Here is a 57,671-nt window from a genome sequence, read left to right as displayed (position 1 = left end):
GAGATTAACCGGAAAAGTGGTTCTGTATCCGTGGATAACATCCTGCCCGAAAAGTAAAGGAATTTTCAGTCCTGACTGAAGAGCAAGCTTCTGAAAAGCCCTGGTTTCTTCTGCTCCCGCTACATTAAGCATCGATCCTACTCTTCCTTTTTTTATTTCTTCCAAAACTGTTGCAGAATTGGAATTCTGCGGACCTGTTGCATATTCAAATCCGCTGTACTGCACCAACTGCCCGACTTTTTCTTCCAGGCTCATTTTAGACAGCAGTTCAGAAACCTTCTGATCAACGGTCTTCTGTCCGTAAGCATTCATACCCAATGCCGAAAATGCAAGTAAGAAATAAGCCTTCTTCATAATTATTTTATTAAAAAATATAGGTTGCCGCTGAATTTCCGGAGATTTTTACAGCGGCAGTCTTTCCTTTATACTGTATATTAAAATTTTCATCGGTATTACTTCCGTTCTGTACAATCAGTACCGTTTTTCCTTCAGGCGTTTTAAACGCTGCCGTGGAAAGGTGCTCTGTCTGTGTGGAAGCAATACGCTGAGAGCCTGTGGGAACAAATTTAGAGGCATGAGCGATAATGTAGTAAGACACATTTCTGGTAAAGTTCTCACTGTCGGAAACGGTTATTGCTCCTTTACATTCCGTACATCCTCCATCTGTATGCGGGCCATACTGCGTATCATTGGCTACATTCCATTCCAGGGCTGTTTTGCTCCAGTTTCTCATGGAACCGATGATTACGTTTTTAGTATGCCAGTTCAGGTCTTCGTTAAAAGTTCCTTTTGCCCCCGTCCACTGCTCGGTAAAATACAGATTTTTATCCGGAAAAGCATTATGAACCGTACTTAAAGCTGATATATCTCCTTCATACAAATGAAATGCAGAACCGTCGATATACTGATATGCTTCCGGATCTTTCAGGATATCAAGAGCATATTCCGGTTTGTTGCAGTTATGATCGTACACCACAATTTTGGTTTTGATCTGACCGGATTTAAAAGCCGGACCTAAAAAGCCTTTGATAAAGTCTCTCTGCTGTTCGGAAGGCATATACAGGCTGGGATTATTTCCCGGATGTAAAGGTTCATTCTGAGGTGTGATGGCATCAATATGAATTCCTTCTTTTTTCATCCCCTGAATATATTTCACGAAATAATTGGCATAAGCTCCATAAAACTCAGGTTTCAGACTTCCTCCTTTTGATTTTCCGTTGTCCTTCATCCAAACCGGTGCAGACCACGGTGCAGCAATAATCTTTATTTCAGGACTGATCGCCAGAATTTCTTTGAGCATAGCGATCAGGTTTTTATCTTTTGCCAGACTGAACTTTGATAAAGAAGGATCTGTCTGCCCTTCAGGCAGATCATCGTATGAAAAAACTTCTCCGTCCAGGTCTGAAGCTCCGATGCTTAACCGCAGATAACTGACGGAAATAGAGTTTCTATCCTTTCCAAAAAGCTCATTCAGTAATGCTTTTCTTTTGGCAGGTGAAAGACGGTTGATCACCTCCACACTTCCACCGGTAAGGGTATATCCGAAACCGTCTACATACTGGAATTTTTGGGAATCATCAATTTCAATATTCTGAAAATCATTCCTGTTTTGGGTAAATTTTACCGGAGTCTGCTGCTGCAATTTTATGCTCTGATCTCCTTTCGTGAGCCAGAATTGAACTTCCTTTCCATTGTTTCCTGCCACAGGTGTGCATGATGATAAAGGAAAAAGTACCACACCACATAGCAGTGCGGTACCGTTAAAAAAGAAACTATATAAGTTGTGAAACTTCATATTTAGTAGCCTGAATTTTGGGTTAGATTTTGATTGTTATCTCTCTGTCCCTGCGGAATAGGCCATAATAACCTGTTCTGATTGATGTTGCCTGCATAAGGCAGTATCACTCCGTTTCCGTCTTTCTGCTGGGAGAGGATGGCAACCGCTGTCCCTGTTCTTTTAAGGTCAAACCATCGCTGCCCTTCAAATGCCAGCTCCAGCTTTCTTTCCTGAAGCACTTTCTGGATTCCATCGGTTTCAGAGGAGATGGCAACCGGGGAAAGCCCCACTCTTGCCCTTACCTGATTGATGTAACCTGCTGCTCCTGTATAATCACCGGTTCTTACGGCTGCTTCTGCCTGTAATAAAAGGACATCCGCATATCTCAGGATATAAAAATTCTGGGTCCCATCGGTTTTTCTCATTTTATACATGAACGGATAATTATTGCTTGTCCAGTATTTATCAGACCAGCTTACGGGTGAAAATTTAACGGTACTGTTCAGCCGCTGGCTATCTCCGGCATCATTGAATGCTTTTACAAGATCATTGGACGGAACATTAAATTTTTTCCAGTCTGTTCCATAAAACATGGATGATCCCCAGGCCCAGACGGTTCCGGCATTCCCATCCGCTTCAAAAATAGATTCGGTATTGGCTTCGTGGGTTCCGTCAAAAAGCTGATCATAAACCGGAAGAAGACTTACTCCTGAAATATTGGCAGCATACTGTTTTACTTTCATCCAATCCGGATTGGGTTTCGATGCATATACTTTTGCCAGAAGGCCATACGCGAAGTTTTTGTTGGCTCTGTATTTCTCAGTTCCTGAAGGGGCATTGGCAATTGCTCCTTCCAGATCAGCAATAATCAGATCGTATGCTTCCTGAACTGTTTTCCGGGCCGGATACACCTGGCTGTACACTTCATCGAAATTACCAGCATTGACTCCTATTACAGCCTTCGTTACCAAAGGAATATCTCCCCACAGCTGGACAGCATGAAAATAATAAAGAGCCCTGAAAACAGCTGCTTCCGACTTCATTTCGGCCTTTCTTGCAGCTGTAAGCGCCGGATCATTGATATCGTCCACATAATTGAGGATCATATTACAGTCATTGATAAAACCGTACAGATATTTCCAGTCTCTCTCCACATTAGGATTGGTCGCTACAATGCGGTACTCGTCCTGCTGAAAATTCTGAACATTATCTGCTCCTGCGTATGAAATTTCCGTCTGGGCATCTCCGTTAAAAAAATAATCCAGCTGCCAGTATTCATTTCCAAATGCAGTATAGATGGTATTCATCCTGTTTTCTGCATCTGCTGCAGTTTTTAACGGATTATCAACAGAAACGGACTGTTCTGTAATGGGTTCCGTATCCAGAAAGTCATTGCAGGAAACACTTACGGCAAGTACTGATGCACCGAATAAATAATATATGGCTTTATTGATTTTCATTGTAAATAATTTAGAAATTAGCTTTTAAACCGATAATGAAGGTTCTCACCTGAGGATAGGTTCCATAGTCTATTCCGAATACGGATTTCTCGGCTCCGGAAGTATTTCTGTTGGGGCTGAAGGCATTTACTTCAGGATCCATTCCTGAATAATCGGTAATGGTAAAGATGTTCTGTCCGGTTACATATACATTCAGTTTATTCACTCCCCTGAAAGGGTTGTTGAAATTGTATCCCAATGTCACGGCTTTCAGTTTCAGATAAGATCCATCTTCCACAAATCTGTCTGAGATTTCCAGTGCAGAAGCAGAATTTGCTCTCGGAACGTCGGTTATCTGTCCGGGCGTGGTCCATCGGTTAAGAACGGCTGTTGACTGATTTTTATAGTCATTCATCATTTCCAGATCAAAACGGGTTGCGTTGAATACATCATTTCCTACGGAGGCGGTAATCAGAACATCCATATACCAGTTTTTCAGGGTAAAGTTATTGCTGAAGCCCAAAGTATATTTTGGATTGGGATTTCCGATAAAAGTTCTGTCATCCACATCCTGATATCCGTTACCGTTCAGGTCTTTATAGATCATGTTTCCGGTATTCGGGTCTACATGGTCTACCTGATATCCGTAAAATGTACTTAATGCATGTCCCGGCTGAAAACGGATCACTTTTCCTCCTACGCTTTCCATACTTATTACATCAACTGTATTGAGGTATTTCTCGAAATCCAGAATTTTATTTTTGGCAAATGAAATATTGAATGAGGTATTCCATGTAAAATTTTCATTTTTGATATTAGCGGTATTTAATGAAAACTCAATTCCTTTGTTTTCAAGGCTTCCGGCATTTCTATAAATAGGTCCTGATAAATTTCCCATCACGTAAGGAAAAATAAGATCCGTGGTCTTCCTTTTATAGAGATCTGTTGTAAACCGGATACGGTTATTAAAAAGCCCAAGATCCACTCCTACATTGGTATCGGTAGTGGTTTCCCAGGTTACGTCACTGTCATACTGTTTAAAGGTATAGGCAGGAACTCCGTTTGACCAGTACGGATCAAATATGTTAAAATGAGAATAAGCGGGAACTCCTGAAACATTTCCGGTCTGCCCCCATCCTCCTCTGAGTTTCAGTTCGCTGATGGTTTTACTGTCTGCCAGGAAATCTTCTTTAGAGACCAGCCATGAAGCTGAAACACCCGGGAAGAATCCCCATTTCTGACCGGAAGCCAGGCTTGAAGAACCGTTATATCTGAAAACTCCCATCAGGGTATATTTTCCGTCATAGGTATACAGGGCCCTTCCGAAGAACGAAGCGTTTCTTAAAACATCTTTATGCTTATCATAACCTTTTGTTGCCGCCTCATCGTAATCGAACTTTACGGTTCCTTCAGGAAATTTTTCTCCGGCAAAGTATTCATTCTGAAAACTCTTCTGGGTGATCTGTGCCCCACCGAGCAATGAAAAATCATGGATTCCTTTTTTGAGGGTATAGGTTAACGTATTTTCAAAGTTGTATTCCTGATACTGGATGTATTCCTGGGAACCAATTCCGGATTTTGATCTTCCGTAGCTGGTCTGGAACCCATCTGTAAATTTGGTATTCCTGGAGTCTGTCATATCAAATGAAATGCTTGGTCTCCATACCAGATTTTTAAGGACTTTCACATCCAATCCCAAATTACTGAGAAAACGCTGGGTCTGGGTTTTATCTTTCCTGGACTGATAGGCCACCGGATTTTCCCAGGATGACTGATAAGGATTAGGGGCAAACTGTCCCGGCTTGTATCCGTCATTGATCTGACCAGTTACCTGATCGTACACTACTCCATCGGTCGGGATGAAATTAACATCTGTTCCGTAAACCGGCAAGAAACTTGGTGTATTGAAAGCACTTAAAACGACCCCGCCCCGTGCTGTACTTAAGTTATCATTGGTATTGGTGAGTGAAGTAAAGAAGTAATTCACCGATGAGTTTAATTTCAGCCAGGGTGCAAGTACGGCATCCAGATTTACTTTTACTGAAGTCCTCTGAAAATGGGCCGGTTTTATAATTCCTTCAATATCCTGATATCCCAATGCAGTGTAAGCTTTTACCTTTTCATTTCCGAAGGCATAGTTTACGTTATAGTTCTGATCAAATCCCGTCTGAAAAACCTCCTTTCTCCAGTCGGTATCAATCCCTGCATACCTGGGGTTGGTAACAGTGGAAAGATAATCGGAACCGCCATTTGCCTGAATATCGGACATCAGTGTTTTGTACTGATCCAGATTCAGGACATCAATATTTTTTACGGTTTTTGAAATTCCCCAATAGGCATTAAAATTAAGCTGCGGTTTTCCCTGTTTCCCTCTTTTAGTGGTTATAATCACCACTCCTGATGATCCGTTTACCCCATAAATGGCCGTAGAAGAAGCATCTTTAAGAATGGTCATATCCACAATATCATCAGGGTTCAGCCCGCTGATATCATTGGTCTGGATCCCGTCAACCACATACAGAGGGCTTACAGAAGAGGAAATTGAATTGTTTCCCCTGATCTTCACATCAAGTCCTGCTCCGGGTTTTCCGGAGGCCTGAATTACGTTTACTCCGGCTGCCTGCCCCTGCAAGGCCTGTCCCACGCTGTAAATAGGTCTGTTGTCAAAAGCATCAGCTTTTACTGAAGAGACGGCGCTGGTAAGGTTTTGTTTTTTCACTCCTCCATACCCGATCATTACGATCTCTTCAATTTTATTTTCTTTACGAACAGAATCTTTCACCTGGGTCTGCGCATGAAAATTAGCTGTAAAATACAGCACGGCAGCCAGTCCAAAACTTCCTGATATTCTTATATTCATATAGAGTTAGTTTTTAATTCTCAAATTGAGACAATAAAAATATATTTTTTTTTAATTAATTAACATTGTCTTTATAAATATTTTAATTTTTCTTTTATTTTTGGGACTTTAAAGGCTTAAATTTGCATCATAATTCATAAAAAAAGTTATAAAACTTAAAAAAAAGATCCCCAAAATGACTGCCAAGCTCTCCCATATTTCACTTCCTTTGAAACTGACTTTCCTTATTTTTTCAATGGTACTGAATTGTATGGGTTTGGTAATTCTTCAGCTTTCTGAAGCAATCTCTTATGAAAAGCTGGGTTTTTTAGAATCATTTAAAGATCTTCCGATAGCTTTTATTTCTCTTTTTGCCGTTAATTTCATCAGTAAAACCGGAACAAAAAGAGCGTTGATTCTGGCACTGATTATTGTAGGCATCTGCTCTACTCTTCTTCCTTTTATTGAAGATTTCTGGTTTTATAAAGTCTGGTTTGCTATTATCGGAACCTGTTTTGCGATCGGAAAAATATGTGTTTTCGGGATCATCAGGAATAATATTTCGGATGAAAAATCACTTGCCCAAACCATGAACAGTGTGGAAGCTTCTTTTATGATAGGCATTTTTGTAGTGAACATGGGTTTTGGATGGCTGATTTCAAGCCGATATTCCGAATTCTGGAAATTCGGATTTCTGTCTATTGCCCTGCTTTCGGCTGTAACGATATTTTTATTTTCCAGGCTGAAGATTTCAGAAGCCAGGAAAACAGAAACAAAAGGGATCATTTCTGAATTATCCGGTTTTATCAATCCCGTAACCATCGCTTTTTTAGGCGTTATCTTTTTTATTGTGTTTGTGGAACAGGGATTTAATTCATGGCTTCCTTCATTTTACAAGAACCATCTGAACGTAAATTCATTCTTTTCGCTTCAGGCCACTTCTTTCCTTGCTCTTTTTTCTTATGCAGGAAGAACGGCAACAGCCAATATCATTCAGAGATTTTCACTGTCAAAATATTACCTGATCTGCATAAGTCTGATTGTTGCTGTTCTTCTTATTATTCTTGGGGTTCAATATTTCGGATCTGAAAATCCGGGTGTGCTGAGGTTTTTATTTCCGGTGATCGGGCTGTTTCTCTCTCCGCTGTACCCTGTTGTGAATTCAAAAATGATTGCGCAGGTTGATAAGGAAAGAATCAACTTATTTACCTCTTTAATTGTTATTTTTTCATCTCTGGGCAGTTCGGTCAGTTCAATCATTATGTCTGTTCTGTTTGGAAAAGAGCTCTTAGACTATTATCCGCTTTATATATTATTGGCTGTTTCAGTGCTTTTTATGGTAAGTTTGATATATTTTAGGCTGTCAGGAAGGAAAATTTAGAAAATAATTTTATTTTTACTGCCATGAAGATCAAAGACACCAAAAATAAAGAAACCCTTCAGGAGCTTATTGATACAAAAGATTTTGTAGCCCATATATCTGTGGACTGCACCATATTTGGCTTTCACAACAATATTCTGAAAGTTCTGCTTTTAAAGTATCATGATCTTGACCTGTGGTCTCTTCCGGGCGGTTTTGTTTTTAATGATGAAGATCTCCGTGAGGCGGCAGCAAGGGTCCTGTATGAAAGAACCCACCTGAAAGATCTGTTTTTAAAGCAGTTTCATACTTTCGGAAGAATAGACCGTACCGAGAATAATGTACATCAGATCCTGCTCCGCAACAAAGGAATTGAGGTTCCGAAGGACCACTGGATTTTTCAGAGATTCATTACGGTAGGCTACTGCAGCCTTATTGATTTTTCCATTGCCAATACTTTTCCGGATGCTTTCAATGAAAGCTGTGAATGGTTTGAAGTGGATAATCTGCCCAAAATGGCATTTGACCATGACAGGATCATAGAAACCGGACTGGAATACCTCCGCATGAATATCAATACTGAGGCCGCAGCCAGCAATCTTTTACCTGAAAAGTTTACCATGAAGGATCTTCAGCTTCTTTATGAAACGATTTTAGGGCAGAAATTCAGAAGAAATAACTTCCAGCGCAAGATATTGAGTTTAAATATTCTGGACAGGCTGGAAAAGTTTTATGACGGTTCTGCCAACAAAGCTCCTTACCTGTATAAATTCAAAAATAAAATCCATAATTCCGCCCACCAGTATCCGATCTCTAATGATGAGGAATCCTAAGGTCCGGTATTTTTATTCTATGAATTAAATAAAATCATTATATACCTCTGATAATCAATCACCCCAAAGGCTTATAAAAAAATTTTCTCAACCGCCTGAAAAGTGTTATTTTTAAACAAATCAAAAAATCATGTCATATTATCCTCTTACAAGCATCCCTGATTATTACGGAATTGATGCTTTACTTACTGAAGAACACAAACTGATCCGCCAATCTGTAAGAGACTGGGTAGAAAGTTTTGTAATGCCGCAGATTGACCAGGCTGCACAAAACCATACTGACCTTCCCGGTTTAATGAGGGAATTGGGAAAAATCGGAGCATTGGGTCCTTATATTCCAGTAGAGTACGGAGGTTCCGGTCTTGATCAGATCTCTTACGGTCTTATCATGCAGGAACTGGAAAGAGGTGATTCTGCAGTGCGTTCTGCTGCTTCTGTACAGAGTTCTCTTGTCATGTTCCCGATCAATGAATTCGGATCTGAGGAACAGAAGAAAAAATACCTTCCTAAGCTTGCGGCCGGGGAAATGATCGGCTCTTTCGGGCTTACCGAGCCTAATCACGGATCTGATCCTGGCTCTATGGAAACTTATTTCAAGGATATGGGCGACCATTATCTGCTTAATGGTGCCAAAATGTGGATCACCAATTCCCCGCTTTGCGATATTGCTGTGGTATGGGCGAAAAATGAAGAAGGAAAAGTACAGGGACTGATCGTTGAAAGAGGAATGGAAGGGTTTACCACTCCTGAAACACATAATAAATGGAGTTTAAGAGCTTCTAAAACCGGAGAACTGGTATTTAATAACGTAAAAGTTCCTAAAGAAAACCTTCTTCCGGGCGTAACCGGATTAAAAGGACCTCTATCCTGCCTGAATTCTGCAAGATATGGAATTTCATGGGGTGTAATCGGTGCTGCTATCGACTGCTACTGTACAGCGGTTCAGTATTCTAAAGAAAGAAAACAGTTTGGAAAGCCAATCGGTTCTTACCAGCTCCAGCAGAAAAAACTGGCTGAATTCTTAACTGAAATTACTAAAGCCCAGTTACTATGCCTTCAGTTAGGAAATCTGAAAAATGATCATAAAGCAACGCCTGCACAGATCTCAATGGCTAAACGCAACAATGTGAAAATGGCGATTGACATTGCAAGAGAATCAAGACAGATTCTTGGAGGAATGGGAATCATGGGAGAATTCCCGATGATGAGACACGCTGCCAACCTTGAATCGGTAATTACCTACGAAGGAACTCACGATGTTCACCTTCTAATTACAGGTCTGGATATTACAGGCATCAATGCTTTCTAAATAAGGAGCTCAAATAAATAAGCGGGTCCGGCCTTTGGCCGGACCCGCTTATTTTACTCACCTTGCAGAGAATTTATATTCAATGAATAATTATTGATCTGATAATGTATGAATGGTTTTATTGAAAACAACTAACTTAATATCACCATAATGCATTAATATGAAAAAACTATCTTTCTTTTTACTAAGCTTTACAGCTCCTTTTTACCTGGCTCAGCAGGCGGGTGATGTGGTAAGCATTGAACAGAAACTTGATCTTACCCCACAGGGCGTTATCAGTTTTATAGCCGGCAATCTCGGTGAGCAGAATACTCCAGACCTCACCAATTATCTGAACGGCTTTAATCTAGGCCTTAAGGGATATAAAATTACATATTACACTAAGAATGAAAACAATGCACTGGTGAAAGCAACCGGGCTTTTGATGTATCCTAACGTCAACTACAAGCTTTCAACTGTTGTTTCGGACCACGGAACTACGGACAACCGGCATAATGTTCCGTCTAATTTAAAGGGAGCACTGGGGGCAGGATTCGTAGTGGAACTTTCTTATGTTCTGAACGGGTATATCCTTATGGCTCCGGACTATGTGGGAATGGGCAGCGGAGACGGTGTTCATCCTTATGTAGATTATGCCACTGAGGCCAGTGCTACGATAGATTTTGTTACGGCAGCCAATAAAGTCCTCGGGCAGTTAGGAATCAAGCGATATAACGAATATTTTCTGGCAGGCTATTCCCAGGGAGCACATGCTGCGATGTCAACTCTGAAAAGGCTAAGTATTTCCAATCCGGAGAATTTGAAATTCAAATACGCCTATATGGGCGACGGGCCTTATGATTTTTCGGGAGTTACTCTGAACAAAGGGGTTCTGGAAAAAGACCTCTACCCTTTTACCTCTTTTCTGGCGAACGTTCTTCATACCTGTAACAATACGGGATACAGAACCTATAACAGTAATATATCAGAAGTTATTTCAGCGGAATACCTGGATAAATACAATAATCATGTGGTTCAGGACAACGGAGGACTTCTGTGGGGTCCGGTAATCTGGAGAAAACTTTTCACATCCGGTTTTGTAAGTGATGTTACCAACAATCCGGATAATAAGCTCAGACAGTGCATGAAACCTAAAGATGTTTACGACTGGTATAATAAAACTCCCATGACTTTGGGACATTCCACCGTGGATCTGGCCATCCCGCCGGAAAATACCTCCAAAACCATCAGTGTACAGCGCGGCTACTATCCGTGGTGGGATCTGGATAAATACAAACTGGATTCATTTTACTGGGGTCCTCTGGGACATGTCGGAGGAATTGTTCCCTTTGTTCTTGCTTCCAATGCAAAATTCAATACGCTCAGAAGCGGAGGATTATTCAATCAGTGGGCTATGATTACTTCCAAGCAGGCAGGAAATGATCAGATGATAAAATCGGGAGAAGGCAATTCATTATATTCCTCTCAGATCAAACCGGCTACCGGAGATATGAAACTGCTGGAAATAACTGATTTTAATAAAGAAAAAGCTACCACAAAACCTGGAACAGAAAGTAGTCTGGCTGGCCTTCAGGATGGAGTTTACCTCCTGAAAGTGCATGAAAGCAATGAAAACAGGCTGATTCCTTATATTAAAAGTACTCCACAACAGGTTACTGAAAGTGAGATCGTTCAATCTGAAAATAATGGAATTTTGAAACTTAAGATCAGTCCCGATGAACTGTCTGCGGTACATATTTTTGATGAAAAACGTAACTTTATAAAAACAGTTTCCCAATCCCAGTATACGGAAAACAGCGGAATCTCTCTCCAGGATCTTGAAAACCGGAATTATACCTTTGAGATTGTCACCCAATTTTATCACCTGCAGTTTAATAAAATGATCGTTAATCGGTCCGAAAGTAAAACAGATATTTTTGTCCGAGGCAGCCAGATCATTGCCCGGTCAGCCGGCGATATAAAAAACATCAGCATTTACAGTATTTCAGGTGCATTAATTGTACAGCAGGATGTAAACAGATCATCATTTGAATCAAAAGCTTTGGAATCCGGGGTTTATCTGGTGCAAATCACTCTTGCTGACGGAAAAATAATCAATAAAAAGATCAAAATCTGATAATCTTCTCTTATTATATTTCTTCATTTCAGATGGAATGCACTTCAGCAATGGAGTGCGTTTCTTTTTTAGCCGGTGTAGGATTTTATATTTTCCACGAAATTAAGATCAGGATTCAGAATTTCAAGGATCAGATTTTTCACTGATCTCATCGCATCATCAATATCTCCTTTATCAAACTGGAGGGAAACCACTCCTTTCCGGGCCTCTGCAAAACTCCATATTCCGGTTTCAATCGGGAATCCCCAGAACTCAGGAAGATTCTGAACCACATAATGATAAATACACAGCTGAAGAGCCTGTTTTCTGTCGCTGTTGTGGAAATAATCCGACACATTGTCCTCATCAATCTTTACCGTGAGATTTTTGATTTTGGCTGTTTTATAATCGATAATTCTCAATGTTCCGTTCAGACGGTCTATCCTGTCTATAAATCCGAAGAAAGAGATCTTATCGTTTTCTTCAAGATAAAAATCAACATTTTCGAATCTTTTTTCAATATCAAGAATCTCAAGTTCATTGCCGTTCCTGATCAGTTCAAGATCATGAGTAAGAATGTTTTCAATTACTTTTTTAGCAATCGCTTTGTGAATGTAATTCATTCCTTTTTCATAGAACTCCGGCTGGTGCTTCAGCTTTTCAATGGCTTTTTCAATATACTGATCTATCTCTTTAATTGACTTCTGTAAATCACTTTCTTTTAAAACCTTACCTTTGAGTATTTCATAAACTTCCTGAAGTGAATAATGAACCAGATTTCCATAGTTTTTAACGGACAGTTCTTCTTCAATCTCATCTGTTTCCGAGGTGTTCAGGATCTTGGAAAGATAAAAATCGATAGGGTTGTAAAGATAACTGGTAAGGTGCGAAGCCGATACTTTTTCCTTCCATTTCTGAAGCCTTTCCATTACGATTGCCGTCTTTGGAATTTCAATAGGTTTTGAGATAATGGGTTCAGAGGAGTTCTCTATGATCAGATGTTCTATCTGATGAGAGCTTTCCATTTCGATCTGGGTAATAAAACGGCTTTTTTCCCCTGTATTCACTCCTGAACTGAGCGCATTGTACAGGAGATGTACATTCTGCGAATCCTGGATCAGTCTGTAAAAGTGATAAGCATAAATTCCGTCGTTTTCCAGAAACGTATGAAGGTCAAAATATCTTCTTATATCAAAAGGAATATAGGTATTCTGCGTATTTCCCAGAGGAAGTTTTCCCTCATTCACAGACAGCATAATAACATTTTCAAAATTCAGGAGACGCGTTTCAAGAAGCCCCATGATCTGAAGCCCGCGCAGCGGTTCTCCCTGAAAATCGATGCTCTCTGAGTTGATGTGCTGGTTGATCAGGATTTCCAGAGTCTCCATTCTGATCTCGAAATCGTACGGACTCAGCTGGTTTTTTATGATTCTGAAAGCATTTTCAAAATGAGATACGTTTTCATACTGAATATCATCAATATCCAGCCATTTGATATGCCGGCAGAAAGCAATAAGTTTATCCAGATAAACACCGGTATGATCCGCCTTCTGAAGCAGATCATAATAAGAAAGACCTCCCAGCAGTTCGTGCATCAGCTTTCCGGATATATAGACAATATTCCGCTCCTCTATTTTCGCTTTGAAATCACTGATCACCAGTTCATCCTCCGCAGATTTCGGCAGTTCTTCCAGAATAGGAAAAACATCCCTGTAATAGTAAGAGGTTTTATTTTTTTCCAGCTGTTTCTGAAGATAAAAAAGCTGTTTTACGGCATTCGAAAAAGACAGGTTCTTCAATGGAAACCCCATGGTGATATTCAGGTTCTGTACACCGTACATCACGTCTAAGCTTGCAGGCAGAAGGTTTTCGTCCAACAGCACAACTGCCGTATTGGAATAGGTTTTATTTTCAATCTCTTTAAAAATCTCAGGAAGAACTTTGGTCTGCGTTACGTTTCCAGAAACTTCATAGACTTTAATATTTTTCGGTTGGTTGAAATCATCTTCAATCCAGTGAAAGTCTCTGCTGTCATTGAATTCTTTCCACATTTTATGACTGCGGAGAAATTTTCCGGCTTCCTGCCTTTCATCATCGAAATAATAACGGTCTGCCTGGAAAAAACATTCGGCTTTATTCCGTTTTAAAAGACTTCTGACCAGTTTTTCTTCTACCGGAGTAAATGCATTGAATCCACAGAACACGAAATGCTCTGAAGTACCGTCTGCAAAATCATCAATTTTCGATTGGGCTGTTTCATGAATCATCCCCGCAGTAGCCCAGTTCCTTTCCTGAAGCCTCTCTTTTAACACAGGAAGGAAAATATTCATATTCTGCCAGAAATTAAGGAATTTCTTTCTTGGAACATCGTCGTCTTCTCCAAGATCCTGTGCCCATTCCTTGATCCGTTCCTCATCAAACATATACTGAAGCACAACCTGATCATCTCCGGAAAATTTAAGAATATCGTCCCAGTCTTTCTGCAGGGTAGGAAACCATTTCAGAAAATCAGAAAAGTCATCACGGGGAATCAGATTAAGACTTCTGTAAACATCGAAGGCGAAAAGCCAGAGAGAAATCCCCTGGATAGGCTGCCGGTCTGCAATACGGTCAATCAATTCCTCCACGGTGAAGAAATTGGGAAGAAGCCCCGAATACTTATTCTCTTCTAAAATCTGTCTGATAAAAACAATAGGACGCTTGCCTGGCAGAACGATGTTGAATACCGAGAGATCCTGACTTTTTGCCAGCAGTTCGTTGATGATCTTATTGAGAAATTTCAAGAGGCCTGGTAGCTTTTTAAATTGTTTAATTCTTCAGAGATAAGGATATTATATTCCTTCTGCTTTTGTTCATTGATTCCGTGCTGTGTCTCCCTGTCATAGGATTTCTGAAAATTCTGATAATCGTTGGATACTTTCCGATAAACAGCCTGAAAATATTTATTATAATCTCCTGAAGTAACGATCTTTTCAGCAACTTCCTTTCTAAGTTTCCGGGCAAAAATTTCTGCAATATCAAAATGTTTCTGTTCGTGCAGAAGAATATAATCACTGATTCTTTTGCTATCTTTCCATGACCTCTCTTCATTGAAAATGGCGGCTATTTCAATTTTCACAAGAGTTTTGGGATTGGTAGACGTTACAACGGAATATTCCCAGCCACAATGGGTATAGGCAGCCACATCGGGATTGTTTTTACGGTTGACCGGGCTTTTGAAATTATCCCACACCAGTTTCCGGTCTTCTTTCCAGATTATTTTCTGTCCCCAGACTGTATTTACAGTCAGAAAACAGAATACAAATACCATCTTCATTATTTAACCACAATTGTTTTGGTGATCCATTGGTTTCCTCCATTCCAGAATCTGAAGGTATAATTTCCTTTGTTACGCGGATTAAAATTGATCTGTCCGGCTGCTGTATAGCTGTTCTGTGCACAGGGCCCGTCTTTTATATAACGGTACGCTGTAACGGACCTTCCGAAATCACTGTCATGAATATAGTCATAACCATAAAAGCCTTCGCACTGGGAAGGATAGGTGGAATATGTTCTGATACTCTGTACGGAAAAAACATCCATTGTATCATTCACTATTTTTACACTGTCTATTTTGATCCTGCCTACTGATTCAATAGTCTGATAGTCATCATCATTACAGGAGATGAAAAACAGTCCTAAAAATAATGCAGGAAATCCAATATTTAAAAGTTTTTTCATAACCTCCAATTTACTGATTATTAATGATAAACAGCAAAAATTATTCCTTCATTATACGGATCAGGAATTAAAATTGCCTTTGGACAGATACACTACTTTTTTGGTATCAAAAAATTCTTCATCAAAATAGTTTTTAAGGCTGAAAATTTCGCATTTAAGCCCGGCAAGCTCTTCCGCAAGGTCACCGCCCTTCAAATACAAAACCCCGTTATGTCTGGTATTGAACTGTTCTTTTTCAAATTTGCCTTTCAGCCATCTTAAAAATTCAGGCATCTGGGTTACGGCACGGCTTACTACAAAGTGGAACTTTTCTTTGAGTTTTTCTGCACGTCCGTGAATAGCAGTTACATTTTTCAGTCCTGTTCCTTCTGCAACAGCCTGTACTACGCTGATCTTTTTCCCGATGGAATCGATCAGGGTAAATTCAGATTCAGGAAACAGGATTGCTAAAGGAATTCCGGGAAAACCTCCCCCGGTTCCGATGTCCAGGACTTTTGTACCGGGAGCAAACTCCATTACCTTCGCTATTCCCAAAGAATGCAGGACGTGCTTTTCATACAGCGACTCCATATCTTTTCTGGAAATCACATTGATCTTTTCATTCCATTCATTATACAGTTTTTCCAGCTGGGTAAACTGTTCGATCTGCGTTTCTGTAAGATCCGGAAAGTATTTTAATAGTAACGGTATTGCCATATGAATTATTATAAACCGCAAAAATAAGTTTTTATTGGCTTTATTCAAACTTTAAGAGCCGGATATGAAAGACCTTTTATATATTTTCAATCTCTTTCAATGGGATTATTGGTTCTTTTAAGCCTTCTGAGGATCTCATCGTCAATGGTTTCATTCTTTCCCGTATATCTCTCAAGTTCTTTGATACTGTATTGAGCGGTATAGCCATCTTTCAGCTGAACACCGATTGTTCCGGCTTTCGGGTCTGCATTGAATGCTTCAAAATCTTCTTCGGGAATGAAGGTGTAGTTTTTCATTAGTTTTTTATACTCATTCTCAGACATTTTTTTGCTGTTTTCAGGCACCCGGTCAAATAGTGTTTTTATTTTTCTGATCTGAATCAGGTTAAATATATGCTGTCCCCCGGTATCCTTTATACTTACCACAAGCCCCGGAAGGCCGCTGAATTTATAAGGACCGTCACTTACCGGATAATCTTTACTGAACCATGCTTCCCAGCTCCTTCCTTTATAATCAGTCACTGCTTTCTGGCATTTCATATTATTGATCTCAGCAAACTCTTTTTCTATTTTCCATCGGGGAGCTTCACTGTCTGTGGTCATCAGCTTCACACTTTTAAACTGATCGTAAAAACTGATGGTCTTTTTAGCGTAATCTTTTTCAATAAGATAGTTCAGATTTCTGTTGTAATTCTTGCGTTTAAACAGTTTCGCAAAATCTTTTTCAGCGGCATAGGCTGAATCCTTTTCATATTTGGCAGTATTATAGAAATACGATTTTTTCCCGTCGGTATCCAGGCTCATATAATCCGTAATCAGAGAATCGCTTCCGGTATCGGCTTTCATTCTGTATTCATACACAAAGCGGTAGTTCTGGGCAGAAAAAAGCGCAGCAGATAATAAAAAAAGGAGTTTGTACATTTTAAGCTCGTCATTCATTAAACATAATCAATTCTTAAAGCGGAGAACGCCTGAAAAACCAATCTTATTTCCAAATCTAGTGATTAAATTGAAACCTGACAAAAATCTTTTCTCTTAGCCTATTTTTATTTCCCGGCAAAACGTTTTTATTATATATTTGTTAAAATTCAAAAAGACTACATGGACAAACTTTCAGATAGAGTAAAGCGACTGGGTTACTCGCAGACTTTCGTAATGTCAAACAAAGCAAGAGAAATGAAAGCCGCCGGCATCGACGTGATCAGCCTTACTCTCGGCGAACCGGATTTCGATGTACCGGATAACATCAAACAGGCCGCTTTCGACGCTATTAATCAAAATTACAGCCACTACTCTCCTGTACCCGGGTTTCTGGAACTTCGTGAAGCTGTTGCCTATAAACTGAAAAGAGATAACAATCTTGAATATAAACCTTCGCAGATCTGCGTTTCAAACGGAGCCAAACAGGCCATACTAAATGTTCTGGCTGCTGTCATTAATGACGGGGACGAGGTTCTTCTTCCCGCTCCTTACTGGGTAAGCTATGATGAAATGGTGAAAATGATGGGTGGAAACTCTGTCATGCTTCCCACTTCTTATGTAACCGATTTTAAAATCACAGCCGAACAGCTGGAAGAGGCAATCACGGAAAAGACGAAAGCGATTCTTTTCAGTTCACCGTGTAACCCTTCCGGAGGATATTATACATATGATGAACTGAAATCCTTAGCGAAGGTTATTGCCAAATTTCCTCATGTGACCGTTATATCTGATGAGATCTATGAATTCATCAATTACGAAACCAAAACAACATCTATCGCACAGTTTCCTGAAATATATGAGCAGACAGCGGTGATCAACGGAATGTCTAAGGCTTATGCAATGACCGGATGGAGGATAGGATATTCCGCATGCCCGGAATGGCTGGCAAAAGCCTGTGAAAAAATCCAGGGACAAATGACGAGCGGAGCCAATACAATGGCCCAGAGAGCTTCCATCACAGCCCTGAAAACCGACCCTTCGGAATACAGATACATGATTGATGCCTTTAAAAAAAGAAGAGATCTTGTGTACGAACTGATCAAAGAAATCCCCGGCTTCAAAGTAGTTCTTCCAAAAGCTGCATTTTACTACTTCCCTGACGTCTCCTACTATATCGGGAAAACTTTAAACGGTACGGAGATCAAAGATGCAGACGATTTCGCGATGTTTCTCCTGGAGAATGCCCACGTAGGGTGCGTGGGAGGGGTTTCTTTCGGAAGCCCGGAATGTATAAGATTCTCCTATGCGGCTTCAGAAGATGATCTGAGAGAAGCCATGAAACGGATTAAAAACCTGCTGGAACCTTTCAGCGCAAAATAAAACACATAATAACGCAACAAAATGAATCTGTTAAAAAAACTAACAATTGCAACGAGTATTGCCGCCGCAAGTTTTGCCGGTTATGCTTACGGACAGGATTTCCAATGGAAAGAAGCCACTTCTAACGGATACAAGTACAGGTATGTCACCAACGACCCTACTGCAGCAAGATATTATACGTTAAAAAACGGACTGACGGTTATTTTAAGCCCAACCAACAAGGACCCGAGGATACAGACCTATATCGCCACCAAAGCGGGAAGCAAAACCGATCCGGCAGACCATACCGGGCTGGCACATTATCTTGAACATATGCTTTTCAAAGGAACTAATAAATTCGGTTCTAAAGACTGGGCAAAAGAAAAACCTTTATTAGACCAGATTGACGCTCTTTACGAAAAGTACAACCAGACCAGGGATGAGGCCAGGAGAAAAGAGACCTACAAAGAAATTGACAGGGTTTCCGGAGAGGCTGCAAAATTTGCAATCGCAAATGAATACGATAAAATGATGGCCGGTATGGGAGCTGACGGAACCAATGCTTTTACATCTTTTGAACAGACGGTGTACACAGAAGATGTACCTTCCAATGTTCTTGATAAATTCCTTGCTGTACAGTCCGAAAGATTCAGAGAACCTGTTTTGAGATTATTCCACACGGAGCTTGAAGCAGTATATGAAGAAAAGAACAGATCTCTTGATGATGACGGAGATAAAGTTTTCGACACGATGTTTGCCAATCTTTTCCCGAACAACAATTACGGAAAGCAAACCACTATCGGAACAATTGAACACCTGAAAAATCCTTCTCTGCATGCGATCAGAGAATATTACAACAATTATTATGTTCCCAACAACATGGGAATCATTATGTCGGGAGATTTTAATCCGGATGAAGTGATTGTAAAGATTGACAAGGCGTTCTCTTACATGAAGCCTAAAACAGTTCCTGAATATAAAGTCGGACAGGAAAAACCTATTACCGCTCCTATTGTAAAAGAGGTTGTGGGACCGAATCCTGAAAATGTAATGCTTGGCTTCAGATTTCCGGGAGCTTCTACCAAAGATGCCAGAATGCTGAACCTTGTCGGCAATATGCTGACCAACGGACAGGCAGGACTGATTGACCTTGATCTGGTAAAAAAACAGAAATTACTGGGAGCCTACGCCGGATCTTATGCTTTAAAGGATTATTCAGTTTTACTTTTACAGGGAAAGCCTACTGAAGGACAGTCTCTGGACGAAGTAAAGAACCTGCTTCTTCAGGAAATTGATAAATTGAGAAAGGGAGATTTTTCTGATGACCTTATTCAGTCTATCGTGAACAACGAAAAGAAAGGTATCATTCAAAAGGATGAAAAATATTCATCAAGAGCCAGCATCCTGATGGACGAATTCACTTCGGATATAGACCATAAAGCATCGTTGGAATATGTTGACGAAATTTCAAAGCTTACCAAAAAAGATATTATGGATTTTGCATCCAAGTATCTTCAGAACAACAACTACGTTGCCGTTTACAAGAGAAAAGGTGAAGATAAAAGTATTGTAAAGGTTGATAAGCCAACCATCACACCGGTTTCCGTTAACAGAGAAGACCAGTCTCCTTTCCTTAAAAAGATTGATGAGATGCCTGAAAATCCTATCGCTCCGGTATGGCTGGATTACGATAAAGACATTGCTAAAAATAAATTAGCCGGTATAGATGTGCTTTCTGTAAAAAATACAGACAATGCCCTGTTCAGAATGTATTACCACTTTGATTCTGGAAAATGGAACAACAAGATCCTTCCATTGGCGGCAGAATACCTTCAGTATCTGGGAACTAAAGACAAATCTTCGGAAATCATCAGTAAAGAATTTTACAAACTTGCTTCAAGTTTCAATGTGAGTGCAGGGAACGAAGAAACTTACGTATCATTGGAAGGTTTGAATGAGAACTTCGATAAAACAATTGCTCTATTCGAGGATCTGATCAAAAACTGCCAGGCAGACCAGGCTGCTCTTGACGCTTATAAGACCAGGCTTAAGAAAGCCAGAGCCAACGCAAAACAGAATAAAGGGGTGATTATGTCCGGGCTGAGAAGTTATGCCCAGTATGGTCCACAGAATCCTTTCAACAATGTACTGAGCGATGCTGAACTTGATGCATTAAAAGCCGAAGACCTGATCAATGTACTTCACGACCTCTTTAATTTCAAGCATAAAGTACTGTATTACGGACCAAAATCCGGAAACGATGTGGTAGCAGCCCTTAAACCTATCCACAAACTTCCTGCAACCCTGAAAGATCTTCCTAAGTCTAAAACTTTTGCCCAGATCCCAACTGACAGGAACAGGGTATTATTTGCTCATTATGATATGGTACAGGCTGAAGTTTTCTGGGTAAGAAATGCTGATCAGTACAACCCTTCCATTACCCCTACCGTAAGTTTGTTCAACAGCTATTTCGGAGGCGGAATGGGATCCATTGTTTTCCAGACCATCAGAGAGTCAAAGGCATTGGCTTACTCCACATATTCTTATTTTGCCCTTCCGGGTAAGAAAACAGACAAGGATATGATTATGGCTTATGTAGGAACACAGGCAGACAAATTCAATGAGTCTACAACCGCCATGAATGAGCTCCTGACTACCCTTCCAAAATCTGAGCAGCTCTTCGAAACAGCGAAAAGCGGATTGAAAAAATCAATCGCTTCCGAAAGAATCACTCAGGACGGAATCATCTTCTCTTACCTGAAATCTCAAAAACTTGGAAATAATTTTGATATGAGAAAGAACGTGTATGAACAGGCTCCAAAACTTTCTTTTGCTGACATCAACACTTTCCACGATAAAGAGATGAAAGGTAAGAACTACACTTACTGCCTGGTAGCTTCTCAGGATAAAGTGAATGAAGCCGATATGAAAAAACTCGGTGAAGTAAAAAAACTAAGTCTCAACGAAATATTCGGTTATTAATTATAGAAAAAAAGTCCTGAAATCAGGGCTTTTTTCATTTTTAACCTTCAAAAACAATTATAGATTTTATTTATCAGAATTGATTTGATTGATAGATGAAATATTTATATATTTGCAACAGAAATTTAAATATAAAAACAGAAAATTATGTCTTTAGTAGGAAAAAAATTCCCAAATGTAACAATCGATGCAATGTCTGAAATGGGTGACGATCTTAGAATCAACATCCTTGAAGAAGCTACTTCCAATCAGCAGAAAGTTCTATTATTCTGGTACCCTAAAGATTTCACTTTCGTATGTCCTACTGAGCTTCACGCTTTCCAGGAGGCTTTAGGTGAATTCGAAAAAAGAAACACTAAAGTAATCGGTGCTTCTTGCGATACGAACGAAGTTCACTTTGCATGGCTGAACACTCCAAAAGACAACGGAGGTATTGAAGGAGTAACTTACCCGCTTTTAGCTGATACTCACAGACAACTGGCCAACATCCTCGGAATCGTAGATCAGGATTTCGAATACAATGAAGACGGAGAAGAAACCTTCACAGGTTCTAACGTAACGTACAGAGCAACTTATCTGATTGACGAAACAGGAAAAATCTTCCACGAGGCTGTAAACGATATGCCGTTAGGAAGAAACGTAAAGGAATTTTTAAGACTGATCGATGCTTACACGCACGTTCAGAAGCACGGTGAAGTTTGCCCTGCCAACTGGGAAGAAGGAAAAGATGCAATGAAAGCAGACAGAACTTCTACTGCAGAATACTTAGCAAAAAATTAATATCTTAATTTTAATATAACAATGTAACAATCTAACAGTATAACAATTTTAAAAGTTTTTTGAATTGTTAGATTGGTCAATTTTTAGATTGTTACATTGTTTATTTTTTAAAAATAAACTTATGTACACAGAATTAACCGAAGATACATTACAGAATATTGTAAACGATAACGAAAAAGTAGTTGTTCAGTATGGTGCCACATGGTGCGGAAACTGCAGAATTATGAAGCCGAAATTCAAAAAATTAGCCTCAGAAAACGAAGCAATTCCTTTTTTATACGTAGATGCAGAAAAACTTCCTGAAAGCAGAAAGCTGGCTAAAGTAGACAATCTTCCGACTTTTGCCATCTTCAAAAACGGTGAACTGGTTAACCAGGTACAATCTAACCAGGCAGAAAGTTTAATTAATCTTTTTAACGAATTATCATAATGAAGTTACCCATAATAAGACAGTTTTATCAGAACCAGACTCCGGAAAACCTTGAAAAAACACTGGAAGTCCTGGAAAGCTTCTGCGAATTCAGGGGAACCAGCGAAGAAGACCTTAATGTAGCAGGAGAATTAATTACCAATATCTGCGGTGCTCTGGAAGTACACGCTAACGTACAGAACGGAATGAGCGAAAAAGATGCTTTAAATTCTTTTGCCCAAAAGGTGCTTGGCTCAATCGACAAATAAATTCTGATTATTACCCGGTTTAATAATTAGAATATTACATAAAACACAACTTCTGAAAAACCCAATTGTTCCAATAAAATCCCGATGAATTGCCATCAGGATTTTTTGGATTCCTGAAGACAAGGACTGTAAATTCTTCACAAACAGCACAATCCAATCATTTAAATACATTCAATCAACAGAGTTGATTCCATATTTTATTTCCTTTAACTTTGAATCGAAAAAAACAGCTCGTTGATTTGGTAGATTGAGCAGATTTTTGTTGGATTTACGCAATGGAGCAAGGATTTTTTTATCATTATGCTGCTTTTAAGGCGCAAGAAAATCCAAGATTTTCAGCAAGTTTTTTAAAACTGCAACCGATTGTTTTAAGATTAAAAACAGCCGAAGGCTAATCCTCCACTTCTTCGAATCAACGGAGTTGGTTCTACACTTTGCTCCCTTTAAATATGCATTGCCTAAAAGCAAAAGCTTTGCGTCAAAAAAAATAGCTCGCAGATCAGGCTGATTGAGCAGATTTTTGTTGGATTTACGCAATGGAACAAGTTTTTTTTCACCATCATACCGCTTTTAAGGCGCAAAAAAATCTAGAATTTCCAGTAAGATTTTAGAACTGCAACTGATTATTTTAAGATTAAAAACAGCCGAAGGCTAATCCTCTGCTTCTTCGAATCAACGGAGTGGATTCTACACTTTGCTCCCTTTAAATCTGCATTGCCTAAAAGCAAATCTTTGCGTCAAAAAAAATAGCTCAAAGATCAGGCTGATTGAGCAGATTTTTGTTGGATTTACGCAATGGAGCAAGGATTTTTTTATCATTATGCTGCTTTTAAGGCGCAAGAAAATCCAAGATTTTCAGCAAGTTTTTTAAAACTGCAACCGATTGTTTTAAGATTAAAAACAGCCGAAGGCTAATCCTCCACTTCTTCGAATTAACGGAGTTGATTCCACACTTTGCTCCCTTTAAATCTGCATTGTCTAAAAGTAAAAGCTTTGCGTCGAAAAAAATAGCTCGCGGATCAGGCTGATTGAGCAGATTTTTGTTGGATTTACGCAATGGAACAAGGTTTTTTTATCATTATGCTGCTTTTAAGGCGCAAGAAAATCCAAGATTTTCTGCAAGGTTTTTAGAACTGCAACCGATTATTTTAAGATTAAAAACAGCCGAAGGCTAATCCTCTGCTTCATCGAATCAACGGAGTTGGTTCTACACTTTGCTCCCTTTAAATCTGCATTGTCTAAAAGTAAAAGCTTTGCGTCGAAAAAAATAGCTCGCGGATCAGGCTGATTGAGCAGATTTTTGTTGGATTTACGCAATGGAACAAGGTTTTTTTTATCATCATACCGCTTGTAAGGCGCAAGAAAATTCAAGATTTTCAGCAAGTTTTTAGATTGGTGACCAATAAATAGCCGAAAGCTAATCCGTCGCTTCATCGGATCAACAGAGTGGATTCCTCACTTTGCTCCCTTTAAATCTGCATTGTCTAAAAGCAAAAGTTTTGCGTCGAAAAAATAGCTCGCAGATCAGGCTGATTGAGCAGATTTTCTTAGACATAAAATGAAAAGCTTATACTGATCAATTGACAAGATTACATATATTTAGAAAAATAAGCCAGACAGCCATCATCAGCATATCAGTAAAAGATCCGTTCATCCGCGGCAATAAAAAAATCCCGATGAAAATCATCAGGATTACAGTATTCGTATGAAATAAATGAGATCTTTCGGCTCATCATTGATTCAAATTAACTTCTTCTGCTCATTAAAATTCTCAGAATATACCAGAATAAAAGCATGATAGAGGCAAACAGCTGTAAAGCAGCTCCTACATACTGCCCTGTGGTATAAGTATTCTTAAGCTTGCTTGTTTCGTACAGGATACTTGCGGAAGCCAGAAGCACCATTCCTACGGAGAACCAAAGCCCGAGATTGAACCCGAAAACAGCTCCGGCCACAATCAGTCCGATGGCAATAAACCCACCGATCACAATTATATTTCTCAAAAAAGAAAAATCTTTGTTTGACATAAAAGCAACCAGTGAAAGCCCTGCAAACATTGAAATCGTAAGCATCGCTGCCTGAAAGATCACATTCACACCAGCTGAATTAACGGCAATATAGATCAAAGGTAAAAAGATCACCGCCTCAAGCAGGATATAAAACCCAAGACCTAAATATTGTGTAGACCTGCTCTGCGACAGAGACCACTTATTAGCCAGAATGGAGGCCAGCCAGAACACCCCGATAATGAGTAACCAGGTATATTTCTGTCCGAACATCATGGCAATCAGTTCTACCGGAACGGTTTTTAATAAAATAGTTTCAACCCCTATAAAAGCAAGGACTGATAAAGCAACGTGTAAATACGTTTTCCTGTAAAAGTCCGCTTTTTCCACTTCCGAGGAATGCGCAACTAAAGAATCTGTCATCATAGTTAAAATTTTTTATGTATCGAAAATAAAAATTACTTGTTATTCACAGGCATTACTCCGAGAATCTTTCCGTCCTCTTCAAATACAGCACTTACAGCCTCTTTGTTGGAAGAATCGCCAGCGTATCTGTATTTAAGATTCGGATATCCTTCACCGTCTGCGGTCATATGATATCCGGCTTTCAGAAGTTCCAGTTTTTTGCTGTAATCAATACCTTCCCTTACTTTTTTAAGGACATCATCAGTAACGATATTCTTTACTTTATCGGAAAGCAAGGCATCAATAGCAGTACGGTCTGACACTTTTACCGCTGCAAGAAATTTCACAAGGTTTTCGTTATACATTTTAGCCTTGTCCTTACTCAGCTCAGTTGGTATTTCTTTTTTCGGGCGCTCAACCGTTATATTTGTTACTTTCTGGGCAAACATGAAGGGAGCAGCAGCCAGCGCAAATCCTAAAAATAATTTTTTCATAAGTTTTATTTTGTTATTGGATGAAATAAGTGAGTTAAGATACGAAAAATCATACTACTTCCAAAAATTTCATGGTATCTACATTATCAGCGTAAGTATCAAGAGCCGGATGCTGTGCTTCTCCAAACGGAACAGCTTCCAATCCTACATCTTTCTTAGCCACTACACACTGAATATTTTCTTCGTTTTCAGCGATAAATTCCTGAACATCATCCAAAGAAGTGTATCTGCTGAAATTAATCACAGAAAGCGGACTGAAAAGTTTATCATCTTCCTTCAGCATCACAAAATTATTATCCCAGAACTGCTCCTGATTCAGAAGATACACTGCTCTGTTATAATCATAATTGTTAGCGTATTTATTATGATGGATAATATCCTGAAAGCCCAGAAAATTCTCAAACAGTCTGTCGATCACAAAATCCTGCGGAATAAAGATACGGGTTACATTCCTGCATCCCAGACCGAAATAGCGGAAAATATCCTCAGCAAGAAGCTGCAGTTCCCCATCGGTTTCATCACCTTTCAATACCGCAACAGAAGTCCTGTTTTTGCGGATAATACTGGGATGGTCTTTAAAATAATATTCAAGATATCTGGCAGTATTATTACTTCCCGTTGCAATAACCGCATCAAAACCTTCCAGTCTCTCCACCAGTTCAAACGGAATTTGCCCTTCTGAAAACTCATTCCATTTTTTCAGCAGGAACGGAATCATATATTTATCTTTTGAAGACAGTTTAATCAGCGGAATATGCCCGCTCAAAACCACAGAGATTACATCATGAAACCCTACCAGCGGAATATTTCCGGCTAAAATAAGTCCGACTCTGCGGGCAGTCTTTGAAACAGAATAATTCTTAAGCCATGCACTGATATTTTCTTCCGTCAGCAGCTCTGTCCATTGTTTCAGGGCAAATTTCTGATTATCAACAGTAAACCACGGATTTTCAATTTCTGATTTTCTCAGCAATAATTCAAATTCTGAATCATTTTCATTCTCATCAGCCTGATCCTTTATCAGAAACGCTTTTATATAGTCACTTAACTTAATAAGTCCTAAAACTTGATTTTCGGTATTCATAATTACTTTACAATTGGGGAATATTTTGTAATTTTGTGCAAATTTAAAAAAAATTAGCGATGGCTATTAAAATAACTGATGAATGCATTAACTGTGGGGCCTGCGAGCCGGAATGCCCTAATAATGCAATATATGAAGGAGCCGTAGATTGGAAAGCTTCTGAAGGTACTACTCTTCAAGGAACTGTAACACTGCCTTCGGGACTTACTGTAGATGCTAATGATCCGCAGGAACCTGTAAGTGACGATGTGTATTTCATTGTCACTGACAAATGTACGGAATGTAAAGGCTTCCATGAAGAACCGCAATGTGCCGCAGTATGTCCTGTGGACTGCTGTGTTCCGGATGAGGACCACGTAGAATCAGAAGAAGCCCTGCTTAATAAAAAAGCATTTTTACACGGTGAATAAAAAACGCCGTCTCATGGCGATGAGACGGTTTTTTTTACTATAAATATCAAGAAATCTAGTAAAATTTTAATAATGAAACCGCAAGTCTGTTCTTGCACAAAAAAACAACACTATGAGCAAAAAGCATAATTTCAGCGCAGGACCATGTATTTTACCTCAGGAGGTATTTGAAAAATCCGCACAGGCTATTCTTGATTTCAACGGAATCGGACTTTCTCTTCTGGAAATATCCCATAGAAGCAAAGATTTTGTTGCAGTAATGGATGAAGCGCGTGCCATCGTAAAAAGGCTGATGAACCTGGGCGATGAGTATGAAGTCCTTTATTTGGGAGGCGGTGCCAGTATGCAGTTTGCTATGGTGCCTTACAACCTGTTGAAGACAGACGGTAAAGCAGCCTATCTGGATACAGGAACCTGGGCAGCCGGAGCTATTAAAGAAGCTAAAAAATTAGGAAATGTAGATGTAGTAGGTTCTTCCAAAGAAGAAAACTATTCGTTCATTCCGAAGAATTATACGGTAGGTTCAGAATACGATTATTTCCACTGCACCTCAAACAACACAATCTATGGAACTCAGATGAAATCCTTCCCTGAAGTGGATACCCTGATGGTATGCGATATGAGTTCTGACATCTTCTCAAGACAGCTCGACTTTTCAAAGTTTGATCTGATCTATGCAGGAGCTCAGAAAAATATGGGACCTGCAGGCGTAACGCTTGTGGTGATAAAAAAAGAAATCCTGGGAAAAACAGGAAGAGAAAATATGCTTTCCATGCTGGATTATTCGCAGCATATTTCCAAAGAATCCATGTACAATACCCCGCCGGTATTCCCGGTTTATGCCTCTCTTCTTACCCTTCAGCATCTTGAAAGCAACGGAGGAATCGCGGCTGCCGAACAGAGAAACGAAGCCAAAGCAAAATTATTATATGACGAAATAGACAGCAATCCTCTGTTTGAAACATTCTGTGTAAAAGAAGACCGCTCCCTGATGAATGTCTCCTTTAAATTAACAGATGAGAGCAAAAAAGAAGAGTTTGACAATGCCTGGAAAGCTGCCGGAATCAGTGGTCTTAACGGACACCGAAGTCTTGGAGGTTACAGAGCCAGTCTTTACAATGCCCTGACAATAGAAAGTGTACAGGTATTGGTGGACGTGATGAAATCGATCAGGTAATTATAAAAAAACTCAAAGATTGAAAGATCTGACGCAGTTCATTTAAATTTATTAATTTGCGGCCCGATTTAAATATTTTAAATAAACCGGATTTTTTAATCTTTAAATCCAATAACACATGAAAGTTTTAGCAAACGACGGAATCTCAAAAACAGGAGAACAGGCACTTAAAGAAGCGGGAATTGAAGTCCTGCCCAACAGAGTGGCCCAGGATCACGTTATTAATTTTATCAATGAAAATAATGTGGACGTTCTTTTAGTGAGAAGCGCCACGAAAGTAAAACAGGATCTGATTGATGCCTGCCCGGGCCTGAAAATTATCGGACGCGGCGGTATCGGAATGGATAATATTGATGTAGATTACGCCAAAAACAAAGGTATTAAAGTCATCAACACGCCTACTGCTTCTTCAAAATCTGTGGCAGAACTGGTTTTCGGACATTTTTTTGCCCTGGCAAGATTCCTTCATGAATCGAACAGGCTGATGCCTCTGGAAGGGGAAACCCATTTCAACGCCATGAAAAAGTCATTCAGCAATGCGTATGAACTTTCCGGCAAGACTCTGGGAGTAATCGGCTTTGGAAGTATCGGACAGGAAGTAGTGAAGATGGGAATCGCTTTGGGAATGAAAATCAAAGTACTGACCAAAAACCCGAAAACAAAAAAACTTACCCTTGATTTTTTTGACGGACAAAGCCTGGATTTTGAGATCAGCTCTACCAACGATATGGATTCTTTCCTTAAAGACACAGATTTCATCAGCATCAATACTCCAAAGACGAACGAATATATCATAGACACGCCTCAGTTTGAAAAAATGAAAGACGGAGTCTACATTGTAAACACTGCAAGAGGCGGAGTGATCAATGAAGTAACCCTGATAGACTTCATCGAGTCAGGAAAAGTAGCAGGAGCAGCACTGGACGTTTTTGAAAACGAACCCAACCCGGAACTTCCCTTACTGATGAACCCCGCACTGTCCCTTTCTCCTCACGTAGGCGGAAACACGGTAGATGCACAGGAAAAAATCGGGGCTGAACTTGCGGAACAAATTATTAAGCTACAAAAAGAAACTATAAAATAAATATGCCTGTTTTCAAACCTTTTCGTGGAATAAGACCTCATAAAGACCTTGAGAGTACTTTCCCTACCCACCCTCTGGATAATTTTACCCAGGAGGAAATTGCGGAAAAAGCTCAAGTAGAGAATACTTACATCAATATGATAAAACCGTATGTGGTAAGTAAATCCAAAGATATCGACCGGAACTTACGGAAGATCCGGTCTACATTTGAAGAACTTCTGGAGGATAAAAAACTCGTCCAGGACAATTCTGCATACTATCTTTATGAGCAGATCTACCCGAACAAACAAATTTTCAGAGGCTTACTCGGATTAGCCAGTATTGAGGATTTCTTGAACGGAAAGATCAAAAGACACGAAAGTACCATTCCTCAGAAAAAAGAAAAACTGGCTCACTATCTGGAAAAAGTAAGTCTTCAGGCAGAACCTGTACTGCTTACCTACCCTTCCAATTCCAAGATTGAGCTCCTGATGAATCATGAGGAAAAAAACGTACCGATCTTCAACCATGTGGATTCTATCGGGATCAGACATAAAATCTGGAGAATAGATAACCGTCTGAAACTTCAGCAGTTTAAGGAAGTGATTGATCAGATCGATTCATTCTATATTGCAGACGGCCACCACAGGATCGGCTCCACAGCATTGAATGCCAAACGTCATAAAGAAAAAAACAAAAAGCATAACGGAACAGAGGCATATAATTTCGTTTACAGCTTTATAGTTTCCAACCAGTCTATTAAGATTCATGATTACAACAGGATTCTGAGTGATCTTAACGGTCTTTCAAGTGAGGAATTCCTAAAAGAACTTGAGCAGTATTTCCTGATCCACGAAAAAGGAGAAGCATCTTATTTCCCTTCACAGAAGTTCCACATCTCAATGTATCTGGACGGCAAATTTTATTCACTCCACGTAAAGCACGATCTCCGTTCAAAGGAAATGTCTCTGGATAATCTGGATCACCACCTTCTTGATAAATATATCTTTAAAAATATCCTGAAAATAGAAGATCCTGACAGCTCTGAGAAAATTACCTATATAAAAGGGACATCCAACATCGAGGGCATCAACATTTTAAAAGAAAAGGTAGAAAGCGGTGAAGGCAAGGTGGGCTTTGGAATTTATCCTGTAAGTTTCAATGATATGATCAGAATTTCAGATCTGAAGCTCAGTATGCCTCCGAAATGTACATTCATTGAACCGAAATTGGTTACAGCACTCTTAATGTATGATATGAAACCTTAATAAATTCCTATTTTTTCCCTACTTTTAACATCGGAAAAAGAAAGGTAAATAAAAAATGAAAAAAATCTTCATTATACTTCCACTCTTTTTGAGTGGATTTTTATTTTCTCAAAAAAAGCCACAGAAAAAGCCTGCCGGAAAATCAGCGATTCCTGTAAAATTAAATTATCACGACGAATTTAAAAAAATCTCGGACGAGATTATGACCAATGGCAGAGCTTATGATCATCTTGGAGAACTCACAAAAGGGATCGGACCGCGGTTCAGTGCCACTCCCGGCTATGCAAGAGCAGTAGAATGGGCTGAAAAAAAATTCAAAGATATAGGTATTGATATGATCTGGAGACAGGAAGCCAAAACTCCGGTCTGGATCAGAGGGAAAGAATCTTTACAGATAAAAGCAGGAAATGGAGACTGGAAAACCATCAGAATGCTTTCTTTCGGAAATTCTGAAGGAACAGGCGGAAAAGATCTGACAGGTGAAATTGTCTTGATCAATTCCACTTCCGAGCTTAATGCCATGTCAATAGGCCAGCTAAAAGACAAAATAGTTTTTGTGAACGTTCCTATGGACCCGAAAATCATTAACACAGGCGATTCCTATCTGCTTACGGCAAAATCCAAATTAATTTCCGCTTCCGTAATCGCTAAAACAGGAGCAAAAGCATTAATCATAAGATCATTGACAACTGCTGATGATGATACTCCTCATGCCAAAATGATTTATTATGAACCGGATGATAAAGTTAAAATTCCGGCCTTATCCATAGGGGTAAGATCAGCAGATGAACTGGAAAAAACACTGAAAAAACAAAAAGTTACGGCTAAAATCAATATGACGGCCGAATCCAAGGGAGATACAACCAATCCTAATATTATAGCTGAAATTCAGGGTAAAAAAGATTCTAAAGTTATTGTTTTGGGCGCTCAGCTTGATTCCTGGGATATCAGTGAAGGGGCCATTGATGACGGAACCGGAGTGGTTCAGTGTATCGAGGTTTTAAGAACACTGAAGGCTCTTGGCTATGAAAATAACCATACCATCCGGGTAGTTCTGTTCGCCAACAGTGAAAACGGAGGACAGGGCCGTGAAATGTATGCCGCTTATGTGAAAAAGAAAGAAGAAAAGCATGTATTTGCTCTGGGAACAGATGCAGGGGGCTATTCTCCGCGGGGCTTTTCTTTGGATATGTCTCCTCAGAGAAGAAGACTGGTTTATCCCTGGAAAGAATATTTTCTCCCTTACGGGGTGTATGATTTCGACCAAACCGATGCCGTTCAGGATATCTCTCCTTTAAAGAAACAGGATATTCCTTTAGCAGAGCTTGTTGTAGATACCCAAAGATATTTCGATTACCATCATTCCGAACAGGATACGTTCGACAAAGTGAATAAAAGAGAACTTCTTCTCGGAGCCGTTGTGATGACGCAAATGATTTTTATGGTGGATAAAAACTGGTAATATGAAAAAGAGCATCAGCTTACCACTTTTCGTACCGGGAATGGCGCTCTTTCCGGACAAACCAAAGAAAATTCCACACAGTTCAGCAGAATCTCCACAGAAATTCTGAACAACGGAAAAGGATATCCCGAACTGAGAGTACTCACCCAGATCATCACCCGCCGTTTAAGCGGTTCAGGCTTATGAAAAATCCGTACAATGGTGATGACACAACTTATTTATATAATTGATAAAAATTGGTAACAATGAAAAAGATATTAGGAACCTCATTATTGCTTTTCGGAATGATTGCTTTTGCCCAGACCAAAGAAGATTCCATACAGTTCAGTAAAATCTCCAATGAAATTTTAAACAACGGAAAAGGTTATACCGATCTGAGAGAACTCACCAAAAACATCGGACACCGCCTAAGCGGCTCTGAAGCCTATGAAAAATCTGTGAAATGGGCAGAACAGAAACTGCGCGAAGCCGGAGCTGATAAAGTATGGCTTCAGGAAGTGATGATCCCGGTCTGGGAAAGAGGTAAAGAATCCCTCCAGATTAAAGCGGCAGACGGAAAATGGAAAAACCTGAAAATGCTATCCCTCGGAAACTCTGAAGGTACCGGCGGAAAAGATGTATCGGGAGAAATCATCATGGTAAAATCTATGGAAGAATATGAAAAACTTCCGGCAGAAAAAGTAAAAGATAAGATTGTTTTTTTCAATTACCCGTTCAGCCAGTCTTTTGTGGAAACTTTCAGAGGCTATGGTGATGCGGCCAAATACAGAGTAAATGCAGCTTCATTAACTGCTAAGAAAGGCGGGAAATTTGCCATTATCAGATCCCTGTCTTCAGCTTTTGATGATGTCCCCCACACAGGAGCCATGCGCTACGAAGACAGGATCACCAAAGTTCCGGCAGCAGCTATCGGAAATACAACTGCTGATGAACTGGAAGCCCTCCTGAAAAAACAGAAGGTTACGGCCAAACTTAATTCCAACTGCGGGATGAAAGGTGAAAAACTCTCCTATTCCGTTATTGGTGAAATTACCGGTAAAAAAGACAACAGCGTAATCGTTGTAGGCGGGCACCTTGACTCGTGGGATGTGGGTGAGGGAGCCCACGATGACGGAGCCGGAATTGTACAGAGCATTGAGGTATTAAGGACCTTCAAAAAACTGGGTATTCAGAATAACCATACCATCCGGGCCGTATGCTTTGCCAATGAAGAGAACGGTCTGAAAGGCGGTCTCCAGTACGGGAAAACAGCTAAAGAGAAAAATGAAAAACATCTTTTTGCCATAGAATCCGATGCGGGCGGCTTTGCACCGAGAGGAATTGCAATGGAAATGGATGATGCCAGAAGAAACCAGATCAAAAGCTGGGCAAAATTATTTTTCCCTTACGGCGTTTATAACTTTGAAGGCGTATATTCAGGAGCCGACATCTCTCCGCTTCAGCAGATGGGCGTACCAACAGCAGAGCTTGTGCCGGATTCCCAGAGATATTTTGACATTCATCATACGGAAGAAGATACTTTTGAAAAAGTAAACAGAAGAGAATTGCTGTTAGGAGCAACCGCTATGACCCAGCTTATTTATATGATTGATAAGAACTGGTAAAATGATCACTTTAATTTATTGGCGCTCAAACATATCTGTCAGGGGCTGTTTGAGCGCATTTTTTATGATTGAGTTCTATTAATGTCCCGTTAAATGATTCTTATAGGTTTTGGCTAAAGCCCGATGGATTGTTTTTTATTATTTAGGCGGACTAAAGTCCGCCTCTATTGAATAAATTCTGCATATCAGGAGATATTTACCTGTATTTTTTCTCTCGCTGATTTCGCAGATATGGCAGATTTTTTATTTTGTGGGAAATATAAATCACAGATTTCTAAAGCTTCCGTAAACTTCTATACGCAAATTTTTAAACTTAAAAATGTCTTTTAAGCGTCAGTCTGTTGTGGTTAAAAAATCAATGCCACGGCTGCACGATCTTTTTTCTTTCGTAGATTTTACAGATTAGCAATATAAGTTTGGGCTAAAACTGTGGATCTTTTATTATTTAGGCGGATTAAAGTCCGCCTCTATTGAATAAATTCTGCATATCAGGAGATATTTACCTGTATTTTTTCTCTCGCTGATTTCGCAGATATGGCAGATTTTTTATTTTGTGGGAAATATAAATCACAGATTTCTAAAGCTTCCGTGAACTTCTATATTCAAATTTTTAAACTTAAAAATGTCTTTTAAGCGTCAGTCTGTTGTGGTTAAAAAATCAATGCCACGGCTGCACGATCTTTTTTCTTTCTTAGATTTTACAGATTAGCAATATAGGTTTGGGCTAAAACTGTGGATCTTTTATTATTTAGGCGGATTAAAAATCTGCCTGGAACTGTGCAATCTGCGGCAAATAAAAAGCATAGTCTTTTGGTTAAACAAAAGTATCTCACTTGCTTTTCAGCTTTTTTATTACCTTTTTATACTTATATTCAAACTGATCAAGAAAACTTTTCAAGGCATGCCTGAAACCTCCTCCCGATTCCCAGTTAACATCGAATTTCCCACCTTCTGAAGCGTAAGGAGGCAAATTAATTTTTGCGTGAAACATGGCCTTATGGTCCTTTACAGCAGCCAAATAATCAGGTTCAAAATTTGATTTTCTATAATACTGAATTTCAATAATAGTTTCATTCTTAAATGCTTTGAAGATATATAAATTGATATCATAGAGGTCATCATAATCCTTCCTTAAAATTGCAACAGCAGATTCTAACGACAATAATTTCTTAGAATTTTTTACTCTGTTTCCCGATATTCTCCTTTCAAATAAATTAGTTCCCGTCAGTTCATTGAAATCAGTCACAATAAACCGGATATTGGAAGAAATGGTATTCCAACAGCGGTCTTTTGCCAGCTTTAGAAGTTTTTCCAAAACGGTATTGATATCATCTTTTATGCTCTCAGAAGTCTTCATATATAGGAATAAGCTGTTCAGATATTAAATTAAAACCAGGTAAAAAATTCACTTTGGCATGAAATTGGCTACTAAAAATAATGAAAAAAAAATTATAAAAGCACAAAGATGAGAAAGGTTTTCTGCGGATCTTCAGTTTCCGCTGAGCCGGATTAAGGCGGTTCCCATATTTTTATATGATCCTTTTTCTTTAGATGCCGTATGCGCAGGAAAAGATAGTTACCATTATCAATTCCATTACGATGAATGCTGTGTACGGTATCATAAAGCTCATGAATCAACCCTACTGATTCAATATTGCTTTTAACACTATTCCGGTAAGAACATGAGTCTATCCGGTACGAATAATTATACGGTTTCAGAGATCGTGACCTTAGCCGAGTTCACCATGATCTTCCGACCTGATATGATAACGGAAACAGTTTCCGGACCGTTCTATGGAAGAACGGAAAAAATATGTATAACCCTTAAAAAGTGATTAATGATGAGAGACTTTTTGGAAATGATTTTTAAGAGAAATGAAGATGCTGCAAAAATGCATATCTGGAGCCTTGTGCTTCTTTTGAGCTTTGCTGTGTTTTCGGTATTGGTATATGTTGCCAATCCAGGCTTTAACAGCTTAATTGTTTATTTGACCGCATTTGCGGCTTACCTCGGTTTTGGAATTGTATTTATCAGTTCCCTTGCCGGAAAAATAAATTATTCGTCAAAAATGAACAAAGGCAGAAATCTGTAACTTTAATTCTTATTTTACTGAAAATCCCGCTCAATAAATTTGAGCGGGATTTTTTATTGTCCTATCTATCACAATAATACAGGATCATTGTACAGGTATAAAACGGTGAATTGAAGAGAATTACTCTTTATTAATTAAACCTAAACAGGGATGTATAAAATGTCCGTATTTTTAAACAAAGCCGCTTCGTTTACCTTTCAGATACAAAGGTTTGCACACCTTCATCAGGAATTTCTGTATTCTGTCTTTCTCAGCTTTTCAGATATTCCTTCTTCTCCAGTTTCGTCTCCATCACTTTTCCTTCCCTCTTTATCTTCAGATTGATGACCTCCTCTCCTTTTTCCGCCCTGTTAAGAAAATAATAGCATGCACTTTCTTTGCTAAGACCTTCAAGATTAATATTGTTGATGCTGATGATAGAGTCTCCGATTTTCAATGGAAAATTATCCTCCTGGTAAACCAGGGCAACCGTTGGCCTGGCATCAATAAACCGATATCCGAATCCGAAAGATTCAAGTTTAACCGTTTCATTTTTAATACGTTTCATGTAGATCTTATTTCCGGACCAGTCGAGAATAAAAATAAAATTCTTGAAAAAATCGTTCCCGATGAGATTTGAACCTCCCGTATTAACAATTTCATTGGTGAAGCTTTTATTTCCCAATGTCAGTTCAGGAAGCCTGAAAATATAGCCGGGTGACGGTTTTCCTGCGCCATAAGCACCTACTGAACTGGTTCCGTAAACTTCCACACTTTGCCCTGCTTTTTTAGCATCATAGCTGCTTTCCCCTATTTTAAGCCTTCCTGAAAATCCGGTATCAAAAGTCAGTTCTGTCTTTTTATCTAAAATTTTAGTTTTAATAACCGGTGTTTTCTGTGTTTTCGGATCAAAAGGAATAACGATATCATAGCCTGACAGATCAAACTGTGAAATATTTTCAGCAGCTTCCAGCGAGTTTTCCCCATAATTTACTTTCCAGGCCAGTTTAGCCATCTGGTTAGCTCCCAGAATACCATCCATTTTGAAACAGCTCAGTTCTGAGGTTCCGAAATCCATAACAACGGCTCCTACATTTTTGAAAACGGCCTGATCTACGGTCATTTCCGGCAGAACAGTAAAGATCTGTTCCTGCTTGTTTTTCTGGGAATCCTTTACTTTACTGGAATGCTTTTTTTTAAGGCCCAGTTCCTCATAAACCGCATAAGAAATTACCGTAGGAGCTCCGGTATCAAACAGAAAGTTGTAAGATTTTCCATTGATCATGACCTGCACAAAAGGTAGATCATAGGCAAATTTCATATTGATTTTCTCTATCGGGGCCTGCAGTTTTACTTCTCCGCCTTGAAAGAATTTCTTTCCCTGAGCGGAAAATGTAGCGGCAGAAAGCATAAGGAGCGTATAGAGGATTTTTTTCATATATCGATTTTATACACGAAAATAATGTTTTTCCATCAATAAAACCGACCTTCCCTTAACAAAACAGAAAAGCCATCCTTACGGACGGCTTTCATATGATAAATTGTTCAATTACTTCACTTTTACAAGCTCAACATCGAAGATTAACCATGCATTTGGCGGGATCACCCCTCCTGCTCCTCTTTCTCCGTAGCCCATTGCCGGCGGAATCAGTAAAGTAGCAGTTTCTCCTTCTTTAAGCAACAGGATGCCTTCATCCCATCCTTTGATCACTCTTCCCATTCCGATTGGAATTTCAATCGGCTCATTTCTCTTGAATGAAGAGTCGAATTCCGTACCGTCTATCAGCTTTCCTGCATAATGTACAGATACATTATCCCCTGCTTTCGGAGCCTTACCGTCCGCTGTTTTGGTGATTTTATAGTAAAGACCGGATTCTGTTTTCTGCATACCGGCTTTCAGGTTTTCTACCATTTTTTCCTGATTAGCCTTGAATTCTTCTTCTTTTTTCTTTCTTTCAGCTTCTTCCTTAGCGATGAAAGCTTTGTTGTTTTCAGCGATTTTTGCCTTTCCTTCGTTGAAAGTCTTTGCAGCATCATAGTTTTTGTACTCATCACCTTTGCTGAATACAGAAACTTTTTCTAATACGATGTCTGTTTTAGGCTTATCCTGAGCTCCTTTTTCTACGTTGGCAATAGCATCGATCACATCATCTCCCTTCACAACTTTTCCGAAGATCGTATGTCTTCCATCCAGCCACGGGGTAGCTACTTCGGTAATGAAGAACTGGGAACCATTGGAGTTAGGTCCGGAATTTGCCATAGAAAGGATTCCTTTTCCTGTATGTTTAAGGTCATTTTTTTCGTCCTCAAATTTATATCCCGGATCTCCCATTCCTGTTCCCTGAGGATCACCTCCCTGGATCATAAAATCTTTGATCACTCTGTGGAAGATCGTCCCGTCATAATAAGGAACTCCTTTAGCCTTAGCCTTGTTATCGATTTTCCCTTCGGCAAGCCCGATGAAGTTGGCTACAGTTACGGGTGCCTTTTTGTCTTCAAACTTTACGATCAGATTTCCTTTGGAAGTCTGAAGGTTTGCATACAGTCCGTTATTAAGACCTTCGAAAGTTTCTTTGTCTACGTTCATTTTTTTATAAATTGGTGTACAACTCATCAGCGAAATACTTGCCGCTGCCAGAATTATATTCTTGTTAAACAATTTCATTATTTATAGCGCTTTTAATTTTATGATTAAGGGTATATCGTTATCTATTTTATTTTCATCTCCAAAAGTTCCGTAGGCCAGTGAAGACGGTACCAAAAGCGTTACTTCTTCCCCATCCTGCATAAAACGCAAAGCATTTTCTACCGCTTTCAGTTCATCAAAATGCCCGAATCTGGCATCTCTTCTCACAAAAGGTTTGTCATAGATCTTCGTCTGATCAAAATCATACAGATCATAGGAATAAGAAATAAAAGTTTCGTCCTCTCTTTTCTTTCTCTGATCAAAACCTTCCACAGTTACCCAGTAATTAAGCTGTGTAGGATAATATTTCACAGACTGGCCGCTGATCCAGTCCTGAATCTGTTCCCTTTCAATGGTATTCAGGCTTTTCATTCTGTTTCTGGAAACCTCCAGGTCTTTCTGGCTCAGAACACCTCCCACCGGAGGATGCACGGTCTGTGCGTTCCGGTTACAGCTCAACAGACTTACTGCTGATATGAAGAGTAATTTTTTCATAAACTTTTGCGAAAATACACATTTCGGGAATCAATTACAAAACTTGAAGAAGAAATGTATAAAGTGTAATACAACACGGCTCTATTTATCTTAACAGACTCTGTGAATTAAGAAAGTTTAAATCTTTAATTTGAATTGAATCAAATTCGAAGGCCCGGAATCTATCTCAAAAACTGACTTTTATTCATCAGCCATCAGGCAAGAATAAAGATCATTGGTAATTTCTCAGGGAGGATTCAAATAAAAAAGCCGGAAAATTCCGGCTTTATATTGTTATTGGATTACAGTTAAACAGTTTCCAAAGCGTGGTCTACCATCACTCTCCATCCGAACGGATCTTCAGAAAGGTTGTTCTGAAGGTCTACCAGGTCTTTTTTAAGAATAGCAGCATAGCTTTCTTCATCAGACAGTTTAGGAAGCTCCAGTTTCTGACCTTCGTATCCTAAAGCCTGGAATACAGTAGTTACCACTGCTGTACCTACTCCCCATACTTCTTTCAGGGTACCGTTTTTCTGAGCTTCGATCACTGTTTTTACAGCTACCGGCTCAATTTTCACTTCAATACCTCTTTTCTTAGCCAGTTGAATGAAACTATCTCTGGTAACCCCGTCAAGGATTTTTTCAGAAGTCGGAGGTGTATAGATCGTATCATTAATTCTTACAAAAACGTTCATCGTTCCACTCTCTTCGAAGTATTCGTGAGTTGCGTCATCTGTCCAGATGATCTGCTCATACCCTTCTTCAATAGCCAACTGTGTAGGATAAAAAGAAGCGGCATAGTTACCTGCAGCTTTGGCAGAACCTACTCCACCGTTGGCAGCTCTAGAATAATGGTCGGAGATCTTTACAGAAACAGGTTCTGCATAATAGCTCTTCGCCGGAGTTGCCACAATGGCAAACATGTATTTATTGGCTACTCTTGCTTTCAGCGCTTCCTCGGTAGCAAAAATAAGAGGTCTGATATATAAAGACATTCCTTCACCCTGCGGGATCCAGTCTCTGTCCATATCCACCAGTGCTTTTAACCCGTCTAAAAACATCTCTTCAGTTACTTCAGGCATAGCCAGACGTTTTGCAGACTTGTTGATACGTTCAAAATTCTTTTCAGGCCTGAAAAGGAAAACCTGCCCGTCTTTATCTTTGTAGGCTTTCATACCCTCAAAGCAAGCTTGTCCATAGTTTACGCCCATCATAGCAGGGGTAAATGGTATCGGACCATAAGGAACTAATTTTACATCACCCCATTTTCCGTTTTCATACTCACATATGATCATATGATCGATAAAAGTACTTCCAAATGAAAAATCGTTAGGGTTGAATGTAGAAATTCTGGAGTTTTCAGTTTTTTGAATTATCATTTTTTAAAATTTTTACGATGTTCTACAAATTTAATATAATTTTCTAAATATAAAAATTTTAGAGTAAATTTGACAAAAAAATAGCTTGAAAAGAGAAATTAAGACCACAAACGACGGAAGCAAAACACTGTTTATCAACGATTTAAATGAAAATTATCATTCTCATCACGGGGCACTTCAGGAGGCCGAACACGTGTTTATCAAAAATGGACTAAATCTAATAAATGATTATGAAATTAATATTTTAGAACTCGGTTTTGGAACAGGTTTGAATGTTTTAGTGACAATTAATGAATATTTAAAAACTGACAAAAATCATGTCATCAACTATTTTTCACTCGAAAAATACCCCATAAATGAATCCGAAGTTAATGATTTAGCTTATTTTGAACTTTTTGATAATCCTGAGTTCAAAAATATTTATCAGAAAATTCATCTGGCAGACTGGGAAAAGTCAGTGGAAATCATTAGCGGTTTCCATCTAAAAAAGATAGAATGTGACTTTTTCGACCTGAAAGACATTCATCTGCCCGGGATCAACCTTGTTTATTTTGACTGTTTCGGAGCAAGAGTACAGCCAGATCTCTGGGAAAAGCCCCTTTTTGAAATGGTTTCCGACAAAATGACCGTTAACGGATTATTAACAACCTACTCTTCTAAAGGAAGTGTCCGGAGAATTCTTCAGGAGCTTAACTTTAAAGTAGAAAAGAAACAGGGACCTCCGGGGAAAAGAGAAATGATTAACGCCATAAAATTATAACAGGATGGTAAAAGGGGCAGGAAAATCAATATACGGGTATGCTTTGCCCTTTCCTCATATTTCCTTACATTAGCTATACAAAACATTATATATGATTGACAAGATCAACATTAGAGTATATGCCTGTGCTGTGAAAGATAAAAAAGTACTGACTTTATTTGAAGAGTATGCCGGCGAACCTTTAATGAAATTTCCGGGAGGCGGACTGGAATTCGGAGAAGGGGTTATTGATTGCCTTCACCGCGAGTTTGATGAAGAACTGAATGTAAAGATAGAAATTGTGGAACACTTTTATACCCAGGAAGACTTCCTGGTTTCGCGTTTCAGAGAAAATGAACAGCTTCTTACCATATATTATATTGTAAATATTACCACAGAAGAAGACTTCCTGATCCTTGACCCATGCATTGAAAGAACAGAATGGATCGATATAGACCAGCCGGACAATCCTTTCCAGCTGCCGATAGATAAGATTGTATTCGATAAACTAAAAGAAAAATTCCTGTAACAATACAGGAATTTTTTATTCTTATTTCTTAATTTTAAAATCATTGGCTCCCGGATATGGCTGCAGATAGCCGGAATTCCAGTTAGACTGAAGTAAGGACTCTACAAACTCATCGGTTCTGTTTTTATGCGGATTGTACTGGTCTTTCAGATCAATATCCGCCATTTTTCCTTTTACATTCCACCAGAAAGCACTCCATCCGCCTCTGAGTTCCTTAATAATCTCATATACATTTTTACCTGTTGCCCTGTTCATCAGTTTGGCAAATACCTGCCCTTCCGTAGTGGTAAGATCTCTCAGCTGTTTTTCGTACTGATCGGCCAGCATACTCTGTCTTTCCCTTACAAACTTTCTTTTGGCTTTGCTGTCCATATTATTCATATCTGCCTGTATATCCCTGTACTGCTGCAGTGCTGTTACAAAAAGCGGATACACCCTGTACAGTTTTTTATTAAGGAAATAGTAATAGTTTTTATCCAGCTGGTTATTGAATCTGGGCTTATTGACCAAAACCAGTTCATCCAGCTCTACAACAGGCTCGCCATTCACTTCAAATATCTTTACTTTCTGTCTTTCATCATAGTAATATTTATTACCGAATTCATCTACTTTCAAGGACTCAGGCGGATACTGATTAAGCGGTTTTGCCACGATAGAATCTTTCTGGCCAAAAACACCGATCCCAAAAAAGAAGATAAAAAGACAGATAATCTTGCTAAAATTCATTATTTTTACGCTTATTAGAACAAAAATTAAACGCAAAAATCATTCCTTTTTATGAAATTTGAAAAGAAATCTTTGAAATTTTTAGAAAAATACTTAAACACTTCATCCCCAACCGGTTATGAACACAAAGGTCAGGAAATCTGGATGGATTACATCAGACCGTATGTAGACAAGATTGAAGTAGACCATTACGGAACCTGTTATGGGATCATCAACCCCGAGGCTGAATTTAAAGTTGTTATCGAAGCTCATGCCGATGAAATATCATGGTATGTTAATTATATAACAGATGACGGGCTCATCTATGTGATCCGAAACGGAGGATCCGATCAGACCATCGCTCCTTCCAAAGTAGTTCATATTCATGGAGAAAAAGGAATCGTGAAAGGTGTATTCGGATGGCCGGCAATTCATACCAGAACCAATCAGAACGAACCTACCCCGAAAATTGAAAACATTTTCATCGACTGTGGTGCTGTAACCAAAAAAGAAGTGGAAGACATGGGAATCTATGTAGGATGCATGATCACTTATCCCGATGAGTTCTTTGAAATGAATGACCGCTATTTTGTCTGCAGAGCACTCGACAACAGAATCGGTGGTTTTATGATTGCAGAAGTAGCCAGACTTTTAAAAGAAAATAAGAAAACAATTCCTTTCGGGCTGTATATTACCAATTCCGTTCAGGAGGAAGTCGGACTGTATGGAGCAGATATGATCGCCGATACCATCAAACCTAATATTGCCATTGTAACCGATGTTACCCATGACACCACAACCCCGATGATTGAGAAAAAGAAAGAAGGGGATCAGAAATGCGGTGCGGGACCTGTTGTTTTCTTTGCTCCGAGTATTCATCACACGATCAGGGAACTGATTATCGATACGGCAAAAAATAAAAAGATTCCTTATCAGCGGGCAGCTGCCAGCAGAGCTACGGGAACCGATACCGACGCTTTTGCCCATTCCAACGGCGGTGTACCAAGTGCATTAATTTCCTTACCTTTGCGCTATATGCATACCACGGTAGAAATGGTATCTAAGGAAGACGTAGGCAATGTAATTAAACTCATCTACGAAACACTTCTGAAGATCAAACCGGATATGAAACTGAAATATCATTAAGAATGAACGAAATTTCTGATTTAATTAAATGACAGCGGAAGCCTTCCCTTTGATTACACCGGGATTTTTGCGATTGACATTTAGTCAGAAATAATAACCATAAAAAGTTATCTGTCACAGAGACAGGTTTAATAATGGGATTCAACCTGTTATTACTCATCAATAACCGCTCATTCCCAACAGGATAATATAAAGTAAAAGTATAAAAAGTAAAAATGAAAACGAAGCTTATTGCTCCTTCCCTTTTATCTGCAGACTTCGGGAACCTGCAAAGAGACATTGAAATGCTGAACAGATCCCAGGCCGACTGGTTCCACGTTGATGTAATGGACGGCAGATTTGTTCCCAACATTTCATTCGGTTTTCCTGTAATGAAGACCATCCAGCAGCATGCCAGAAAATTTGTGGATGTTCACCTGATGATCGTGGAGCCTGAAAAATATGTTGATGAATTTATCGATCATGGTGCAGACCTTGTTTCCGTACACTATGAAGCATGCACCCATCTTCACAGAACAGTTCATCATATCCAGAGCAGAGGGGCAAAAGCGGGAGTTGTTTTAAATCCTTCCACGCCGGTACTGATGCTTGAAGACATCATTGCAGATGTGGATCTTGTTCTTTTAATGAGTGTAAACCCGGGATTCGGGGGACAGAAGTTCATTGAAAACACATACAAGAAAATTGCTGAAACAAAAGATCTTATCCTGAGCAATAACTCCACAGCTCTTATTGAAATTGACGGTGGCGTGAATCTGGATAATGCTTCCAGACTTTTCGAGGCCGGAGCTGATGTTCTGGTAGCGGGAAATGCAGTCTTCTCTACGGAGAATCCGGAAAGAACCATTGAACTTTTAAAGATCTGATCAGATCCGAATACAGAAATAGAAAAGGCAGTTCCGTTGAACTGCCTTTTCCGTTGAAAAAATAGGGTTATTAGTCTACCTGTTGAAAATTAAAGCTTAAATCTCCTCCGTTATAATCGAGTGAAGTATTCACCGGGAAGGTCTGAGTCGTACCACTTCCCCATCTGTAATCCCAGATTTTGATATTCCCGGCAGTGAAAGGATATGCAGCATTGGTATTATCCGGTTTTGATCTCTTATACCAGTCGTTGGAGTTCATGGTGATCATATATTTTTTGTCTTTCTCCAGCATCAGTTCTGCAATATCTTTAGTAATTAAAGTATTGGCCCCGGTAACGTTAACTGTTTCCGTCCTCAGTACCGTTTTAGTGTTAAAATCCCAGAATGTGATCCTCAAAGCCGGATTAGCATCAGGAAGTTTTATGGTGACGGCACTGATTTTCCCTTTTACACCAGGTGAAAAAGTAAGTCCGAATTCATAGCTTCCGGAATTGACGAAATTGACTGTGGTTGTAAATCCTGCCAGTTCATGATATTTATCCAAAGGATTTTCTACATTGTAGGATACGGGCTGAGGAACAGGCTCATCGTCGTCGCTGCTGCAGCTTCCTGCAAAAAACAGGATAACAATAGCCAGCAGAGGGTAAAACTTTTTAAGAGATAAACATCTCATACCGAAAAAAAATTCTAAATGTTTCATTGGTTTTAATTTTGATTTTGATTGAAACAAAGGTCATCATAAACCAATGACTGTATTACAGGAAAAACACTGTTTCCGGCAGGTTATTACACTCTATTTGAGGTAACGGAGATATTCTGATGAATATGATTATTTTAAACTTTAGGCATAAAACCTAGAAAAGCTGCTGATAAACAAATAAGGCTTTACAGGCGGCTGGAGAGATTTTCATTAGATCCTGACAATAAAAATAAAGCTACTTTCATCATAAACAGCAGCGTGAAAAAAGGCAGCCCATCAGGACCGCCTTTCTTCTCTGTGGAATATGAACTTCTTTGGTTATGAGCTTATAAGTCTTAAAACTTTAAATACTTAAATCTGTTTATGCTGATGTAAATTTCCAAATAAAAACACATACAGCGCATCCGTAGAAATACTTAATTTACAGTTGCGTATTTCTACGGAATCAATTTCAGAGTTAATTCAGGAAAAGAAAAGCTGTCGCCTGAAGCAGTATTGCCGCTCCCATAAAATCTACAAAAAACAGGGTTAAGAATTTCCCGCTTGATGCTCTGCACGCCTTAAGATATTCTGAATCGGGAAGTTTAACCCGGACCCGCCCCCCCCCTGAACAGGAGTAAGCATAGAAGAGCCCTGCAATCAAGGCTGCAAGGACAGCTGCAGTAATTAAAAGTACGTTGCCATTTTCATTTATTTTGATTGCCCATATGAAAAGGATCAGTAAGGATTCCACTTTTTAATGATATTCCTGGCGGTTTCTATCATTTCATCATCCCATTTCTGAACATTGAAATAGCTGAAATTTTCATTTTTTAAAGATCCGGCATCATTGTTTCCATATAAAAACCGGGTCAGTTTCGTCTGTTCTTCATACAGCAGCTGATCCTGTAAAGGTTCCGGAGAAATCTTTATTTTACCATTCCACATTTCCGGCTGCCTGGCTGAAAACTCACAAGCTTCAATGATTTTTTCAGTTCTGGCAAAGTCATGAAGGAAATCTTGCTTTTCGGTATAGGTACGAATGGTATGTCCCAGTCTTTCAATAATGACATATTCAAGGTTCGGGCAGCTGAGAAGAACTTCAGGCAATACCGTAAATAATTCTTCAGGGATCTTATCATCATGAGTATCTCTCCGCACAGGCCTGTTTCCGTATACACTTTCCTGCCAGCTTCCTCCGGAAAGATGAATTTCTTTTACTTTTTCCAACGGATACATTCTAACAATGTCCAGAATATCCGTTTCAAAATTACAGGACTGGCAGTATATGTTATGAAGATCCAGAATAAGAAAACCATCTGTATCTTCAATCAGTTTTTCAAGAAATCCCCCCTGATCTCTGACATCATCCGCTGAAAATGAAAAAGCCAGATTTTCCACACCCACAGGAACTTCTACGGCATCCTGCAAACGTGCCAGACGATCTTTCCCGATCTGCAATATCCGGGAATGCAACGGAACCGGCAACGGAACTCCCTGATGAAAATTTTCGGTATTCATGAACCCGAAATGCTCCGTAATGTGGCTGTACTTCCTTTTCTCGGTTTCTTTTTTCAGTTTATCAAGCCATACGTCCTGCCGCTCTGTCCATCGGGCATCAAAAAGCGAATAGTACACTCCATGCCCCAGCAGGCGGTTGTTTTCAGCATAAAAATCAAGAAGATTACCAAGCCATTCAGGCTCATCCTCCTGATCAACCGTATCAAAAGACCATTCCAGTGCGGCAACCGACTGATCCTGCAACAGCGGAAGTATAGCGGAAACAAAATCTGCTTCCGGCATCATGGATAATCCCAGGTGAGGCTTTTTCATATCTTATCCCATTCCGCAGGCCGGGCAGTATCCTCCTCTTTTAAGCAGGGTATCCTTCTTAACAATAAATTTAGGTTCGACAGCTTTTACCGGTTTCGGAGTTTCTGCTTTTTTAATTTTTTTCACCGGCCTGTTTATCTTTTTCACTGGTTTCGTCGTCTGTGCGGACGCTCCCACAGTCAGTAAACCCACCATTAATACCATTGGAATTTTCATATTCTATTTTTTTAAAGAAACTTACAAGAAGTATTCCATTTATGAATTTGTTAAAAATACAACATTTTATCATTCAGCATTTCAGTTTTACACGTATAATTCAACTCTGTCATCAATCCATACAATATTTATTTTTTTATTCGGAAAATTAGCACTTCTTTCTTTATTTTAGCATAAAAAAGAGAAATGAAAAAGAGGTTAACAGCAGCCGTTTTTTTAGGACTGATGGCAGCAGCACCGTATATCAATGCTCAGACTCAATCAGGCAGTGCAAAAAAAATGGAATGGTTCAGAGATGCCAAACTCGGTATTTTTATCCATTGGGGCATTTATTCTGTTAACGGCATTTCCGAGTCATGGGCTTTTTTCAATAATTACATCAATCACGAAAATTATATGAAACAGCTTAACGGCTTTTCAGCATCGGGTTATAAACCGGAAGAATGGGTTGACCTGATCCGGAATTCCGGGGCTAAATATGCTGTTATTACCTCTAAACATCATGACGGTGTTTCTCTCTGGGATTCTAAAGCTGAACAGGCGGTCACTATTTCCCGACAGTCCGCAGCCAGAAAAGATGTCTTGACTCCGTTTGTCAGTGCATTAAAAAAATCAGGACTTAAAACCGGAATATATTTTTCTCTTCCGGACTGGAGCCATCCTTATTACGATATCAATACCCGCACAAAAAAGCGTTATGAACTCAAAAATGACCCGAAACGGTGGGACCGGTTTGTTTCCTACTATCAGACTCAGCTGAATGAACTTTCCCAACAGTACAAACCTGATTTATTATGGTTTGACGGTGATTGGGAACATTCTTCCGAAGAATGGAAAGCTCCCCAGACCCTTGCTCTTTTAAAGAAATACAATCCGGATATCATCATTAATTCAAGGCTTAACAATCATGGTGATTATGACACTCCGGAACAGGGAATTCCGGTTACAGCCCCTCAAAGTCCTTATTGGGAACTTTGCTATACCATGAATGATTCATGGGGATACCAGCCGTTTGACAGGCACTATAAAACACCTAATATGATCGTCAGGACCTTAACCGACGTGATCAGTATGGGTGGCAATCTTCTGCTGGATATCGGCCCGAAAGCTGACGGAACCATTCCCGGAGAACAGGTTGGAATATTAAAGAATTTGGGGAGGTGGACTTCAAAAAATCAAGAGGCGGTATATGGAACCAGACAGGGAATTCCTTTTGAGAATTACAAAGGAAAGTCTGCTTTTTCAGGAGACGGAAAATCTATATTTCTTTACCTGGAAGAAGTTAAGGATTTTGTTAAAATTTACGGTCTGGCCAGCAAACCTTCTGCTATAAAGATTGTAGGTGATAAAAATTCCCAGGTAAATTTCCATTTCAGCAACGATACGACTATGACGGTTGATCTTTCAAAAGTAAAATTTGATCAGGATGTGACTACCGTTCAGCTTGTTTTCAATGAAAGACCTTCCCTGCTTAAAGATGTGAAAAAAGATTCTTTCTCTGTGGCAGATATACTTGAGAACACGAATACCCGGACGGCCGCTTATGACCTTGCCTATCTTATCCATAACGGCTCCAGCATTCCGGAAGATTCAGGACTGACCGGTGACGGACTGGAAATGACGCTTCCCCAAACCTCCAAAACCAATCCTGAAACCCTGAAATGGATCAGCAAACATGCGGAAGCACTTTTTGAAACCGGAAAAGGACTTCCCGGTGGACATTATTCCGGGATGAGTGCGCTTTCAAAAGACCGGCAGACCATTTATCTGTTTGTGGAAGGAACTCCTACCGGGCCGGTTGCCTTAAAGGGGATTAAAAATAATATCGCCAGGATCAGAATTGCCGGCGAAGGCAGCATCCTGGATTACAGCCTGTACAATAAGCTATACTGGAGTGAAACTCCCGGAATCATTTATATTGACATTCCGAAAGAAAGGCTTGATAAAACCATGACGGTTCTTGCCATCCTGCTTGATAAGCCTGTTGAACTGCACAGGGAAAAAGTAGGTTCTATTGAAAACAATCTTTAAAACAGCTGAATATCAGACGTTATGACATAAAAAAACCGGAGAAATTTCTCCGGTTTTATTTTATAAAAGAATTTTCTTAGAAAATCTCTCTTCCTGAAAAGTGGAACTGAGCTTCGATCAGTGCATTTTCGTCTGAATCTGAACCGTGAACTGCATTTTCTCCGATGCTTCTTGCAAACATCTTTCTGATCGTTCCTTCTGCTGCTTCAGCAGGGTTTGTAGATCCGATCAATGTTCTGAAGTCTTCAACAGCATTGTCTTTTTCAAGAACCGCTGCAACGATAGGACCGGAACTCATGAATTCTACCAGCTCTCCGTAAAATGGTCTTTCAGCGTGTACTTCATAGAATTTTTTAGCATCAGCAACTGTAAGCTGAGTTAATTTTAAAGCTTTGATCTTAAAACCTCCTTCTGCAATCTTTCCCAATATAGCACCGATATGTCCGTCTGCTACTGCATCAGGCTTAATCATAGTGAATGTAATGTTAGACATAAATGTATATTTTTTTAATGGCGCAAAATTACAAAAAATATCTTTGATTTTTATTTTAATTTTTTTTTAACATAAAAATAACTTTTATTAAGAAATGGAGTTATAAACTTTGGCACAGTAATTGTTTATACTATTACGATTCTCATGTTTAATTTGAGTTTTCATGGTTATTAGTTTTTACCCAGCTTCGGCTGGGTTTTTTATTTACAAAAATTCGATATGTTTTTTGCGAATATGATAAAATTTTAAACCATAAAAAATCATATTATTACCTTATTCCTTCTATTTCAATGAATGAAATAAATATTTTTTTTTGATTTTTTTAAATAAAATATGACATTCCTGAAAACGGACCTGACCGGTCAGAAATTATGAGACAAAAAAGTGGAGTTATTTTAAATTTCCGGCAATTTCCTATTTCAGAAATAAAGACTTAATAATCTGATTTCAGGATTTTATACGTTGGAAACACTACAACACAAAACTTTTACATTGACAGAGTTTCCGGATACCGGAAAACCCAGGATGTACAGCAAATTTTATAATGAACCGGGACAACATACATTTTATCGCAGATATAATCTTTGCTTTTTGTTAATTAAAAATTATTTTGCGTTTTTGCGTAGCCAGCAATATAGGAATTAAGAAAAGGCACTGCCTGATGAAAAGCAGCTATTTCTGGGAAGCCTCTTCCGCTTCTTCCATCAGCTTTATATAGGTAGCATAGCGGGAATGCTGGATTTCCCCTGTTTCGAGCGATACTAAAACGGCACATTTCGGCTCGTTGATATGGAGGCAGTTGTGGAATTTACATTCTTCTCTTTTTTTGAAAATTTCAGGAAAATAATGCTGTACTTCTTCTTTTTCAATATCGATCATTGCAAATTCACGCACTCCGGGGGTATCTATTACATTTCCTCCGAAATGCCAGAAATGCATCTGGGCAAATGTAGTGGTATGCTTTCCTTTAAGATGGGAATCTGAAATTTCCGATGTTTTTAAATTCAGGCCGGGCTGAAGCGCGTTTACCAGTGTAGATTTTCCACATCCGGAATGCCCGAAAAATACGGAAGTCCTATCTTTAAGAAGTTCCTGGAGAACATCAAGATTTAATCCTGAATAGGAAGAGATTTCCAGTGTTTCATAGCCAATTTCCTGATATAAAAACTCTATATCCTTAACCAGTTCAATTTCCTCCTCATTCAAAACATCAATTTTATTGAACAGGATTAAAGGGGTGATATTATAGGCTTCACAGCATGCCAGAAAACGGTCGAGGAATCCCAATGAAGTTTCCGGGTGTTTCAGGGTAAAGATAAAACAGGCCAGATCTATATTGGAAGCTATGATATGTGCTTCTTTAGAAAGGTTTACCGATTTTCTGATCAGGTAATTCCTTCTCGGTTCTATTTTGGTAATCCATGCAATATCATCCTGTTCCAGTTGAAATTCAACAAAATCTCCCACAGCAAGCGGATTGGTAAGCCTTGTTTTAATCAGCTTGAATTTTCCTCTGATTCTGGCTTCAAAAATTTTTTCTGTTTCAGGTCCCAGAACCTGGTACCAGCTTCCTGTTGATTTAATGATTTTTCCTTTCATAGATAATACTGGATGCAAATATAAGAAATTAGGGCTTAGGGCACAGGATTCAGGGATATGAAAACCATTCTTTTTCACCCTTATCCCGGCTTTTAAGCCCTAAAGTCTATATCCTGTTGTTCAGCAGCTATGCTCTGTCGATCATGATATTATTCTGTACTTCAATAGATTCCTCATGAATGGCTTTGAATACTTTTTCGATAAAATCCTGGGACATTCCTGTTTCTTTAGCTTTCTGAGTAGCATATTCCGTAATCACTTTCCATCTTTCCGGCTGGAAGATCGCGATATCATTCTCTTTTTTAAGTTTACCTATTTTCTCGGAGATCTTCATTCTTTGGGATAGAAGCTCAATCAGCTGAAAATCAAGGTCGGAAATTAAGGTTCTGTGTCTTCCCATTTCATTGTCAAAACCTGCCAGACCTGAATTTCTTACTTTCAGGTTACCGATAAGTTCCGCCAGTACTTCAGGGGTGATCTGCTGTGCCGCATCACTCCAGGCATCATCAGGGTTGCAGTGGGTTTCAATAATAGCTCCCTGGTATCCTACGTTAAGCGCTTCCTGGGTAATGTCTGCAAGTCCTGTTCTGTTTCCGCAGATGTGGGAAGGATCGATCAGCATTGGTATATCCGGAAACTGGCTTTTGAAATCCAGCGCAATCTGCCAGTTCGGGTTATTTCTGTATTTGGTTTTCTGGTATGTTGAGAATCCTCTGTGAATAACTCCCAGGTTTTTAATATCCTGGCCAAGAAGTCTTTCCAAAGCACCAATCCATAGAGCCAGATCCGGATTTACCGGGTTTTTAACGAATACGGGTTTGTCTGTTCCCCTCAGCGCCATTGCAATTTCCTGAACAGTAAAAGGGTTTACCGTGGAACGCGCTCCAATCCAAAGAACATCTACATCTGCTTCCAGGGCTGCAAATACGTGGTGGGCATTGGCAACCTCCGTAGCTGTTTTGAAACCGTATTCTTCTTTTACTTTTTTCAGCCAGTTCAGACCGATCACTCCTACTCCTTCGAAACCGTTCGGCTTGGTACGCGGTTTCCAGATTCCTGCACGGAATACAGAGACCTGTGCATTGGTTTCTCTTATTCTTTTAGCGGTTTCAAGCATCTGCGCTTCACTTTCCGCACTGCATGGTCCGGCAATCATCAATGGCTGTGAAAGCCCCTCAACCCATTCATTTTTTAAATCTTTTAAGTTCATATTCTTAAATTTATTGTTTTATATTTTTTTAAAAATTACATCAATAGTCCCTTTCATTATAAAATTTACTTTATAATTCTTTTCAAAAAATGCCGTTCAAAGTTTTTTAAAGGAATCAGGAAAACAAAAGGACTTTAATTCTCCTGTATTTTTTGGAAAGAAATTCAGTTAGCAATACCAGTAAAATCGGTAATACGTTCTGAAATTTCTATAATAGAAAGCAGAAAAGCTAAAATAACCGCTGAAAAACTGTTCAGCGGGTGTAAAAGAAGACAGGGATAAGTTGAATATTTTTTCCACTTTATTCTGAAAATGTCTTGTTTTAGCCTTTTCTAATTAGATTTGTTTTTGTCAAAAAATTATTTTTCACAAAAATATCTGACAAATATATAAAAATTATGTCAAATCAAACCTCATTAAATCATCAAGATCTTTTAAAAGTGGATTTTTTTCGATAAATTTTTCAAATATTTTCTTTTTGGTGACCACTTCTACCTTAAGATTTTCGAAGTCTCTCTGGTAATCTACCTCAATAGCAAGATTTTGTACTTTTGTTTTGAAATGGTTGAAAAATTCTCCGCTGATCTTGTCAAACTCTGCTTTTGCAGAATCTGAAGGATATAAAACCCGGATCTGATTTTCACCTGATTTTACCAGTTTAAAAGTTTTTACAGCATTGAACACAAAGCTATCTGCGGCCTGAAGCTGCTTCAGCTTAAGTTTCCACTCCGTCTGCAGATCGGTATCGGTAAAATGGCTTTGGCGAAGATGATCTGTTTTTACCGCTATTGTTTCTTCAACGGTTGTTTTATCTTTATCTTCTTTATTGAGAAATGAATTGATGCTGAATCCTGAAACTGCCCCCTGTCTTGATAAAGGCCTGGTTGTTTTTACAGCTGTTTCCTGTACGGCCTCCGTCTGAACTGATGGCTGTGGTTTTTCTTCTTTTTTCTCGGGTATTTTTTCCTGAATTTTCACTTCCTGTTTCTCATTGAGAAACGGAGCCATTATCAGGAATTTTTTTTTTTAGTATCGCCTGAACCAGCGGTCAGGGAAGCCAGCTGCATCAGTGCAATTTCAACTGTAAGTCTCGGATTTTTGGAATTTTTATAATTAATGTCCGCATGGTTGCAGATCTCAATACCGTCTATCAGCTGCTGGGCATTCCAATTCCGGCTTTGCTCAACAAACTTGACTTTCGTCTTCTCTCCTACTTCGATCAGATCGATGGTAGAGGTATTCTGAGCCATCATAAGGTCTCTGAAGTGATTTCCCAGGCCGGCAATAAAAATATGGGGATCAAAACCTTTTTTTACAATTTCATTGAAGGCAAAAAGAACTTCCGGAATTTTATTTTCTTTTGCCAGATCTACTATATTCAGGTACTGGTCGTAATCCAGAATATTAAGAACTTCGGCAGCTTTGGCTAAAGTAATATTCTTTTGCGAAAATGTGGAAAGCCTGTCGAAAATGGAAAGCGCGTCTCTTAAGGCACCATCTGCTTTCTGGGCAATGAGATATAAGGCATCGTCTTCATACTGAATACTTTCCTTCTGAGCGATATTTCTTAAATGGCCCTGGATATCCTCAATGGTGATTCTTTTAAAATCATAAATCTGGCAGCGCGACAGAATGGTAGGAATTATCTTATGCTTTTCTGTGGTAGCTAAGATAAAAATGGCATGTGCCGGCGGTTCTTCCAGTGTTTTAAGGAATGCATTGAAGGCTGCAGAAGACAGCATATGTACCTCATCTATGATATAAACCTTATACTGCCCGACCTGAGGGGCAAAGCGTACCTGATCGATCAGCTCTCTGATGTCGTCCACAGAGTTGTTGGATGCCGCATCCAGCTCATAGATATTATAGGCAAAGCCGTCTTCTGAAACGGAGCCGTCCTTTTCATTGATTTTTCTTGCCAGAATTCTGGCGCATGTAGTTTTCCCTACACCGCGGGGTCCGCAGAAAAGCAGGGCCTGAGCCAGCTGATTTTCTTCAATAGCATGTTCTAAAGTATCTGTAATATGGGATTGCCCTACAACAGTATCAAACTGCTGGGGACGGTATTTTCTTGCAGATACGATAAAATTTTCCATTGGCCAAAAATAAGAAATATAGTTCTAATCTGAAAATTTAAAGTTTTCAAATTATCAACAAAAACTTAATTTTGGTCAAATGAGAAAACTTTTAATCATCATTATTTCTGGTAAGATAAATCAATCACTTCAATAATAGCATCTTCAATTGCTTTTCTTCCTTCTTCACTTTTCAGATCAATGCCATAGAATTTATTGGCATTATAACCTGTATACAGATTCAGATAGTATGCTCCGGAAACAAGCAGTGCCATAATAGCCCTTGTTCTGAGTGCTTTGTCGCCAAAGTAAGGATCAATGATATTTTCAAACAAAACTTCTCCTGCCTCTTCTCTCTGCTCAACCAATTTTCTCAGGATCGGCTTGCTTTCTGAAAGTTCCCAAAGAATAATCTTCTGCAGTTCTTTATTTTTTTTAAGGCTTTCAAATTGAGTAAGTACGGCTTTTTTGGTAAGTTCTTTTCCTCCGTCGGAAAAATCCACATCCACGCTGTCCTGATTTACTTTGCTCCAGTAATCCTGTGATCTGATGTATTCATCAATAAGTTTATCAGTACTTCCAAAGTACTCATAGATGAGCTTTTTATCAAATCCTGCTACGGCAGCAATTTTACTAACTTTTAATCCTGAGTATCCTTTTACTCTTAAGATTTTACCAACTGCGGCAAGCAGTTTCTGTTTGGTTTTTTCCTTATCCCTGATGGGACCTTGCACTACTTTTCTAGGCATAATTTATTATTTTTTTGCTATATGCAATTTTCTGTTGATAGCTTCAAATACATTTAAAGTTCTATCAAGATGTTCTTTTTCGTGTCTTGCGGTAACACTCATTCGGATACGGGCATCTTTTCTAGACACGGCAGGATAAATAATAGGATTGGTATAAATCCCGTTTTCCATAAGCAGTCGTCCTACATCTCCTGTTATGTGCGGATCTCCGATTTTAACGGGAACCACTGCTGAGCAGGTAATTCCGGTATCCAATCCGAGGTCATCCAGTCCTTTTTTGAAATAATTGATATTATTCCAAAGCTTCTCTCTCCATTCGGGTTCTTCATCAATAAGCTCAATAGCTTTAATCGCGCCTGCCGAAGCCGGTGTTGCAGTTGCAGAAAATATCTGCTGACGGGACTGAAATTTAAGGAAAGTTACAATTTTTTTATTGGCTACCACATATCCTCCCAGATTTCCGAAAGTTTTACTCAAAGTCCCTGTCATAATGTCCACTTTATCCAGCATATCTGTCAGTTCCAGTGTTCCTCTTCCGGTTTTCCCGAGGACACCGATCCCGTGAACATCATCCACCATCAGAAAGGCATTATATTTTTTCACAAGATCATAAATTTCTCTGACATGTGCAATATCACCATCCTGGGAATACACACCATCGATTACGACAAGCTTTGTACGGTACAGATTCTCTGAAGTCTTCAAAATGTGTTCCAAATGTTCCAGATTGTTATGCTGAAATGTTTTTTTATTGGTAAAGGCACATCCTTCATGTACACTTGCATGTACCGCCATATCCAGAATAGCAAGATCTTCACCTTTCAACAGACACTGCAGCATGGCGCTGTTTGCAGTATATCCTGTTGTAAACACAACGGCTTCATCGGCTTCTCTTCCGAAAAATTCAGCAATTTTTTTCTCCAGCTGATAGTGGTAATCAAAATATCCGCCAATCAGAGGAGTTGCTCCTGTACCCGTTCCATATTTTTCAATTCCTTCAATAGCAGCTTTTTTTACCTTAGGATGCTGTGTAAACCCTAAATAATCACTTGAAACAAAACTTACATACTGTTTGTTCTGGTCTGCAATACTTACATTCAGTGTAGCATTGGTTCCTGTTGTATTTTTCAGCCTGTAATGCATACGTCCGTTGGATTTCATATAATCCAGAAAGTCGCTGAAGGCTTCTGCTCTTTGAAGAATATTAAAGTCAGGAATATTCTCAAAATCTTTAAAAGTTGCTGTAGTAAAATCGATACTCATCCTTAATGTTGTTTATATTATGTATTAGTTGTTTGAATAAACAAATATATGATTAATAAATTTTGTTAAATTTCCACTTCTTCATTAAAATTATAAACATTTGAAAATTTTTTGTTTAATCTCTGACAATCAAATAATTTATTTTTTATTAAATAACTCACTACTTGTTTTAATGATGTGACTCACTTTTTAAAAACCTAAATTAACAAAAAAAAGACAAGCATAAAACACTATAAATAAAGAAACAATAAAAAAAGACGAATATTTATCACAATCGTCTCATTTATAAAATATTATTTTTAATATTTTTTCCCTAAAAGATGAAAAAAGCGGAAAAACCCTGTGTATAGGATGTTTTCCGCTTTCCCAAAATCGTTGAAGTATTCTGTTTTTATATCAGATGTCCGTTTATTTTTCTAAAATTTCCCGGGGTGATCCCTGTCATTTTTTTGAAGAATTTAGAAAAATTGGACGGATCATAGGTAAGAATCCCGGCAATCTCGGCAATGGATTTATCGGAGCTGCAGAGCATTGTTTTGGCGGCTTCTATAATTTTTTCATCATAGAAATAGCAGGGATGTTTTCCTTTTTCCTTTTTTATGGTATCGGTAAGATGGGTATGGGAAACGGCAAGTTTCCCTGCAATTTCATTTACTTCCATAAATTCCGGAACTATTCCTTCGATAACTTCCCGGATGTGTTTATCCAGAAAACTAAAATACTGACTCGTGATTTCTTCGCTTCTTCTCATTTTGCTCATCAATATGTTTACAGACTATACCTCTGTAAAATTAAAGATAATAATAAAAAGAGAGATGGTGAACTTTTTGGAACCGGGATAAAAACAGAAACGGAGCGTAATTTATTTTATGACAGCCATCTGCTGCAGAGGTTTTCAGGAAAGCTGCCGATCAGAAAATGTGAAATATACGGACAGGATATATGATTTATAATGGGTAAGCTGAAAACGAAAATAATCTTCTTACGAAAATTTTATCTCATTTACTCTCTTTACAGGGAGATAAAACTCATGTCAAAAATAGTTCTGCCGTGGCGGTTAATATCTATATTTTTATTAATTTTACATGTTTAACTAAAACTCTTCAACCAAAACACAATAAAATAGAAATATTTAATGAAAAAAGATGCATTCAGTAATTCCCATAC

Annotated in this window: 50 protein-coding genes (1 of these 50 cut by a window edge); 21 read left to right on the top strand and 29 right to left on the bottom strand. The window is 39.0% G+C overall.

Annotation, left to right across the window (positions count from 1 at the left end; genetic code table 11):
* The 4 genes in view from bglX to AC106S_RS20070 are tightly spaced (at most 10 nt apart) and all read right to left on the bottom strand, a layout consistent with a single transcriptional unit that may run on beyond the window.
* Window positions 1-354, bottom strand: the beginning of a protein-coding gene (bglX, locus tag AC106S_RS20085) for a beta-glucosidase BglX (protein ID WP_482441451.1). 1,869 nt of this gene lie to the left of the window's left edge; 354 of the gene's 2,223 nt are visible here — the first part of the coding sequence; its start codon is at window positions 352-354; the stop codon falls past the left edge of the window.
* Window positions 355-364: 10 nt separating this feature from the next.
* Entirely contained in the window at window positions 365-1,795 is a 1,431-nt protein-coding gene (locus tag AC106S_RS20080; protein ID WP_482441450.1) for a glycoside hydrolase family 30 protein, read from the bottom strand.
* Window positions 1,796-1,797: 2 nt separating this feature from the next.
* Complete coding sequence (locus tag AC106S_RS20075) at window positions 1,798-3,237, bottom strand: RagB/SusD family nutrient uptake outer membrane protein (protein WP_482441449.1); 1,440 nt, start codon at window positions 3,235-3,237, stop codon at window positions 1,798-1,800.
* Window positions 3,238-3,247: 10 nt separating this feature from the next.
* On the bottom strand, window positions 3,248-6,076 hold the full coding sequence (locus AC106S_RS20070) for a SusC/RagA family TonB-linked outer membrane protein (RefSeq protein ID WP_482441448.1): 2,829 nt from the start codon (window positions 6,074-6,076) through the stop codon (window positions 3,248-3,250).
* Window positions 6,077-6,251: 175 nt separating this feature from the next.
* On the opposite strand from AC106S_RS20070, the gene AC106S_RS20065 reads away from it, so the two are divergent.
* The 4 genes from AC106S_RS20065 to AC106S_RS20050 all read left to right on the top strand — a co-directional run bounded on the left by AC106S_RS20065 (window position 6,252) and on the right by AC106S_RS20050 (window position 11,673).
* Window positions 6,252-7,436: an MFS transporter gene (locus AC106S_RS20065; RefSeq protein ID WP_482441447.1), complete on the top strand. Its 1,185-nt coding sequence runs from the start codon at window positions 6,252-6,254 to the stop codon at window positions 7,434-7,436.
* 23 nt (window positions 7,437-7,459) lie between these two features.
* Window positions 7,460-8,248 carry an NUDIX hydrolase gene (locus AC106S_RS20060; RefSeq protein ID WP_482441446.1) on the top strand — a complete coding sequence of 263 codons (789 nt, stop codon included), beginning with the start codon at window positions 7,460-7,462 and terminating at the stop codon, window positions 8,246-8,248.
* Window positions 8,249-8,378: 130 nt separating this feature from the next.
* Entirely contained in the window at window positions 8,379-9,557 is a 1,179-nt protein-coding gene (locus tag AC106S_RS20055) for an acyl-CoA dehydrogenase family protein (RefSeq protein ID WP_482441445.1), read from the top strand.
* Between the two features lie 160 nt (window positions 9,558-9,717).
* A complete protein-coding gene (locus AC106S_RS20050; RefSeq protein ID WP_482441444.1) occupies window positions 9,718-11,673 on the top strand; it encodes a T9SS type A sorting domain-containing protein in 1,956 nt (651 codons plus the stop codon).
* A 68-nt stretch (window positions 11,674-11,741) separates the two neighbouring features.
* Here AC106S_RS20050 and AC106S_RS20045 read toward each other — a convergent pair whose 3' ends face one another.
* From AC106S_RS20045 to AC106S_RS20025, 5 genes are all read right to left on the bottom strand, one after another.
* Entirely contained in the window at window positions 11,742-14,435 is a 2,694-nt protein-coding gene (locus AC106S_RS20045) for a PD-(D/E)XK nuclease family protein (RefSeq protein ID WP_482441443.1), read from the bottom strand.
* A complete protein-coding gene (locus AC106S_RS20040; RefSeq protein WP_482441442.1) occupies window positions 14,432-14,968 on the bottom strand; it encodes a DUF922 domain-containing protein in 537 nt (178 codons plus the stop codon). The genes AC106S_RS20045 and AC106S_RS20040 overlap by 4 nt, the downstream gene beginning before the upstream one ends.
* Window positions 14,968-15,372, bottom strand: coding sequence for a hypothetical protein (locus tag AC106S_RS20035; RefSeq protein ID WP_482441441.1), 405 nt, complete (start codon window positions 15,370-15,372; stop codon window positions 14,968-14,970). The genes AC106S_RS20040 and AC106S_RS20035 overlap by 1 nt, the downstream gene beginning before the upstream one ends.
* Before the next feature lie 60 nt (window positions 15,373-15,432).
* On the bottom strand, window positions 15,433-16,068 hold the full coding sequence (rsmG, locus tag AC106S_RS20030; RefSeq protein WP_482441440.1) for a 16S rRNA (guanine(527)-N(7))-methyltransferase RsmG: 636 nt from the start codon (window positions 16,066-16,068) through the stop codon (window positions 15,433-15,435).
* An 86-nt stretch (window positions 16,069-16,154) separates the two neighbouring features.
* A complete protein-coding gene (locus AC106S_RS20025; RefSeq protein WP_482441439.1) occupies window positions 16,155-17,006 on the bottom strand; it encodes a GLPGLI family protein in 852 nt (283 codons plus the stop codon).
* Window positions 17,007-17,168: 162 nt separating this feature from the next.
* Between AC106S_RS20025 and AC106S_RS20020 the strand changes: the two genes are divergently transcribed.
* The 5 genes from AC106S_RS20020 to AC106S_RS20000 all read left to right on the top strand — a co-directional run bounded on the left by AC106S_RS20020 (window position 17,169) and on the right by AC106S_RS20000 (window position 22,787).
* Window positions 17,169-18,368, top strand: coding sequence for a pyridoxal phosphate-dependent aminotransferase (locus AC106S_RS20020; protein ID WP_482441438.1), 1,200 nt, complete (start codon window positions 17,169-17,171; stop codon window positions 18,366-18,368).
* Window positions 18,369-18,389: 21 nt separating this feature from the next.
* On the top strand, window positions 18,390-21,329 hold the full coding sequence (locus AC106S_RS20015; protein ID WP_482441437.1) for a M16 family metallopeptidase: 2,940 nt from the start codon (window positions 18,390-18,392) through the stop codon (window positions 21,327-21,329).
* Between the two features lie 147 nt (window positions 21,330-21,476).
* On the top strand, window positions 21,477-22,109 hold the full coding sequence (locus AC106S_RS20010; protein ID WP_153391806.1) for a peroxiredoxin: 633 nt from the start codon (window positions 21,477-21,479) through the stop codon (window positions 22,107-22,109).
* A 121-nt stretch (window positions 22,110-22,230) separates the two neighbouring features.
* On the top strand, window positions 22,231-22,539 hold the full coding sequence (locus AC106S_RS20005) for a thioredoxin family protein (RefSeq protein ID WP_062699051.1): 309 nt from the start codon (window positions 22,231-22,233) through the stop codon (window positions 22,537-22,539).
* Window positions 22,539-22,787: a DUF6952 family protein gene (locus AC106S_RS20000; protein WP_100375496.1), complete on the top strand. Its 249-nt coding sequence runs from the start codon at window positions 22,539-22,541 to the stop codon at window positions 22,785-22,787. The genes AC106S_RS20005 and AC106S_RS20000 overlap by 1 nt, the downstream gene beginning before the upstream one ends.
* Before the next feature lie 1,745 nt (window positions 22,788-24,532).
* Here the strand turns inward: AC106S_RS20000 and AC106S_RS19995 are convergent.
* Genes AC106S_RS19995 through AC106S_RS19985 form a run of 3 tightly spaced genes read right to left on the bottom strand, consistent with a single transcriptional unit; the run spans window position 24,533 to window position 26,776 of the window.
* Complete coding sequence (locus AC106S_RS19995) at window positions 24,533-25,219, bottom strand: Bax inhibitor-1/YccA family protein (protein ID WP_482441436.1); 687 nt, start codon at window positions 25,217-25,219, stop codon at window positions 24,533-24,535.
* Between the two features lie 32 nt (window positions 25,220-25,251).
* On the bottom strand, window positions 25,252-25,692 hold the full coding sequence (locus AC106S_RS19990) for a peptidylprolyl isomerase (protein WP_482441435.1): 441 nt from the start codon (window positions 25,690-25,692) through the stop codon (window positions 25,252-25,254).
* 49 nt (window positions 25,693-25,741) lie between these two features.
* Window positions 25,742-26,776, bottom strand: a complete 1,035-nt coding sequence (locus tag AC106S_RS19985; RefSeq protein WP_482441434.1) for an acyl-CoA reductase — start codon at window positions 26,774-26,776, stop codon at window positions 25,742-25,744.
* A 59-nt stretch (window positions 26,777-26,835) separates the two neighbouring features.
* On the opposite strand from AC106S_RS19985, the gene AC106S_RS19980 reads away from it, so the two are divergent.
* From AC106S_RS19980 to AC106S_RS19955, 6 genes are all read left to right on the top strand, one after another.
* Window positions 26,836-27,186 carry a 4Fe-4S binding protein gene (locus AC106S_RS19980; protein ID WP_062699046.1) on the top strand — a complete coding sequence of 117 codons (351 nt, stop codon included), beginning with the start codon at window positions 26,836-26,838 and terminating at the stop codon, window positions 27,184-27,186.
* 112 nt (window positions 27,187-27,298) lie between these two features.
* Window positions 27,299-28,363, top strand: a complete 1,065-nt coding sequence (serC, locus tag AC106S_RS19975) for a 3-phosphoserine/phosphohydroxythreonine transaminase (protein WP_482441433.1) — start codon at window positions 27,299-27,301, stop codon at window positions 28,361-28,363.
* A 118-nt stretch (window positions 28,364-28,481) separates the two neighbouring features.
* A complete protein-coding gene (locus tag AC106S_RS19970) occupies window positions 28,482-29,447 on the top strand; it encodes a D-2-hydroxyacid dehydrogenase (RefSeq protein ID WP_482441432.1) in 966 nt (321 codons plus the stop codon).
* Between the two features lie 2 nt (window positions 29,448-29,449).
* On the top strand, window positions 29,450-30,694 hold the full coding sequence (locus AC106S_RS19965; RefSeq protein ID WP_482441431.1) for a DUF1015 domain-containing protein: 1,245 nt from the start codon (window positions 29,450-29,452) through the stop codon (window positions 30,692-30,694).
* Window positions 30,695-30,749: 55 nt separating this feature from the next.
* Window positions 30,750-32,156, top strand: a complete 1,407-nt coding sequence (locus tag AC106S_RS19960) for a M28 family peptidase (RefSeq protein ID WP_482441430.1) — start codon at window positions 30,750-30,752, stop codon at window positions 32,154-32,156.
* 245 nt (window positions 32,157-32,401) lie between these two features.
* Complete coding sequence (locus AC106S_RS19955) at window positions 32,402-33,760, top strand: M28 family peptidase (RefSeq protein WP_482441429.1); 1,359 nt, start codon at window positions 32,402-32,404, stop codon at window positions 33,758-33,760.
* 829 nt (window positions 33,761-34,589) lie between these two features.
* Here the strand turns inward: AC106S_RS19955 and AC106S_RS19950 are convergent.
* Window positions 34,590-35,117: a hypothetical protein gene (locus tag AC106S_RS19950; protein WP_482441428.1), complete on the bottom strand. Its 528-nt coding sequence runs from the start codon at window positions 35,115-35,117 to the stop codon at window positions 34,590-34,592.
* 481 nt (window positions 35,118-35,598) lie between these two features.
* Here AC106S_RS19950 and AC106S_RS19945 point away from each other — a divergent pair, with 481 nt between their 5' ends.
* Window positions 35,599-35,853 (top strand): hypothetical protein, encoded by a 255-nt coding sequence (locus tag AC106S_RS19945; RefSeq protein ID WP_482441427.1) that lies wholly within the window; start codon window positions 35,599-35,601, stop codon window positions 35,851-35,853.
* 250 nt (window positions 35,854-36,103) lie between these two features.
* Here AC106S_RS19945 and AC106S_RS19940 read toward each other — a convergent pair whose 3' ends face one another.
* The 4 genes from AC106S_RS19940 to AC106S_RS19925 all read right to left on the bottom strand — a co-directional run bounded on the left by AC106S_RS19940 (window position 36,104) and on the right by AC106S_RS19925 (window position 40,371).
* The gene (locus AC106S_RS19940) at window positions 36,104-37,270 is read right to left on the bottom strand and encodes an aspartyl protease family protein (protein WP_482441426.1); all 1,167 of its coding nucleotides are present in this window, start codon (window positions 37,268-37,270) and stop codon (window positions 36,104-36,106) included.
* A gap of 111 nt (window positions 37,271-37,381) precedes the next feature.
* A complete protein-coding gene (locus AC106S_RS19935; protein WP_482441425.1) occupies window positions 37,382-38,419 on the bottom strand; it encodes a peptidylprolyl isomerase in 1,038 nt (345 codons plus the stop codon).
* Between the two features lie 81 nt (window positions 38,420-38,500).
* Complete coding sequence (locus AC106S_RS19930; protein ID WP_482441424.1) at window positions 38,501-39,013, bottom strand: FKBP-type peptidyl-prolyl cis-trans isomerase; 513 nt, start codon at window positions 39,011-39,013, stop codon at window positions 38,501-38,503.
* A gap of 287 nt (window positions 39,014-39,300) precedes the next feature.
* A complete protein-coding gene (locus tag AC106S_RS19925) occupies window positions 39,301-40,371 on the bottom strand; it encodes a branched-chain amino acid aminotransferase (protein ID WP_482441423.1) in 1,071 nt (356 codons plus the stop codon).
* A gap of 85 nt (window positions 40,372-40,456) precedes the next feature.
* Here AC106S_RS19925 and mnmC2 point away from each other — a divergent pair, with 85 nt between their 5' ends.
* Window positions 40,457-41,131: a tRNA (5-methylaminomethyl-2-thiouridine)(34)-methyltransferase MnmC2 gene (gene mnmC2, locus AC106S_RS19920; RefSeq protein ID WP_482441422.1), complete on the top strand. Its 675-nt coding sequence runs from the start codon at window positions 40,457-40,459 to the stop codon at window positions 41,129-41,131.
* A 91-nt stretch (window positions 41,132-41,222) separates the two neighbouring features.
* Window positions 41,223-41,639, top strand: coding sequence for an NUDIX domain-containing protein (locus AC106S_RS19915; RefSeq protein ID WP_482441421.1), 417 nt, complete (start codon window positions 41,223-41,225; stop codon window positions 41,637-41,639).
* A gap of 21 nt (window positions 41,640-41,660) precedes the next feature.
* On the opposite strand, the gene AC106S_RS19910 is transcribed toward AC106S_RS19915, so the two are convergent.
* Window positions 41,661-42,365, bottom strand: coding sequence for a DUF4294 domain-containing protein (locus AC106S_RS19910; protein ID WP_482441420.1), 705 nt, complete (start codon window positions 42,363-42,365; stop codon window positions 41,661-41,663).
* A gap of 51 nt (window positions 42,366-42,416) precedes the next feature.
* Here AC106S_RS19910 and chrP point away from each other — a divergent pair, with 51 nt between their 5' ends.
* Window positions 42,417-43,490 carry a chryseobasin maturation metalloprotease ChrP gene (gene chrP, locus AC106S_RS19905; RefSeq protein WP_482441419.1) on the top strand — a complete coding sequence of 358 codons (1,074 nt, stop codon included), beginning with the start codon at window positions 42,417-42,419 and terminating at the stop codon, window positions 43,488-43,490.
* 215 nt (window positions 43,491-43,705) lie between these two features.
* Entirely contained in the window at window positions 43,706-44,356 is a 651-nt protein-coding gene (gene rpe / locus AC106S_RS19900; protein WP_482441418.1) for a ribulose-phosphate 3-epimerase, read from the top strand.
* A 70-nt stretch (window positions 44,357-44,426) separates the two neighbouring features.
* Here rpe and AC106S_RS19895 read toward each other — a convergent pair whose 3' ends face one another.
* The 3 genes from AC106S_RS19895 to chrA all read right to left on the bottom strand — a co-directional run bounded on the left by AC106S_RS19895 (window position 44,427) and on the right by chrA (window position 47,084).
* Entirely contained in the window at window positions 44,427-45,056 is a 630-nt protein-coding gene (locus AC106S_RS19895; protein ID WP_482441417.1) for a hypothetical protein, read from the bottom strand.
* Window positions 45,057-45,773: 717 nt separating this feature from the next.
* Window positions 45,774-46,868, bottom strand: a complete 1,095-nt coding sequence (gene chrH / locus AC106S_RS19890; RefSeq protein ID WP_482441416.1) for an MNIO family chryseobactin maturase — start codon at window positions 46,866-46,868, stop codon at window positions 45,774-45,776.
* 3 nt (window positions 46,869-46,871) lie between these two features.
* Window positions 46,872-47,084 (bottom strand): MNIO class RiPP chryseobasin precursor ChrA, encoded by a 213-nt coding sequence (gene chrA / locus AC106S_RS19885; RefSeq protein ID WP_482441415.1) that lies wholly within the window; start codon window positions 47,082-47,084, stop codon window positions 46,872-46,874.
* A gap of 186 nt (window positions 47,085-47,270) precedes the next feature.
* On the opposite strand from chrA, the gene AC106S_RS19880 reads away from it, so the two are divergent.
* Window positions 47,271-49,115 (top strand): alpha-L-fucosidase, encoded by a 1,845-nt coding sequence (locus AC106S_RS19880; protein ID WP_482441414.1) that lies wholly within the window; start codon window positions 47,271-47,273, stop codon window positions 49,113-49,115.
* 76 nt (window positions 49,116-49,191) lie between these two features.
* Here AC106S_RS19880 and AC106S_RS19875 read toward each other — a convergent pair whose 3' ends face one another.
* From AC106S_RS19875 to AC106S_RS19840, 8 genes are all read right to left on the bottom strand, one after another.
* Window positions 49,192-49,608: a nucleoside-diphosphate kinase gene (locus AC106S_RS19875; protein WP_034722935.1), complete on the bottom strand. Its 417-nt coding sequence runs from the start codon at window positions 49,606-49,608 to the stop codon at window positions 49,192-49,194.
* A 672-nt stretch (window positions 49,609-50,280) separates the two neighbouring features.
* Entirely contained in the window at window positions 50,281-51,207 is a 927-nt protein-coding gene (gene rsgA / locus AC106S_RS19870; RefSeq protein ID WP_482441413.1) for a ribosome small subunit-dependent GTPase A, read from the bottom strand.
* Window positions 51,208-51,334: 127 nt separating this feature from the next.
* Entirely contained in the window at window positions 51,335-52,417 is a 1,083-nt protein-coding gene (locus AC106S_RS19865; RefSeq protein ID WP_482441412.1) for a chorismate mutase, read from the bottom strand.
* 396 nt (window positions 52,418-52,813) lie between these two features.
* Window positions 52,814-53,425 (bottom strand): hypothetical protein, encoded by a 612-nt coding sequence (locus AC106S_RS19860; protein WP_482441411.1) that lies wholly within the window; start codon window positions 53,423-53,425, stop codon window positions 52,814-52,816.
* A gap of 2 nt (window positions 53,426-53,427) precedes the next feature.
* Entirely contained in the window at window positions 53,428-54,513 is a 1,086-nt protein-coding gene (gene dnaX / locus AC106S_RS19855) for a DNA polymerase III subunit gamma/tau (RefSeq protein ID WP_482441410.1), read from the bottom strand.
* A 101-nt stretch (window positions 54,514-54,614) separates the two neighbouring features.
* A complete protein-coding gene (locus tag AC106S_RS19850; RefSeq protein ID WP_482441409.1) occupies window positions 54,615-55,241 on the bottom strand; it encodes a TetR/AcrR family transcriptional regulator in 627 nt (208 codons plus the stop codon).
* A gap of 6 nt (window positions 55,242-55,247) precedes the next feature.
* Window positions 55,248-56,504, bottom strand: coding sequence for an aminotransferase class I/II-fold pyridoxal phosphate-dependent enzyme (locus tag AC106S_RS19845; protein ID WP_482441408.1), 1,257 nt, complete (start codon window positions 56,502-56,504; stop codon window positions 55,248-55,250).
* Window positions 56,505-56,895: 391 nt separating this feature from the next.
* On the bottom strand, window positions 56,896-57,255 hold the full coding sequence (locus AC106S_RS19840; RefSeq protein ID WP_482441407.1) for a helix-turn-helix domain-containing protein: 360 nt from the start codon (window positions 57,253-57,255) through the stop codon (window positions 56,896-56,898).
* Between the last annotated feature and the right edge of the window lie 416 nt (window positions 57,256-57,671).

It is taken from the genome of Chryseobacterium sp. FR054, assembly GCF_056844565.1.
The sequence above is the reverse complement of the archived record's forward strand: the minus strand, read 5'-3'. Positions and strand labels throughout refer to the sequence as shown.

What these genes read in the sequence shown, in the direction of transcription:
- AC106S_RS19880 (WP_482441414.1), top strand. Translation starts at nt 47,271, where the DNA reads ATGAAAAAGAGGTTAACAGCAGCCGTTTTTTTAGGACTGATGGCAGCA.
- AC106S_RS19915 (WP_482441421.1), top strand. Translation starts at nt 41,223, where the DNA reads ATGATTGACAAGATCAACATTAGAGTATATGCCTGTGCTGTGAAAGAT.
- AC106S_RS20065 (WP_482441447.1), top strand. Translation starts at nt 6,252, where the DNA reads ATGACTGCCAAGCTCTCCCATATTTCACTTCCTTTGAAACTGACTTTC.
- AC106S_RS19845 (WP_482441408.1), bottom strand. Translation starts at nt 56,504, where the DNA reads ATGAGTATCGATTTTACTACAGCAACTTTTAAAGATTTTGAGAATATT.
- AC106S_RS20035 (WP_482441441.1), bottom strand. Translation starts at nt 15,372, where the DNA reads ATGAAAAAACTTTTAAATATTGGATTTCCTGCATTATTTTTAGGACTG.
- chrP (WP_482441419.1), top strand. Translation starts at nt 42,417, where the DNA reads ATGAAATTTGAAAAGAAATCTTTGAAATTTTTAGAAAAATACTTAAAC.
- AC106S_RS19940 (WP_482441426.1), bottom strand. Translation starts at nt 37,270, where the DNA reads ATGAAAAAAATCCTCTATACGCTCCTTATGCTTTCTGCCGCTACATTT.
- AC106S_RS19865 (WP_482441412.1), bottom strand. Translation starts at nt 52,417, where the DNA reads ATGAACTTAAAAGATTTAAAAAATGAATGGGTTGAGGGGCTTTCACAG.
- AC106S_RS19950 (WP_482441428.1), bottom strand. Translation starts at nt 35,117, where the DNA reads ATGAAGACTTCTGAGAGCATAAAAGATGATATCAATACCGTTTTGGAA.
- AC106S_RS19850 (WP_482441409.1), bottom strand. Translation starts at nt 55,241, where the DNA reads ATGCCTAGAAAAGTAGTGCAAGGTCCCATCAGGGATAAGGAAAAAACC.
- AC106S_RS19960 (WP_482441430.1), top strand. Translation starts at nt 30,750, where the DNA reads ATGAAAAAAATCTTCATTATACTTCCACTCTTTTTGAGTGGATTTTTA.
- AC106S_RS19955 (WP_482441429.1), top strand. Translation starts at nt 32,402, where the DNA reads ATGAAAAAGATATTAGGAACCTCATTATTGCTTTTCGGAATGATTGCT.
- AC106S_RS19935 (WP_482441425.1), bottom strand. Translation starts at nt 38,419, where the DNA reads ATGAACGTAGACAAAGAAACTTTCGAAGGTCTTAATAACGGACTGTAT.
- AC106S_RS20075 (WP_482441449.1), bottom strand. Translation starts at nt 3,237, where the DNA reads ATGAAAATCAATAAAGCCATATATTATTTATTCGGTGCATCAGTACTT.
- AC106S_RS19875 (WP_034722935.1), bottom strand. Translation starts at nt 49,608, where the DNA reads ATGTCTAACATTACATTCACTATGATTAAGCCTGATGCAGTAGCAGAC.
- AC106S_RS19895 (WP_482441417.1), bottom strand. Translation starts at nt 45,056, where the DNA reads ATGAAACATTTAGAATTTTTTTTCGGTATGAGATGTTTATCTCTTAAA.
- AC106S_RS20080 (WP_482441450.1), bottom strand. Translation starts at nt 1,795, where the DNA reads ATGAAGTTTCACAACTTATATAGTTTCTTTTTTAACGGTACCGCACTG.
- AC106S_RS19840 (WP_482441407.1), bottom strand. Translation starts at nt 57,255, where the DNA reads ATGAGAAGAAGCGAAGAAATCACGAGTCAGTATTTTAGTTTTCTGGAT.
- dnaX (WP_482441410.1), bottom strand. Translation starts at nt 54,513, where the DNA reads ATGGAAAATTTTATCGTATCTGCAAGAAAATACCGTCCCCAGCAGTTT.
- AC106S_RS20060 (WP_482441446.1), top strand. Translation starts at nt 7,460, where the DNA reads ATGAAGATCAAAGACACCAAAAATAAAGAAACCCTTCAGGAGCTTATT.
- chrA (WP_482441415.1), bottom strand. Translation starts at nt 47,084, where the DNA reads ATGAAAATTCCAATGGTATTAATGGTGGGTTTACTGACTGTGGGAGCG.
- AC106S_RS20070 (WP_482441448.1), bottom strand. Translation starts at nt 6,076, where the DNA reads ATGAATATAAGAATATCAGGAAGTTTTGGACTGGCTGCCGTGCTGTAT.
- AC106S_RS19970 (WP_482441432.1), top strand. Translation starts at nt 28,482, where the DNA reads ATGAAAGTTTTAGCAAACGACGGAATCTCAAAAACAGGAGAACAGGCA.
- AC106S_RS20020 (WP_482441438.1), top strand. Translation starts at nt 17,169, where the DNA reads ATGGACAAACTTTCAGATAGAGTAAAGCGACTGGGTTACTCGCAGACT.
- AC106S_RS19985 (WP_482441434.1), bottom strand. Translation starts at nt 26,776, where the DNA reads ATGAATACCGAAAATCAAGTTTTAGGACTTATTAAGTTAAGTGACTAT.
- AC106S_RS19930 (WP_482441424.1), bottom strand. Translation starts at nt 39,013, where the DNA reads ATGAAAAAATTACTCTTCATATCAGCAGTAAGTCTGTTGAGCTGTAAC.
- AC106S_RS20005 (WP_062699051.1), top strand. Translation starts at nt 22,231, where the DNA reads ATGTACACAGAATTAACCGAAGATACATTACAGAATATTGTAAACGAT.
- rpe (WP_482441418.1), top strand. Translation starts at nt 43,706, where the DNA reads ATGAAAACGAAGCTTATTGCTCCTTCCCTTTTATCTGCAGACTTCGGG.
- AC106S_RS19860 (WP_482441411.1), bottom strand. Translation starts at nt 53,425, where the DNA reads ATGGCTCCGTTTCTCAATGAGAAACAGGAAGTGAAAATTCAGGAAAAA.
- AC106S_RS19990 (WP_482441435.1), bottom strand. Translation starts at nt 25,692, where the DNA reads ATGAAAAAATTATTTTTAGGATTTGCGCTGGCTGCTGCTCCCTTCATG.
- chrH (WP_482441416.1), bottom strand. Translation starts at nt 46,868, where the DNA reads ATGAAAAAGCCTCACCTGGGATTATCCATGATGCCGGAAGCAGATTTT.
- AC106S_RS20050 (WP_482441444.1), top strand. Translation starts at nt 9,718, where the DNA reads ATGAAAAAACTATCTTTCTTTTTACTAAGCTTTACAGCTCCTTTTTAC.
- serC (WP_482441433.1), top strand. Translation starts at nt 27,299, where the DNA reads ATGAGCAAAAAGCATAATTTCAGCGCAGGACCATGTATTTTACCTCAG.
- AC106S_RS19945 (WP_482441427.1), top strand. Translation starts at nt 35,599, where the DNA reads ATGATGAGAGACTTTTTGGAAATGATTTTTAAGAGAAATGAAGATGCT.
- AC106S_RS20015 (WP_482441437.1), top strand. Translation starts at nt 18,390, where the DNA reads ATGAATCTGTTAAAAAAACTAACAATTGCAACGAGTATTGCCGCCGCA.
- AC106S_RS19995 (WP_482441436.1), bottom strand. Translation starts at nt 25,219, where the DNA reads ATGATGACAGATTCTTTAGTTGCGCATTCCTCGGAAGTGGAAAAAGCG.
- rsgA (WP_482441413.1), bottom strand. Translation starts at nt 51,207, where the DNA reads ATGAAAGGAAAAATCATTAAATCAACAGGAAGCTGGTACCAGGTTCTG.
- AC106S_RS19910 (WP_482441420.1), bottom strand. Translation starts at nt 42,365, where the DNA reads ATGAATTTTAGCAAGATTATCTGTCTTTTTATCTTCTTTTTTGGGATC.
- AC106S_RS20025 (WP_482441439.1), bottom strand. Translation starts at nt 17,006, where the DNA reads ATGAATGACGAGCTTAAAATGTACAAACTCCTTTTTTTATTATCTGCT.
- AC106S_RS19980 (WP_062699046.1), top strand. Translation starts at nt 26,836, where the DNA reads ATGGCTATTAAAATAACTGATGAATGCATTAACTGTGGGGCCTGCGAG.
- AC106S_RS19965 (WP_482441431.1), top strand. Translation starts at nt 29,450, where the DNA reads ATGCCTGTTTTCAAACCTTTTCGTGGAATAAGACCTCATAAAGACCTT.
- rsmG (WP_482441440.1), bottom strand. Translation starts at nt 16,068, where the DNA reads ATGGCAATACCGTTACTATTAAAATACTTTCCGGATCTTACAGAAACG.
- AC106S_RS20000 (WP_100375496.1), top strand. Translation starts at nt 22,539, where the DNA reads ATGAAGTTACCCATAATAAGACAGTTTTATCAGAACCAGACTCCGGAA.
- AC106S_RS20040 (WP_482441442.1), bottom strand. Translation starts at nt 14,968, where the DNA reads ATGAAGATGGTATTTGTATTCTGTTTTCTGACTGTAAATACAGTCTGG.
- AC106S_RS19925 (WP_482441423.1), bottom strand. Translation starts at nt 40,371, where the DNA reads ATGATAATTCAAAAAACTGAAAACTCCAGAATTTCTACATTCAACCCT.
- AC106S_RS20010 (WP_153391806.1), top strand. Translation starts at nt 21,477, where the DNA reads ATGTCTTTAGTAGGAAAAAAATTCCCAAATGTAACAATCGATGCAATG.
- AC106S_RS20055 (WP_482441445.1), top strand. Translation starts at nt 8,379, where the DNA reads ATGTCATATTATCCTCTTACAAGCATCCCTGATTATTACGGAATTGAT.